At 72.6% G+C, this 57,439-nt stretch carries 43 protein-coding genes, 1 tRNA gene and 6 pseudogenes (1 of these 50 only partly in view); 22 read left to right on the top strand and 28 right to left on the bottom strand.

Going from position 1 to position 57,439, the window contains the following annotated elements:
• Positions 1-752 carry the 3' portion of a sensor histidine kinase gene (locus ACIA6T_RS10405; protein WP_399446140.1) on the top strand. The gene continues 544 nt to the left of window position 1, outside the view, so only the last 752 of its 1,296 coding nucleotides appear in the window; its start codon lies off the left edge, out of view; its stop codon occupies positions 750-752.
• The gene (locus ACIA6T_RS10400; protein WP_399446139.1) at positions 749-1,429 is read left to right on the top strand and encodes a response regulator; all 681 of its coding nucleotides are present in this window, start codon (positions 749-751) and stop codon (positions 1,427-1,429) included. Before ACIA6T_RS10405 ends, ACIA6T_RS10400 begins: the two co-directional genes overlap by 4 nt.
• Here ACIA6T_RS10400 and ACIA6T_RS10395 read toward each other — a convergent pair.
• On the bottom strand, positions 1,384-2,607 hold the full coding sequence (locus ACIA6T_RS10395; protein ID WP_399446138.1) for an FAD-dependent monooxygenase: 1,224 nt from the start codon (positions 2,605-2,607) through the stop codon (positions 1,384-1,386). The genes ACIA6T_RS10400 and ACIA6T_RS10395 overlap by 46 nt on opposite strands.
• Positions 2,604-3,998 carry an MFS transporter gene (locus ACIA6T_RS10390; protein WP_399446137.1) on the bottom strand — a complete coding sequence of 465 codons (1,395 nt, stop codon included), beginning with the start codon at positions 3,996-3,998 and terminating at the stop codon, positions 2,604-2,606. Before ACIA6T_RS10390 ends, ACIA6T_RS10395 begins: the two co-directional genes overlap by 4 nt.
• A gap of 278 nt (positions 3,999-4,276) precedes the next feature.
• Between ACIA6T_RS10390 and ACIA6T_RS10385 the strand changes: the two genes are divergently transcribed.
• From ACIA6T_RS10385 to ACIA6T_RS10375, 3 genes are all read left to right on the top strand, one after another.
• Complete coding sequence (locus ACIA6T_RS10385; protein ID WP_399446136.1) at positions 4,277-6,295, top strand: hypothetical protein; 2,019 nt, start codon at positions 4,277-4,279, stop codon at positions 6,293-6,295.
• Positions 6,296-6,610: 315 nt separating this feature from the next.
• Entirely contained in the window at positions 6,611-7,048 is a 438-nt protein-coding gene (locus ACIA6T_RS10380) for an NfeD family protein (RefSeq protein ID WP_399446135.1), read from the top strand.
• A gap of 29 nt (positions 7,049-7,077) precedes the next feature.
• Entirely contained in the window at positions 7,078-8,160 is a 1,083-nt protein-coding gene (locus ACIA6T_RS10375; RefSeq protein ID WP_399446134.1) for an SPFH domain-containing protein, read from the top strand.
• 388 nt (positions 8,161-8,548) lie between these two features.
• On the opposite strand, the gene ACIA6T_RS10370 is transcribed toward ACIA6T_RS10375, so the two are convergent.
• Positions 8,549-9,448 carry a DUF3152 domain-containing protein gene (locus ACIA6T_RS10370; RefSeq protein ID WP_399446133.1) on the bottom strand — a complete coding sequence of 300 codons (900 nt, stop codon included), beginning with the start codon at positions 9,446-9,448 and terminating at the stop codon, positions 8,549-8,551.
• A gap of 163 nt (positions 9,449-9,611) precedes the next feature.
• On the opposite strand from ACIA6T_RS10370, the gene ACIA6T_RS10365 reads away from it, so the two are divergent.
• The 7 genes from ACIA6T_RS10365 to ACIA6T_RS10335 all read left to right on the top strand — a co-directional run bounded on the left by ACIA6T_RS10365 (position 9,612) and on the right by ACIA6T_RS10335 (position 21,388).
• Complete coding sequence (locus tag ACIA6T_RS10365) at positions 9,612-10,298, top strand: response regulator (protein WP_399446132.1); 687 nt, start codon at positions 9,612-9,614, stop codon at positions 10,296-10,298.
• On the top strand, positions 10,295-11,935 hold the full coding sequence (locus ACIA6T_RS10360; RefSeq protein WP_399446131.1) for a sensor histidine kinase: 1,641 nt from the start codon (positions 10,295-10,297) through the stop codon (positions 11,933-11,935). Before ACIA6T_RS10365 ends, ACIA6T_RS10360 begins: the two co-directional genes overlap by 4 nt.
• Positions 11,932-12,555, top strand: a complete 624-nt coding sequence (locus tag ACIA6T_RS10355; RefSeq protein WP_399446130.1) for a hypothetical protein — start codon at positions 11,932-11,934, stop codon at positions 12,553-12,555. The genes ACIA6T_RS10360 and ACIA6T_RS10355 overlap by 4 nt, the downstream gene beginning before the upstream one ends.
• A 265-nt stretch (positions 12,556-12,820) precedes the next feature.
• The gene (locus ACIA6T_RS10350; protein WP_399446129.1) at positions 12,821-14,470 is read left to right on the top strand and encodes a PucR family transcriptional regulator; all 1,650 of its coding nucleotides are present in this window, start codon (positions 12,821-12,823) and stop codon (positions 14,468-14,470) included.
• Positions 14,471-14,683: 213 nt separating this feature from the next.
• Positions 14,684-15,985, top strand: coding sequence for a diaminopimelate decarboxylase (locus ACIA6T_RS10345; RefSeq protein WP_399446128.1), 1,302 nt, complete (start codon positions 14,684-14,686; stop codon positions 15,983-15,985).
• 956 nt (positions 15,986-16,941) lie between these two features.
• A complete protein-coding gene (locus ACIA6T_RS10340) occupies positions 16,942-18,912 on the top strand; it encodes a YncE family protein (protein ID WP_399446127.1) in 1,971 nt (656 codons plus the stop codon).
• Positions 18,913-19,003: 91 nt separating this feature from the next.
• On the top strand, positions 19,004-21,388 hold the full coding sequence (locus ACIA6T_RS10335; RefSeq protein WP_399446126.1) for an SCO7613 C-terminal domain-containing membrane protein: 2,385 nt from the start codon (positions 19,004-19,006) through the stop codon (positions 21,386-21,388).
• Positions 21,389-21,707: 319 nt separating this feature from the next.
• Here ACIA6T_RS10335 and ACIA6T_RS10330 read toward each other — a convergent pair whose 3' ends face one another.
• Complete coding sequence (locus ACIA6T_RS10330) at positions 21,708-22,541, bottom strand: PIG-L family deacetylase (protein WP_399446125.1); 834 nt, start codon at positions 22,539-22,541, stop codon at positions 21,708-21,710.
• Between the two features lie 337 nt (positions 22,542-22,878).
• On the opposite strand from ACIA6T_RS10330, the pseudogene ACIA6T_RS10325 reads away from it, so the two are divergent.
• A pseudogene (locus ACIA6T_RS10325) lies at positions 22,879-23,262 on the top strand (PIN domain-containing protein); the annotation flags it as partial.
• Between the two features lie 683 nt (positions 23,263-23,945).
• Here ACIA6T_RS10325 and ACIA6T_RS10320 read toward each other — a convergent pair.
• Positions 23,946-25,466 (bottom strand): hypothetical protein, encoded by a 1,521-nt coding sequence (locus tag ACIA6T_RS10320; RefSeq protein ID WP_399446427.1) that lies wholly within the window; start codon positions 25,464-25,466, stop codon positions 23,946-23,948.
• A 16-nt stretch (positions 25,467-25,482) separates the two neighbouring features.
• Between ACIA6T_RS10320 and ACIA6T_RS10315 the strand changes: the two are divergent.
• Both ACIA6T_RS10315 and ACIA6T_RS10310 read left to right on the top strand, forming a co-directional pair.
• Positions 25,483-25,684, top strand: a pseudogene (locus tag ACIA6T_RS10315) (heavy metal transporter CzcB); the annotation flags it as partial.
• Positions 25,681-26,192 (top strand): annotated as a pseudogene (locus ACIA6T_RS10310) (flavoprotein); the annotation flags it as partial. The pseudogenes ACIA6T_RS10315 and ACIA6T_RS10310, both read left to right, overlap by 4 nt.
• 65 nt (positions 26,193-26,257) lie before the next feature.
• On the opposite strand, the pseudogene ACIA6T_RS10305 reads toward ACIA6T_RS10310, so the two are convergent.
• Positions 26,258-26,422: pseudogene (locus ACIA6T_RS10305) on the bottom strand (VapC toxin family PIN domain ribonuclease); the annotation flags it as partial.
• A 305-nt stretch (positions 26,423-26,727) separates the two neighbouring features.
• Positions 26,728-27,873, bottom strand: a complete 1,146-nt coding sequence (locus tag ACIA6T_RS10300; protein ID WP_399446124.1) for an FHA domain-containing protein — start codon at positions 27,871-27,873, stop codon at positions 26,728-26,730.
• 190 nt (positions 27,874-28,063) lie between these two features.
• Here ACIA6T_RS10300 and ACIA6T_RS10295 point away from each other — a divergent pair, with 190 nt between their 5' ends.
• Positions 28,064-29,923 (top strand): serine/threonine protein kinase, encoded by a 1,860-nt coding sequence (locus ACIA6T_RS10295; RefSeq protein WP_399446123.1) that lies wholly within the window; start codon positions 28,064-28,066, stop codon positions 29,921-29,923.
• 166 nt (positions 29,924-30,089) lie between these two features.
• Here the strand turns inward: ACIA6T_RS10295 and ACIA6T_RS10290 are convergent, their stop codons facing one another.
• The gene (locus ACIA6T_RS10290) at positions 30,090-31,247 is read right to left on the bottom strand and encodes a Na+/H+ antiporter NhaA (RefSeq protein WP_399446122.1); all 1,158 of its coding nucleotides are present in this window, start codon (positions 31,245-31,247) and stop codon (positions 30,090-30,092) included.
• On the opposite strand from ACIA6T_RS10290, the gene ACIA6T_RS10285 reads away from it, so the two are divergent.
• Positions 31,181-31,675 carry a DUF5994 family protein gene (locus tag ACIA6T_RS10285; protein WP_399446121.1) on the top strand — a complete coding sequence of 165 codons (495 nt, stop codon included), beginning with the start codon at positions 31,181-31,183 and terminating at the stop codon, positions 31,673-31,675. The two genes, ACIA6T_RS10290 and ACIA6T_RS10285, sit on opposite strands and share 67 nt — an antisense overlap.
• Positions 31,676-31,736: 61 nt before the next feature.
• Here the strand turns inward: ACIA6T_RS10285 and ACIA6T_RS10280 are convergent, their stop codons facing one another.
• From ACIA6T_RS10280 to ACIA6T_RS10260, 5 genes and pseudogenes are all read right to left on the bottom strand, one after another.
• Positions 31,737-32,138, bottom strand: a complete 402-nt coding sequence (locus ACIA6T_RS10280; RefSeq protein WP_399446120.1) for a DUF5994 family protein — start codon at positions 32,136-32,138, stop codon at positions 31,737-31,739.
• A 499-nt stretch (positions 32,139-32,637) separates the two neighbouring features.
• A complete protein-coding gene (locus ACIA6T_RS10275) occupies positions 32,638-33,165 on the bottom strand; it encodes a DUF5994 family protein (protein WP_399446119.1) in 528 nt (175 codons plus the stop codon).
• 454 nt (positions 33,166-33,619) lie between these two features.
• Positions 33,620-35,323 carry a SpoIIE family protein phosphatase gene (locus ACIA6T_RS10270; RefSeq protein WP_399446118.1) on the bottom strand — a complete coding sequence of 568 codons (1,704 nt, stop codon included), beginning with the start codon at positions 35,321-35,323 and terminating at the stop codon, positions 33,620-33,622.
• A 156-nt stretch (positions 35,324-35,479) separates the two neighbouring features.
• The gene (locus ACIA6T_RS10265; protein ID WP_399446117.1) at positions 35,480-36,526 is read right to left on the bottom strand and encodes a TerC family protein; all 1,047 of its coding nucleotides are present in this window, start codon (positions 36,524-36,526) and stop codon (positions 35,480-35,482) included.
• A gap of 516 nt (positions 36,527-37,042) precedes the next feature.
• Positions 37,043-37,222, bottom strand: a pseudogene (locus ACIA6T_RS10260) (hypothetical protein); the annotation flags it as partial.
• A gap of 123 nt (positions 37,223-37,345) precedes the next feature.
• On the opposite strand from ACIA6T_RS10260, the gene ACIA6T_RS10255 reads away from it, so the two are divergent.
• Together ACIA6T_RS10255 and ACIA6T_RS10250 are read left to right on the top strand one after the other, a co-directional pair.
• Positions 37,346-37,630 carry a DUF433 domain-containing protein gene (locus ACIA6T_RS10255; RefSeq protein WP_399446411.1) on the top strand — a complete coding sequence of 95 codons (285 nt, stop codon included), beginning with the start codon at positions 37,346-37,348 and terminating at the stop codon, positions 37,628-37,630.
• A 5-nt stretch (positions 37,631-37,635) separates the two neighbouring features.
• The gene (locus ACIA6T_RS10250) at positions 37,636-38,070 is read left to right on the top strand and encodes a hypothetical protein (RefSeq protein WP_399446410.1); all 435 of its coding nucleotides are present in this window, start codon (positions 37,636-37,638) and stop codon (positions 38,068-38,070) included.
• 369 nt (positions 38,071-38,439) lie between these two features.
• Here ACIA6T_RS10250 and ACIA6T_RS10245 read toward each other — a convergent pair.
• Positions 38,440-38,513, bottom strand: a tRNA-Gly gene (locus tag ACIA6T_RS10245).
• A 500-nt stretch (positions 38,514-39,013) separates the two neighbouring features.
• Here ACIA6T_RS10245 and dcd point away from each other — a divergent pair.
• Both dcd and ACIA6T_RS10235 read left to right on the top strand, forming a co-directional pair.
• Positions 39,014-39,589 (top strand): dCTP deaminase, encoded by a 576-nt coding sequence (dcd, locus tag ACIA6T_RS10240; protein ID WP_030827650.1) that lies wholly within the window; start codon positions 39,014-39,016, stop codon positions 39,587-39,589.
• On the top strand, positions 39,586-40,083 hold the full coding sequence (locus ACIA6T_RS10235; protein WP_399446116.1) for a phosphoribosyltransferase: 498 nt from the start codon (positions 39,586-39,588) through the stop codon (positions 40,081-40,083). The genes dcd and ACIA6T_RS10235 overlap by 4 nt, the downstream gene beginning before the upstream one ends.
• A 62-nt stretch (positions 40,084-40,145) precedes the next feature.
• On the opposite strand, the gene ACIA6T_RS10230 is transcribed toward ACIA6T_RS10235, so the two are convergent.
• The 14 genes from ACIA6T_RS10230 to ACIA6T_RS10165 form a co-directional block, all read right to left on the bottom strand.
• Positions 40,146-41,165 carry a Yip1 family protein gene (locus ACIA6T_RS10230; protein WP_399446115.1) on the bottom strand — a complete coding sequence of 340 codons (1,020 nt, stop codon included), beginning with the start codon at positions 41,163-41,165 and terminating at the stop codon, positions 40,146-40,148.
• A 92-nt stretch (positions 41,166-41,257) separates the two neighbouring features.
• On the bottom strand, positions 41,258-42,715 hold the full coding sequence (locus ACIA6T_RS10225) for an FG-GAP-like repeat-containing protein (protein WP_399446114.1): 1,458 nt from the start codon (positions 42,713-42,715) through the stop codon (positions 41,258-41,260).
• A 220-nt stretch (positions 42,716-42,935) separates the two neighbouring features.
• Positions 42,936-44,585, bottom strand: a complete 1,650-nt coding sequence (locus ACIA6T_RS10220) for an NADase-type glycan-binding domain-containing protein (protein WP_399446113.1) — start codon at positions 44,583-44,585, stop codon at positions 42,936-42,938.
• On the bottom strand, positions 44,582-45,178 hold the full coding sequence (locus ACIA6T_RS10215) for a phage tail protein (protein ID WP_399446112.1): 597 nt from the start codon (positions 45,176-45,178) through the stop codon (positions 44,582-44,584). Before ACIA6T_RS10215 ends, ACIA6T_RS10220 begins: the two co-directional genes overlap by 4 nt.
• The gene (locus tag ACIA6T_RS10210; protein WP_399446111.1) at positions 45,175-47,133 is read right to left on the bottom strand and encodes a putative baseplate assembly protein; all 1,959 of its coding nucleotides are present in this window, start codon (positions 47,131-47,133) and stop codon (positions 45,175-45,177) included. The genes ACIA6T_RS10215 and ACIA6T_RS10210 overlap by 4 nt, the downstream gene beginning before the upstream one ends.
• On the bottom strand, positions 47,133-47,591 hold the full coding sequence (locus tag ACIA6T_RS10205) for a GPW/gp25 family protein (protein WP_073933165.1): 459 nt from the start codon (positions 47,589-47,591) through the stop codon (positions 47,133-47,135). The genes ACIA6T_RS10210 and ACIA6T_RS10205 overlap by 1 nt, the downstream gene beginning before the upstream one ends.
• Positions 47,591-49,501 (bottom strand): VgrG-related protein, encoded by a 1,911-nt coding sequence (locus ACIA6T_RS10200; RefSeq protein ID WP_399446110.1) that lies wholly within the window; start codon positions 49,499-49,501, stop codon positions 47,591-47,593. Before ACIA6T_RS10200 ends, ACIA6T_RS10205 begins: the two co-directional genes overlap by 1 nt.
• Entirely contained in the window at positions 49,501-50,238 is a 738-nt protein-coding gene (locus ACIA6T_RS10195) for a LysM peptidoglycan-binding domain-containing protein (protein ID WP_399446109.1), read from the bottom strand. The genes ACIA6T_RS10200 and ACIA6T_RS10195 overlap by 1 nt, the downstream gene beginning before the upstream one ends.
• Positions 50,239-50,312: 74 nt before the next feature.
• Positions 50,313-50,738 carry a phage tail protein gene (locus ACIA6T_RS10190; protein ID WP_399446108.1) on the bottom strand — a complete coding sequence of 142 codons (426 nt, stop codon included), beginning with the start codon at positions 50,736-50,738 and terminating at the stop codon, positions 50,313-50,315.
• Positions 50,739-50,782: 44 nt separating this feature from the next.
• Positions 50,783-54,115 carry a hypothetical protein gene (locus ACIA6T_RS10185; RefSeq protein WP_399446107.1) on the bottom strand — a complete coding sequence of 1,111 codons (3,333 nt, stop codon included), beginning with the start codon at positions 54,113-54,115 and terminating at the stop codon, positions 50,783-50,785.
• Positions 54,116-54,121: 6 nt separating this feature from the next.
• Positions 54,122-54,280, bottom strand: a complete 159-nt coding sequence (locus ACIA6T_RS10180; protein ID WP_095534630.1) for a DUF6760 family protein — start codon at positions 54,278-54,280, stop codon at positions 54,122-54,124.
• Entirely contained in the window at positions 54,277-54,798 is a 522-nt protein-coding gene (locus ACIA6T_RS10175; RefSeq protein ID WP_399446106.1) for a hypothetical protein, read from the bottom strand. The genes ACIA6T_RS10180 and ACIA6T_RS10175 overlap by 4 nt, the downstream gene beginning before the upstream one ends.
• Positions 54,798-55,241 carry a phage tail protein gene (locus ACIA6T_RS10170; protein ID WP_093764440.1) on the bottom strand — a complete coding sequence of 148 codons (444 nt, stop codon included), beginning with the start codon at positions 55,239-55,241 and terminating at the stop codon, positions 54,798-54,800. Before ACIA6T_RS10170 ends, ACIA6T_RS10175 begins: the two co-directional genes overlap by 1 nt.
• A gap of 68 nt (positions 55,242-55,309) precedes the next feature.
• Positions 55,310-56,902, bottom strand: coding sequence for a phage tail sheath family protein (locus ACIA6T_RS10165; protein WP_399446105.1), 1,593 nt, complete (start codon positions 56,900-56,902; stop codon positions 55,310-55,312).
• A gap of 221 nt (positions 56,903-57,123) precedes the next feature.
• On the opposite strand from ACIA6T_RS10165, the pseudogene ACIA6T_RS10160 reads away from it, so the two are divergent.
• Positions 57,124-57,439 (top strand): annotated as a pseudogene (locus ACIA6T_RS10160) (hypothetical protein); the annotation flags it as partial.

Here is a 57,439-nt window from a genome sequence, read left to right as displayed (position 1 = left end):
AGGCGCGCAGGCGGGTGGCCGAGGAACGGGTGCGCATCGCACGGGAGTTGCACGATCTGGTGGCCCATCAGATCACCCTGGCCAACGCGCAGGCCACGGTCGCCGCCCACCTCTTCGACACCCGCCCGGAGCAGACCCGCAAGAGCCTGGGGGAGCTCGTCGAGACCACCGGTCACGCGCTCGACGAGCTGCGGGCCACGGTCGGTCTGCTGCGTCAGTCGGGGGACGCGGCCGAGCCCGCCGAACCGGCGCCCGGACTGGCCCGCCTCCCCGCGCTCCTGGAGTCCTTCCGCCGCGCGGGCCTGGAGGTGTCGGTGCGGCAGGAGGGCACGGCCAGGCCGCTGCCGCCGGGAGTGGACCTCACCGCCTACCGCATCGTCCAGGAGGCCCTGACCAACGTGACCAAGCACGCCGGTACCGGCAGCGCCCGGGTGCGCCTCGCCTGGCACCGCGACCGCGTGACCGTCACCGTCGCCGACGACGGCGGGGACGCCCGTACGGGACCGGGTGCGGCCACGACGGCCGACCGTCCGCCCGGGTACGGTCTGATCGGGATGCGTGAACGTGCCACCGCGGTCGGGGGACGGCTCTCCGCGGGCAGGCGCCCGGAGGGCGGCTTCCTCGTCTCCGCCCGACTGCCCCTCCCGCCCGTCAGGGACACGGCGCGGGGGACCGACGGAGCGACGACCACCGAGGAGGACCCGATGGCCGACGGACGGACGGGCGACGGAGCGGCCGGGGACGCGCCATGACGCTCCGGGTGCTGCTCGCCGACGACCAGGCCCTGCTGCGCGGGGCCTTCCGGATGCTGCTCGACAGCGCCGACGACATCACCGTGGTCGGCGAGGCCGGTGACGGCAGGGAGGCGGTGCGGCTCACCCGGCAGCTGCGCCCGGACGTGGTGGTCATGGACATCCGGATGCCCGGGGTGGACGGTCTCACCGCCACGGCGGAGATCTGCGCGGACCCGGAACTGCGTGCCAGCCGCGTCCTGATCCTCACCACGTACGAGACCGACGAGTACGTCGCCCAGGCGCTGCGCGCGGGGGCCGGCGGTTTCATCGGCAAGGGCATCGGGGCCGAGGACCTGGCGGACGCCGTACGGACGATCGCCGACGGCGACACCCTGCTGTCCCCCGCCGCGACCCGCTCCCTGGTCGCCCGTTTCCTGGCCACACCGGACGACGTCCCGGCGCACCGCGCCGAACGGCTCGCCGTGCTCACCCCGCGCGAACGCGAGATGGTGGCCCTGGTCGCGACCGGCCTGTCCAACCAGGAGATCGCCGAGCGGATGCACCTCAGCCCCTTCACCGTCCGCGCCCACGTGCAGCGCGCCATGACGAAGCTGGAGGCCCGCGACCGGGCCCAGCTCGTCGTCATCGCCTACCGGACGGGCCTGGCCCACGCCGGCCCCGACCGGTCGCCGTAGTCCTCCGGCAGGGTGAGGGCCGAGTGGGCGGGCCGCACCGGCGCGGAGGGCATGGTGACGAGGCCGCGCAGCATGGCGTTGCGCCGCTCCAGGGACCCCGCCGTGGTGGGGAAGAGCGTGGCCGCGCCGTTGTCGACCAGGGCCTGGTTCAGGTCCACGAATCCGCGGAGGCCGCGTTCGTGGGCGGCGAAGGCCGCGGTGTGGTCCCGGTGCGCGGCCAGGGCGTGGGCGAGCATGTAGGCGCCGGCCAGCGCGAGGCTCGTCCCCTGTCCGGTGAGGAACGAGGGCGCGTACGCGGCGTCGCCGACGAGTGCGACACGGCCGTGGGACCAGTGGGGCATACGGATCTGACCGGCCGTGTCGAAGAACGGGTCGTCCGCGTCGCGCAGGGCGGCGACCACGCCGGGTACCTCCCACCCCGCGTCCGCGAAGGTCTCGGCGACCAGCTCCCGCTGGGCGTCGGGGTCCCGGAGGACGTCCGACGGCGGCTGCGGCCGGTGGAAGTTCAGGAAGGCGTGCAGCTCGTCGCCGCCGCCCCCGACGGCGTAGAGGGCCGCGGCCTTCCCCGGGGTGTTCCACATCACGATCTCGCGGGAGAGCCCGAGGGTGTTCGGCATGGTGAAGAGGGCGAAGCAGTAGCCGAGGTAGCGGTGGAACCGCTCCTCGGGGCCGAACAGGAGCCCCCGGGTGTGCGAGTGCGTGCCGTCGGCGCCGACCACCAGGTCGAACGTACGCCGCCGCCCACCGCGGAACGTGACGTCGACCCCTCCCGCGGACTGGTCGAGGGTGTCGACGGAGTCGTCGAAGAGGAACTCCACGTCGTCGCGGACCAGCGCGTGGAGGCTCGCGGTCAGCTCCCCGCGGCGCACCTCCAGGTCCTGCCCCTCGACGCTGCCGGCGACGGCGTGCGCCTTGACCGAGGCCACCTCACCGCCGTCGGCGTCCAGGAACGTGGCGCGACGCGAGTCGATGTGCGCGTCCCGCAGCCGCGGCAGTATCCCCATCCGCCGGACCACCTCGACCGCGGTCCCGCGGACGTCGATCGGGTAACCGCCGTCGCGCGGTGCGCCCGCCTTCTCCACCACGGTGACCGCGAACCCGTACCGGTGCAGCCAGTACGCCAGGGCGGTCCCGGAGACACCGGCCCCGGAGATCAGAACCGTGCGCTTCGCGGTCATGCCTGGACCTCTTTCTTCGTGATGCGGACGACGAGCAGGGACAGTGCGGCGACGAGGCCGGCGACGGCGAAACCCGTGGCGAAGGCCGATTCGGCCGCCAGGCCCGTCACCGGGTCGGTCCCGGCGTCGAGGATCGCGGCGCCGGCCTGGGCGCCGAGGGCGACGCCGATCACGCGGGTCACCACGAGCAGGCTGGTGGCGATGCCGGTGTCCTCGGCCTCGACGGCGGTGGCGGTGCCGGCGAGCAACGCCGTGGTGCCGACGCCCGCGGCGAACGCGGTCAGCACCTTCGCGAGGACGAGCTGCCACGCGGCGGTGTGCACCGACGCCAGAGTGATCAACGTGGCCGCCGTGACGACGGTGCCCACGACGACCACGGCACGCGGACCGAAACGCCGCGCCGCGAGACCGCCGACCGAGTCGCTCACCGCCCCCGCGACGGCGCCGGGCAGCAGGAACAGTCCGATGTCGGTGGTGCCGGCCCCGAAGCCGTACCCGTCGGCCGGGACCGCGAACAGCTGCGGGAGCAGGAAGACCACCATCCCGAAGCTGGCGGTGATGACGAAGGTGAGCACGAACGCGTCCCGCATCGCGGGCTTCGCCAGCATGCGCAGGTCGACCATCGGCGCGGCCGACCGGCGCTCCACGACGACCCACCCGGTCGCGAGGGCGGCCACGGCCACCACGAGGGCACCGACCGCGAGGGGCGGCAGACCGGAGCCCGTCACCGTCACGAGCCCGACCATGAACGCGAGCAGCGTGCCGCTCAGCAGAACCACGCCGGGCCAGTCGATCCTGTCGTCCGGCCGGATCGGCGGATCGTGAGGCATCAGCCGGATCACGGCCAGCGTCGCCGCGCCGACCGCGATCGTCGGCAGCGCGAACATCCAGTGCCAGGACAGCCCTTCCGCGATCGGCCCGGCGACCGCCGTCCCCACCATGCCGCCGCCCGTGAACAGCGCGACGACCACCCCGATCGCCACCTGCGACTCCCCTGCCGGGAGGTGTTTGCGCACCAGGATGAAGGAGAGGGGCAGCGCACCCACCATGACGCCCTGCAACACCTGACCGAGCAGCAGCACCGGCAGGTTCGGCGCCAGTCCGGCCAGCAGACCACCGGCCGAGACCAGGGCCGCCAGACAGACCAGCACCCGCTTCCCGCCGTGACGGTCACCGAGTTTGCCCGCGACGGGCGCGGTGACCGCGCCGGTGACGAGTAACGCGTTGGCGACCAGGGCCCCTTCGCCGGGACTGATCCCCAACTCGCTCTGCAGCAGCGGGAGCGCGGGCTCCACCACCGACTGCAGGGTGCCGAGGGCGAGCGCCAGGACGCCGAGGGCACCGATCGACAGCCTCCGGACACGGACCGGGGAAACCACAGTTTGGGACATGGACGTCCTTCATGTCGTCGGACGAGGGTGAACGCGCGGGATGCGCGCGCCTCCCACACTCCCCTCCGGCGCCCCGCCGGGCATCGTTCCCCGACGCCGTCTCTCCCTGGTGCACCCGGACCAGCCACCCACGTGCCCTGGTGCCCGCGCACCACGGGAGTCGTCTTGTCGGACCGGGAGGTGACCGACCGTCAGAGTCCGTGCTCCGTTGTCGGACCCGTACGTCATGATCTCTTCGTGGGGTGTTCGAGCGCGGTACGGGGACACGGGGAGACGGGATGACGGCGAGCGAGCCGCTGACGGCGCGGGCCGGGACGGCGGCCCTTGACGACCACGGCGTGGCGGCCGCGCTGGGCGGTCTCGTGGACGGCTCGGGGTACTGGAGCGGCAAGGGGGCGCTGGCCGGTATCGAGCGGACGGGGCGCTACCTGGCCGGGAGGGGGGAACAGGGGGAGGGGCCGGGCAGGGCGGGGGAGGGATCCTGGTCGCGGTTCATCGGGCGGATCGGTGCCGTGGCGCTGCGCGCCGCCGTGGAGCCCACCCGCGACGAGCGGCGCCGGCGCCTGCTCGCGCTGCTGGAGATCTGGGCGGACAGCCCCTTCGCCGATTCCCGCGCCCGGATGCGCACGGGGCTCGTGCGGGTGGCCGAGGGCGGCCCCGAGGCCGTCCGGGACGAGCGGGGGGCGGCTGTCGCGGTCGGCTGGTCCGCCGGAGGGCTGCGGAAGTTCGTCGACCTGCGGGCGGGGGAGGCGGATCCGCCGGGCCTGGGGACGATCGAGGAGGTGACCGACGTCCCGCGCGGGGGATGGGGCGGTGCGGGGCAGGTGCGCCGGCTGGTGGACCTCGTCCGGGAGCGCGGGCCGGTGCCGTGGGACCTCGACGCGGTGGCCGTGCTGCGGGACGCTACGGGGATGGGCCGGGCGGCGGCGTCCTTCGCCCTGGCGGGGATGCTCGCCGGGGGATACCTGCCGCACCTCGACGACCGGGAGCGGGGGATCCACCGGCTCAAGGTGGCCGAGGTCGAGGACGGCGTCCGCGAGCCCGGCCGGACGAGCCCGCTCGACCGCCTCGAACTGCTGGCGGACGTACTGCCCGAGGACCCCGCCGGGCTGTGGGAGCCGCAGGGCATGCGCGCGGTGGCGGAACGGATCGCGCACGCCTGGCGGGAGCGGTACGGCAGGCGGACCGTGGTCCCGGAACGCACCTTCGACAGGTTCATCGAGGTGGATCGGGCCCGGCTGTCGGCGGGCCGCTTCTGCGCGGTGTTCACCGACCACGCCTCGATACGCGGTCTCGGCTCGAACCTCGACACCTGGATCCGGAACAGCGACTTCCGCCCCTTTCCGACCGCCGCCGAGGACTGGGACCTCATCGACTTCGAGGACACGCTGCACGTCGTCGTGCCGAACCTCTTCCGGGTCTACGCGGAGCTTCCCGCCGGTGACCCGGTCCGCGCCGGGGCACCCGGCCTCGTACGGGCGCTGCGGGAGCGGCTGAACCACCCGGGCCTGCTGCTGGACGCCGGGAACCTCAGCCACGTGGTGGGAGACGGGGTCGCCGATGTGCGCGACAGGTTCGGCTCGCGTCCCTACGCGGGCCCGGAGCCACTGGACGTCGCGAGCGCCGACGACGGACTGACCGTGGTCGTGGACGGCGTCGTCGACCGCAGAGGCGTGCGGTCCCGGCCCAAGCTGTACTTCCGCCCGGCGTTCTACGGCGACGACGAGCGCTCCCGGACGCTGCGGGAGGCATGGTCGGACTCCCCCTACGACCTCGACCTCGGGCTGGTCGAGTGGCTGCGCGGACCGGTCTGCGCGCGTATCGTCGAGCGGCTCGGGGACTCCTCGCTGCCCCCGGGGACGTACGAGACGAACCCGGCGCTCTCCGCGCCCGACGTACTGGGCCGGGTCGCCGGCGGACTCGGCATCGACGAGGACGCGGCGGCGCTCTACCTGCAACTGCTGACCCTGTACGCGCCGGGCGACCGCGACATCCGTACGTGGAACGGCTGGAAGCCCGCCCGGCACCAGAAGGCCGCCGCCGTGCTGGCCGAGCACGGCCTGGCCGTCGAGGACAGACGCGCGCGTGCGGGCCGCGGGCTCTTCCTGCCGGGCGAGTGGATCCACGCCAGGAAGCCCTACCAGCCCATGGAGGCGTGGAAGGCGGAACTGCTCGGCGTGAAACGCTCCTACAACGGCCGGCTGGAGAACCCGCTCCCCCTCCCCACTCGTACCCTGCCGGAGTTGTTCGCCCGGGCGTGGGAACTGGTCGAGGAGGGACGGGGGCCTTCGGCGTAAGGCGTCGCGCCCCGGCCCTCGCGCCCCGGCCCTCGCGCCCCGGCCCTCGCGGCCCGGCCCTCGCGGCCCGGCGATCTCGACCCCCGGCCGGGGACCCGGGCGACGAGGAGACCGTACGGATCGCCCGCCGGCCGGGGTCCGCCAGGTCCCGCCGCGTACGGATGTGATCGTGCACGGGCCCTGCCCGGCCCCCGGCCCCCTCACCGGGGGCCGGGCGGGCGCCCGACGGCCGGGAACCACGGGTGCCGTGTCTGTTCCGTCCGGCGGTCCGGGCGGTAGCTTGGTGGACAGGGCCCCTGAAGGAGGGCGGACGCGATGCCGTGGTTCGTATGGCTGCTCGCCGCCGCGGCACTGGGTGTCGCCGAGTTCTTCACCCTGACACTCGTCCTCGGGCTGCTGGCGGGCGCCGCGTTGGTCGCCGCCGTGGTCGCCGGTGCGGGAATCGGCCTTCTCGGCCAGCTCCTGGCCCTGGTGGCGGCAGCGGCGGCGGGCCTCCTCCTCGTCCGCCCCGTCGCGCTGCGCCACATGGCACAGCAACCCCTCATGCACGAGGGCAGTGACGCGCTGATCGGCAAGCGGGCCGAGGTCGTGCAGGAGGTCACCGCGACCCGCGGCCTGGTCAAACTGTCCGGCGAGGAGTGGTCCGCCCGCGCCTACGACGAAAGCCTCGTGATCCCGGTGGGCGCGCTGGTGGACGTCATGGAGATCGAAGGCGCCACGGCCCTCGTCTACCCCCGCGAACTCCTTCCGTGAACGGCTGAACACACAGCAACGGAGGCACTGTGGATCCAGTTGTCGTCCTCACCCTCGTGGCGGTCGTCGTCGTCGTCTTCCTCATGGCCTCCGCCGTGCGGATCGTCCCGCAGGCGCGCCGCTACAACATCGAGCGGTTCGGCCGGTACCGCCGGACGCTGCAGCCCGGCCTGAACCTGGTCCTGCCGGTGGCGGACCGCGTCAACACCAGACTCGACGTGCGCGAGCAGGTCTACTCGTCCGACCCAAGGCCGGTGATCACCGAGGACAACCTCGTGGTGAACATCGACACCGTGCTGTACTACCAGATCACCGACCCGCGGTCGGCGGCCTACGAGGTCGCCGACTACCTGCAGGCGATCGACCAGCTCACCGTGACCACGCTGCGGAACGTCATCGGCAGCATGGACCTGGAGGAGACCCTCACCTCGCGTGAGGAGATCAACTCCCGGCTCCGCGCCGTCCTCGACGACGCCACCGGCAAGTGGGGCATCCGGGTCAACCGCGTCGAGATCAAGGCCATCGACCCACCGGCCACCATCAAGGAGGCGATGGAGAAGCAGATGCGGGCCGAGCGTGACAAGCGCGCGGCCATCCTGCACGCCGAAGGGGAGCGGCAGGCCAAGATCCTCACCGCGGAGGGCACGAAGCAGAAGGACATCCTGGAGGCGCAGGGCACGCAACAAGCCATGATCCTGCGGGCGGACGGCGAGGCGAAGGCGGTGGAGCTCGTCTTCCAGGCCGTCCATCGCAACAACGCCGATCCGAAGGTCCTGGCCTACAAGTACCTCGAGACGCTCCCGCACCTGGCGAGCAGCGACAACAACACGTTCTGGGTGATCCCGGGGGAGCTGACCGAGGCGGTCCGGACCGTCACCCGGGCGTTCGGTGACCAGCCGGCGGAGGGTCCTCCCCGAACCGCGCGACCGGAGGAGGCAGCCACCGCCGACGCCACCCCGGCCGAAGGCCGGCCTCCGGAGCTCGACGCCGCCGCGGCCGCCCACGAGGCCGAGAGGCAGGCCGCCGCCGCGGTGAGCGACGCCAAGGCGGAGGCCGTCGAGGCCGCGAAGTCACCCCGGACGCCGCACCGGGGGCAGACGCCCGGCGGCTGAACCCACCGGACCCGCCGTGCGGCGTCCGGGGCCCACGGCCGGACCGCGCACGTCGCTCACGGCGCCGCTCGCCGCCGCTGCCCGGCGGGGAACCCGGGGGGCGCCACGCGGCTGCGGTGACGTCACGCGGATCACAAGGGCTCCCGCAACATCGCCCATCGGGCCGATGCCGCGTGGCAGCGGGGCGCGGTCAATCGCCCCGGAACGGCCTGGCCGGTCCGGACGCGGGGGACCACAGCGGGACTTCATGTCCCACTCTGCCCGCAAGCCTGCCCCTTCAGGGCCAGGCAGTTGACAGTGGTGCCGGCAGTTCATGGCCCCGGGTTCGGTACATGACCGAGCTGTGACGGCCGTCCGCCGTGACGGCCGGCCTCGGGACCGGCGCCGGTCATACGGGCGGCCCGGTGACGAAGTCACCGTTCTCGTCGTAGGGCCAGGCGTTGGCGACGCAGCCGTGCAGGCCCTTGATCTGCTGCATCATCACGGGGGCCAGTCGCCCGGCGCCCCCGCAGGTCACGTGCCCGTGACCGAGGAAGTGCCCCATCTCGTGGTTGATGATCAGCGCCCGGTAGTCGTGGATCGGCCCGTCGAAGGTGGGCGAGCCCTTGACCCAGCGCTTGAGGTTCACCACCACCCCTCCGGGGACCTCGCAGTTGTACTCGCCTCCGGTGTCCTGCTGGATGCCCGCCCAGCACAGGGCGTCCGCCGTCGCCGGTGTCGCGATCCTTATCGTGATGTCGTGCGGCGATCCCGCGCCCACCAGCTGGAACGCGTTGTCCGGGTCGTGGGTCCAGCCCCGCGGGGCGGCGAGTATGTCGGCGATCTCGTTCGCCGCCTGGGACGGCGAGATGTCGAGGCCGGTCTCGACCTCCACGACGTAGCGCACCGGGCGGGAACCGCTGCCCACCGTCTCCCCACCGGCCTGCGCGGTGACGAACGTCCCGCTGCCCGTCGGAGGGACGTCGATCTCGGTCCGGCTCGCGGAGGGAGAGGGAGAGGGAGAGGGGGAGGAGGAAGGGGAGGCGGAGGGGGACGGCGTGGGAGTGGGGGTGACGTGCGTGCTCCGCGGGTGCGGCGCACCGCTCGACGCGTCGCTCCGCCCGCTTCCCAGGAGGTACGCCGCCGAACCCAGCAGGCCGGCGGCCACCAGCAGGCCGATCAGCAGGCTCCGGCCCCGGCGGCGCGGCCGTCCCCGGCGACGGGAGGACCGGCGCCGGCGACCGGCGCGGTGACCGGCCGCGGTGCTGCCGGTGGGGGGTGCGGACTGCCGCTGTCGTGCCGAATGCATGACAGATCAATCTGGTGATCCCAGATGATCGCGATGAGCCGGCACTGTCACGGAAGGATAACGACGCCCGCGTTCCCCGGCCCGTGTGATCGTTGTGTAACGGCGGTCGGAGAGGGGCCTTCCTCGGGACGGTCATCCCGTCCGGTCTGCCTACACTGCCGCAATGCCACGGGTCCTGATCGTCGAAGACGACCTAGATGTCCGCAGGGCCGTCCAACTGGGTCTGCGGCATCAGGGGCATGAGGTCCTCGCCGTGGAAACGGGGGAGGAAGGGCTGGAACAGCTCCTCCCCTTCCGGCCGGACGTCGTCGTGCTCGATCTCATGCTGCCCGGCATGTCCGGCCTGGATGTGTGCCGCCGGATCAGGGACCGCGACCAGGTGCCGATCATCATGGTGACGGCCCGGGGAGACGACGTCGACGTGGTCGTGGGACTGGAGACCGGTGCGGACGACTACGTGGTGAAGCCCGTGCAGGCCAGGGTGCTCGACGCGCGGATACGGGCCGTACTGCGCAGACAGGACGCGTCGCTGCCGGACGGTACCCGTCCCCGGGCGGAGACGCACGGCGAGCTGGTCGTCGACCGTGCCGGGCTCGTGGTGACGCACCGCGGCGAACCCGTCACCCTCGCCCCCTCCGAACTGCGGCTGCTGCTGACCCTGTCGGCCTCGCCCGGCCAGGTGTTCAGCCGTCAGCAGCTGCTGGAAGCGGTCTGGGAACACAGCTACCACGGCGACATACGGCTCGTGGACGCCTGTGTGAAGCGACTGCGCAACAAGCTCGGAGAGGGCAGGAATCCCCGTTACGTGCAGACCGTACGCGGATTCGGCTACCGCTTCGGCACCTCATGAGCGACCGGACGTCCGCGCGGACGCGGAGGACCGTACGGACACGGAGGACCGCCGGGGAGCGGAGAACCGCACCCGAGGTCCCCACGGCTGAAGAGCCCCCCGCGGCCGTACCGGGTGCCGGTCCCCGGCGGTTCCTCCGGGCGGCCCTGGCGCGCGTCCCGCTCCCCCTTCGTGGCCTGCGCCCCCGCCTGCTGACGTCCTTCGTCCTGGTGGCCGTGGCCAGCTCCCTGGGCACCGGGGCCCTCGCCTTCCGCGAGGCGCGCACGGGGGTGCTCCAGCAGAGCCAGGACTCCGTCATCAACCGGTTCCGTACGAGCGTCGACGCCGTCGCGCCCTCCATCCCCTTCGCCCCGAACCCGGCGGACCTCCAGTCCGCGGTGGACCAGGTGCTGTACGCGAACCGTTCGTCGGGCTGGAAGGTCATGGCCACGTACGACGGCCACCGCGCCTACGCGCCGAGCGCCGGTTTCACCGAGCCGAGCCCCGAAATGCTCCGGTCCGTCCGGGACCGACGTGTCGCGGTGTTCCAGCGGATGAACGTCGACGGGCGTCCTCGTCTCGTCGTCGGCATGCCCGTCACGTACACCTCGGGCGAGGGCGGCGAGGCCACGGAGCCCAGGCTCTCCGGGCTCGTGATGTACCTGGAGGTCCCGCAGACCACCGAGGAGGGGTACGTCGAGGCCATGGTCAGCGGCATCGAGCGGGCCACCCTGGTGGCCCTGTGCCTCGCCGTCGTCCTGGCGCTGCTCGCCGCGAGCGGCGTACTGCGACCCGTACGGGCGCTGCGCCGGGCGACGCGCCGGATGGCCGCGGGGCACCTCGACGTACGGCTGGACGTCACCGGTTCCGACGAACTGGCCGATCTCTCCCAGTCCTTCAACGAGACGGCGGCCGAACTGGAGCGGACCGTAAGGGAGCTGCGTCGCCTGGAGGCCCGGGGGCGCCGCTTCGTGGCGGACGTCTCCCACGAGCTGCGCACGCCGCTGGCGGCGATGTCGGCGGTCACCGACGTGCTGGACCTGGAGGGGGAAGGGGAGACCGGTGAGGCGCTGCGGCTCATCAGCGAGGGAACGAACCGGCTGAGCGGACTGGTGAACGACCTGATGGAGATCTCCCGTTTCGACGCGGGGGCGGCCGAACTCAACCGGGACGAGATCGACCTGGCCGAGTCCGTACGGCGCACCGTCGCCTCCCGGTGGCGGCAGGAGCAGGTGGAGACCCGGCTGCCCGGACCGGGTGAGCTCCGCGCGCGCGTTGATCCGCGCAGACTCGACGTGGTGACGGCCAATCTGATCGGCAACGCGCTGCGGCACGGAGAGCCGCCCGTGCGGCTGACCATGGGGGTACGGGTGGACGGGGCGGGCATGGCGTGGGCCGTCATCGAGGTGACCGACAACGGACCGGGGATCGCCGAGGAGGCCATGCCGCACATCTTCGAGCGGTTCTACAAGGCGAGCACCTCACGGGCCAGGAGCGAGAGCAGCGGGCTGGGTCTGGCCATCACGGCGGAGAACGTGCGCCTGCACGGGGGGCGCATCCGGGCGGCGAACCTGCCCCGGGGCGGCGCGGTGTTCACGGTCGAACTCCCGCTGCACCGCGACGACACCGGCACCGAGGCCGACGGGGGCACCCGGTGAGGGGCTCACGGACGGCAGCGCTGCTGTCCGGGCTCACGGCCGCGGTCGCGCTCACGGCGTGCGGAGTCCCCCCGTCCGGTGTCATCGAGGCCGGTGCGCCGGCGAGCGGCATGGTCTCCCCCAGTCCGACACCACCCCCGACGCCCGCCACCATCTCCCTCTTCTTCCTGCGCGACGGGGAGTTGATGCCCCGTCCCCACCGGATCGACGACGCCGGGGACCTCGAGGCCGTCGTACGCCTGCTGTTCGAGGCGTCGGCCGCGAACGAGGCCCCGGCGGCCACCACGGAGCTGCCCCGCCTGACGGACGCGCCACGGGTGGCGATCGCCGACGACGGCATCCTCTCCGTCCGGCTCCCCGGTGAGACGGCTCCGCTGAGCCGTCGGGCCATGCTCCAGCTGACGTGCACGGTGAACCACGCGGCTTCGCCGGCCCTCACCGCCGTCCCCCGCGCCGACGCGGAAGCCGACGGCGACACCGCGCGCCGCTCCGCCGCGCCCAGCAGCCTCCGTGTGTCCGGGGACGGATGGGCGATGACGCAGTCGGACCACGCGTGCCCCGCCGTGTCCCCTCCGCAGGAGCAGCCGGAAGCACCGACCCCGTGGGAGCCCTCCGGCTGACCACCGGACGGCCCCCCGCCCAGGACGGCCCCCCGCCCAGGACGGCCCCCCGCCCAGGACGGCCCCCCGCCCAGGACGGCCCCCGCCCAGGACGGCCCCCGCCCAGGACGGCCCCCGCCCAGGACCGGAACCGGCCTTCCGGCCACGGCCCCCCGCCTGACCGCGCGGCGGCAGGCCGGCCGACCGCTTCCGGGCATACGCCTCACCCGTTCCTGTGAGGCCTTCTACACTCACCGTCACGTGACGCACCGAAGTGGGGGGCCGGATGGCGCTGAACGAGACGGCCGGGCAGGGGGACGGCACCGCGGCGGGACCGACGCTGGAGAGCCTGCTGTCGGTCATGGGGGCCGGTGCGCTGGAACCGTACACGGCTCCCCGCGGCCTGGGGGTCGTGGTCGAGGGAGTGACCGTGCTGGACCCGCTGGAGGCGGGGCCGCCCCGGGGGCAGGTGGTGCTGGCCGTGGGCGTCGATCCGCACGCGGCCGCCGCCGTCGACGTCGTGCGCGAGGCCGCCGGATCGGGCGCGGCCGCGGTGGTCTTCGGGCCGGGGAGGTCGGGGCGGCCCCCGGAGGCGCTGCGGGCGGCCGTCGAGGACGCCGGTACGGCGGTGCTCTTCCGGACGGCGTGGTGCGGCTGGACCGAGCTGGTCGGCGCGCTGCGGGCCGGTCTGGTCCTGTCCGGGGTCCCCGCCGACCCGGCGGTGGCGGCCGTGCTGCCGGGCGACCTGAACGGGCTGGCCGACGCGGTGGCGGTCCTGGTGGGCGGCGCGGTGACGATCGAGGACGTGGAGTCCCGGGTCCTGGCGTACTCGTCCACGAAGGAGGACGTGGACGAGTTGCGCCGGCTGACGATCCTCGGCCGCCGGGTGCCGGAGTGGCGCGTGGCCGCCATGCGGGAGGCCGGGTTCTTCCAGGCGTTGTGGGGCTCGGGGGACGTCATCCACCGGCCGGCGCACGGGGAGAATCCCGAACGCCTGGTGGTGGCGGTCCGGGCGGGCGGGGAGATCCTGGGATCGATCTGGGTGGCGGCCGCGGGCGGTGACCTCCCGCCGCACGCCTCCGACACCCTGCGGTCGGCGGCGCGGGCGGCCGCCGCACACCTGCTGCACCACCGGTCGCACCGCACGCACGCCCGGCTGGTCGAGGACACGGCCCGCGCGCTGCTCGACGGACGGGGATCCGCCGAGGTACTGACCGAACGCACCGGGATACCGGCGCACGGGCACTGCGCGGTCCTGGCGGTACGTCCCGGAGCCTCCTGCAAGGGGGAGGAGACCGGAAGGCTGTGCGCCCTGCTGTCCGTGTGCTGCGGCGCGAACGGCCTCACGTCCGTGGTGGTGCCGGTCGACCAGGGGGCCCTGGTCCTGGTGGGCGCGCTGCACCAGGACGTGCGGCGGGCCGTCGAACAGGTCGCACGCCTGGGGAGGTCACTGGCGCGGCAGGTGGCCGACGCGTTCGGGCCGGAGACGAGGGTCGGTCTGGGCACGGTGGCCGACACCCTGGCGGCCCTGCCCGGGTCCCGCCGGTCGGCGGACCTGGCACTGAGGGCCCTGCTCTCGCCGGGAGAGCACCGCACCGTCGCCTCCGCGGACGAGGTGGCCGAGTCGATCGCCCTGAACCAGATGCTGGACACGCTGACGGGACCGGACCCGGCGCCGGAGACACCGGTGGCACGCCTGGTGGCGTTCGACGCCGGGAACGGCGGGGGCACCCTGGTGCGGACCCTGCGGGTGTACCTGGACCACTTCGGCCATGTACCGGACACCGCCCGGGAGCTGGGGGTGCACGCGAACAGCCTGAGGCACCGGATCAGCCGGATCACCGAGGTGTCCGGGCTCGACCTCCGCAGTCCGGACGCCCGGCTCCTCGCCCAGCTGCAGCTGCGCCTCCTCGAACGCGGGGGCCGGGAGGCGTGAGCGCTCGGGCGCCGCCACGAGGAAGGGACGGTTCCTTCGTGCCCGGGCACGAAGGCGGCCGCGCCACGCCCGCGGTTTCGCTCCGCGGTGAGAACCGCGCGGCGGAACACCGGGACTCCCGACGAAGACGCCCGTACCGCCGCGACGGGAGTCTGGTGGTCCGCCCCACGGCGATCGTGGGGCGGTGAGACCCCGGTTCAGGGAGGGTGCACGATGAGTGGTTCCGGCAAGGCCGACCGGCGTGAGCGGATTCTGCGGGCAGCCGTACAGCAGGGACTCCTGGAACCCGAGACGGCCGTACTGGCCGGGTTCGTCGACCTCGACGGCGTCAACGAGACCGTCACGTCCCTGCGGAGCGCGTTCCCCGACTCCCTCCGGGTCCTGCACGCGTTCGCGGCCAAGGCGAACTGCCTGGTTCCCGTACTCGAGGAACTGCGCCTGAGCGGCATGGGCTGCGAGGTCGCCAGCGCGGGCGAACTCGCCCGGGCGCTGGAGGCGGGCTTCGAACCCGCGCACATCGTGTTCGACTCCCCCGCCAAGACGCGGGCCGAACTGGCCCGGGCCCTGAGCCTGGGGGTCGCGGTGAACGCGGACAGCTTCCAGGAACTGGCGCGGCTGGACGAGATCCTGGCGGTCCGCCGTTCCGGCTCGCGGATCGGCGTGCGCGTCAACCCCCAGGTCGGCGCCGGCTCGATCACCGCCATGAGCACCGCCACCGCGACCTCGAAGTTCGGCATTCCCCTGGAGGACGAGGGCAACCGGCGACGACTGCTCCAGGCGTACCGGGACCGCCCCTGGCTCACCCGGGTGCACACGCACGTCGGCTCGCAGGGCTGCCCCCTGGACCTGATCGCCCGGGGCATCGCGAAGGCGGTGGAGTTCGCCGAGGAGATCAACGCCCACCTCGGCCACCGGCAGGTCACCGGCATCGACATCGGGGGCGGACTGCCGGTCAATTTCGCCGACGACGAGACGACGCCCGGCTTCGACACCTACGTGGACCACCTGCGCGCACACGCGCCGGCCCTGTTCTCGGGCGCGTACGAGATCGTCACCGAGTTCGGCCGCTCCGTGCTGGCCAAGAACGGGTTCACCGCCGCGTACGTCGAGTACACCAAGACCGTCGGCGGGCGTCCCATAGCGATCACCCACGCCGGAGCACAGGTCGCCACGCGGACGGTGTTCGCCCCCGACGCGTGGCCCCTGCGGATCGAGGCCCACGACCCCAGCGGCCGGGCCAAGCACGGCCGGCCCGTACGGCAGGACGTCGCGGGCCCGTGCTGCTTCGCCGGCGACCTGCTGGCCCGCGACCGGGCGCTGCCCCTCCTCGACGTCGGCGACCTCGTCGTCGTCCCGGACACCGGCGCCTACTACTTCTCCACGCCCTTCCACTACAACAGCCTGCCCGAACCCGCCGTGCACGGCGCCCGCGTCGACGCCGACGGCCGGGTCACCTTCCGGCTGCTCCGCCCCGCGCAGGCCGCCCACCCGATCCCGGCCCTCGCCGGACGGTGACCCCGGCTCTCCCGCGTACCCCGCCAGAACCCCGACCGCAGCCGCTCGGGCCGGCGCGACCCGAGCGACCGTGCCCGGCTGCCCGGGGAGAACCACCACACCGAGGAAGGCAGGTGCAACCGCCATGAAAGTACGGCGCGCCCGGTCAGGGTGCTCCACGGAGGAAGCGGCACCCCCGGGCCGGCGGGGGGTCACCGGACGACGGCTGTCCGCCGCGGGGGCGCGCTGCGGCCGGGCGACATGTGAGGCCGCGCGGTGGATCTCACGCCGCCGTCGCATCGCGGCCGACCAGTTCCTCCGGGGCGCGTGCTACGGAGCGGGCACGGCCGTGGTGGGTCTGCTGGCGGTGTGGGCACAGACCCGCTGACGGCGAGGAAGCCCCGGACCGACAGTCCGGGGCTTCCGACACCGCCGGCGGGCGACGCGAATCGGACCCGCGCTCCCCGCCGGGGAACCGAGGGCGCCCGTGCCTGCCGTACGGCCCTGACGCGCACCGCGCCTGCCGTACGGCCCTGACGCGCACCGTGCCTGCCGTACGGCCCTGACGCGCACCGGGCCTGCCGTACGGCCCTGACGCGCACCGCGCCTGCCGGGGATGCCGCCGGCCGCACCGCGCCCCCCGGGGGGAGGCGGGACGCCCGGTGCGGCCGGACGGCGGCTGTGTCGTGGGACGCCGGGGCGGTCGGTCACCGGGAGAGGGCGTCCGCCGCGTCGACCTGCCGGCCCGCTGACGTGCCGTGGCACGCCGCACACCGACCGGACGAGTGCGACACCCACGGCGTGCCCGCCGGCCCGTCTCGCCAAGTCGCCTTAATACGTTCCTCAGTTGTCACCCGCATGCCATACGCTGCGTCTCCGGCAGCGTTCGAACACCAGTCTTCGGGTGAGGGGGAACGCGCGGCCGTTCGTTTTCGTCCGGTGCACACCGGGATTCTTCTGTGGGGGTTCACATCACTGTGCGCAGGCGCAGCATCGCGACCGCGACGGCACTCGCGGTCGTCCTCGGTTCCGCGGCCCTGGTAGGGGGCGCGGCGGGTCCGGCATCGGCCGACTCCGCGAAGGCCCTTCCGGTGAAGTCGGTCGGCGACATGGTCGTCGACGGCGTCCACCAGCGGGTCTACGTCTCCGATCCGACCGGCGGCACGATCGTCGTCACCGACTACAGCGGCACCGTGAAGGCGACACTGACCGGCCTTTCCGGCGTGACCGGCCTGGCGCTGTCCGCCGACTCCGGGCAGGTGTACGCGGCCGTGAAGAACGGCAACCGGATCGTCTCGGTGGAGACGAGCACGTACACCCGGACCGCGAGCTACCCGGTGGGCGTGGCTCCCGGCGACCTGGAGGTGGTGGACGGCCGGATCTGGTTCGCCCACGGCACGGACTTCGGCTCGCTGGACATCTCCGGCCCCGAACCCGTCGTCCGCCTCGCCCAGCGGGGCGACGTCGACTTCTACGGTGCCTTCGGGATGTTCCTGGCGTCCGACCCGGCCGTCCCGGGCGTCCTGGTGGCCGGCAACGGCGGTGACCTCGCCGTCTACGACGTCTCGGCCGACGGGGCCGCACTGCGGGTCAAGGGCTCCATGGACACCGCCGTGAAGCAGCTGGACCTGACGCCCGACGGCAAGCGGGTCCTCACCTCGTGGGGCGACCCGGAGTACGGCTACGGCCTCGGCTCCTACTCGACCGCCGACCTCACCGAGGAGTCGGGCTACCCCGTCGACGCCTACCCGAACGCCGTGCGGGTCGCTCCCGACGGCAGCGTCGCGGGCGGCAGCTTCTCCTGGTACGACCCCGACGTCCACATCCACCGGCCCGGTGACCCGGTCCCGGTGCGGGAGTACGACTTCCCCAACACCGGCAACAGCAGCGGCGCCGACACCCTCGTGGACGGAGCGCTCGCCTGGGCGCCGGACTCGAGCCGGGTCTTCGCCGTCTCCGTGAACACCTACGGCACCCGCACCCTGCGTGCCCTGACCGACCCCACCAAGGAACCGCCCGCCCTCAAGGTGTCGGCCCCCGCCAAGTCGGAACGGGCCAGGAAGCTCACCGTCACCGGCAGGCTGACCTCCAGGACGCCCCTCCCCTCCGGCACCGGTCTGAAGGTGACCCGTACGGACGTCGAGTCGCCGAAGGGCAAGGCGCTGGCCGCCGTCAGGACGAAGGCGGACGGCGGCTTCTCCTTCACGGACACACCGCCCGCCGGCGGCAAGGTCACCTACAAGGTCTTCTACGCGGGCGACGCCACGCACGCCCCGGCCTCCGGCTCGGACGCGGTGGACGTCTCCCGCAAGGCGACCGCGCTGAGCCTGAACAACAACGGCAAGCTGTACTCGTACGGCAAGAAGGTCACCTTCACCGCGCACCTCGGCACGACGTACAAGAACCGCACCGTCTCGATCTACGCGGACCCCTTCGGCTCCGACAAGCCGAAGAAGCTGCTGAAGACGGGCAAGGTCAACTCCGAGGGCGACCTGTCGGCGACCGTCACCATGACCCGCGACACCGCCGTCTCCGCGGTCTTCACCGGCGACGCCCGCTACGCCTCGAAGACCGTGAAGTCCACGGGGTACGCCCGGGTGAAGGTCTCCACCGCCGTCTCCAAGCACTACAGGACGGGCAAGATCGGCTCCACGACGTACCACTACTTCCGCAAGAACACCGATCCGGTGTTCACCACCACCATGAACTACCACAAGGGCCGCAAGCAGCGCTTCCAGCTCCAGGTCCACTACCAGGGCAAGTGGTACGACACCACGTCCGAGTACTTCGCCCTCGGCACCAACGGCAAGTCGGCCGTGCGCCTGGAGGCACCGGGCGAGTCCGGCATCCGCGCCCGCATGCGCTCGTCGTACGTCAACGGCTCCTCCGGCGACACCGTCAACTCCACGACGCACGGCGCCTGGAAGTACTTCACCTTCACCAAGTAGTCCGCCCCGGCCCGCGCGTCCAACCCGCGGGCCGGGACCTTCGCCGCGCGGGAGCTGCGGGATCTGAGTACGGACCTGAGTACGCCCACCCATGCTCCGCGGCGTGACGCGCACCACACTCCACGGTATGGCCCACCTACCACCACCGGCCGAGGAGCTGCGGATCCTCGACGCGGAGCTGTGGCGACTCGACGCCCGCCGCGCCCAGTTGCTGGCCCGCCGTGCCCAGCTGATCGGTCTCCTCCAGTCGGCCCTCCCGCCCGCGCCGCCGGCGCCGCGGCGGCCCGAGACCACCGCGCCCCGTGTGCAGAACGTGCTCCTCGTCCTCGGCGGCGTCCTGCTGACCGTCGCCGCGATGGTGTTCACCCTGGTCAGCTGGGGACATCTGGGGATCGCCGGGCGGTCCGTGGTGCTCGCCACGGTGACCGCGGCGGTGCTCGGCGCCCCCGTGCCCCTGCTGAAGCGCGGGCTGCGCTCGACGGCGGAGGCGCTGGCGGGCCTCGGCCTGGCACTGACGGCGCTCGACGCGTACGCGCTGCACGAGGCCGCGCTGACGGCCTTCGACGGCACGGGATACACGGCCGTCGCGGCGGCGGTCCTGGCCGGGGCGTGGTGGGGGTACGGCAGGGGGCTCGGTTCGCTGCGCATCCCCTTCCCCGCCGCACTGGCCGCCGCCCAGTTCCCCCTGCTGCTGTGGGCGGTGGCAGCCGGCGCGGGCCCGTACGCGGTCACGGCCGCACTGTTGCTGACGGCCGCGTTCGACACGGCCGTCGCGCTCCGGACCTCCGCGAGGCCCCCGCGCGTCGCCGCCGCCGTCGGCGCGTACGGGGCGGGCGGCTGGGGCGCGGCGCTGGCCTGCGTGCTCTCCTGGGGGGCCGTCGGCTCGGGCGCCGTAGCCCGTGCGACGGCGCTCCTCGCCCTCGCGGCGGCGATCGCGCTGTACGCCGCATGGCGCGTCCCGCGGCCGGGCCTTGCCACCGGCGCCGCGGTGACCGGCGGGCTGCTCCTGGTCGCGGCGCTCGGCGGAGTCCCGCGCGCGTCGCTGCCCGGGGTGTGGACGGTGCCCGGCTATCTGGTCTGCGGGGTCGGGCTGCTGGCGGCCGTCCGTGATCCGCTCCCCGGACCCGTGCGGCGCGGTGTCGCCCGGGCGTCGGCCGCTGTCCAGACCCTGGCGGTGGCGTGGGCGCTGCCCCTGGTCGTCGTGGCGCTGCTGGGGCCGGTCGGATGGACGGGACGGGTCTGGTCCGGGGCGCCGGCGGACCTGCGGGCCGCGGTGACGGTCCAGGCGCCCTGGCCGGCGGACGCGGCGGTCGCGCCGTTGGTGCTCGCGGTCGCCGCCGCGGTTCTGGCCGGGACGGCCCGCGCCACCACGGCCTGGCGCGCCCCCGCCGCGGCCGGTGCCGTGGCCCTGGTCTGGGCGAGCGCGCTCGTCCTCCCGGCCGCATGGCGACTCCCCTACACGGCAGGGCTGTTCGCGCAGGGGCTGACGGCTGTGGCGGCGCTGGCCGCGGCGGCGTACGCGCGTCGGACGCCGGCGTCCCTCACCGCGGTCGTCCTCTCGCTGCTCACCGCGTCCGGCCTCGCGTTCCTCTCGCTCGCCTCCCGGGGCACGACCCTCGCCGTGCTCGCCGCGCTGACGGCGGTCTTCGCGGTCGCCGCCGCGCACCGGCGTCTGACCGCCGTCTGCGCGAGCGCGTCCCTGGCCGGTGCGGCGGGTCTGGCGTGCGCGGTGGGCGCCGCCGCGGGCCGGCCGCCCGCGCACACGGCGCTGCTGGTCCTGATCGTCCCGGCCGCCGCGGCCCTGCTCGCGCCGCGGATCCCGCGGACCCCGGTCCCGGTCGACGTCACGGGCGCCGTCGTGGGGCTCCTGGCCATCGGGCTGGCCGTCACCGACGCACCCGTGCTGGCCCTCGTCCTGGCCCTGTGCGGGGTGATCGTCGCGGGCACCGCCGTGCGCGCGGACCGCCGGCAGGCCGGGTACGCGGCCGCCGCGCTCTTCGTGTCGGCCACCTGGGTGCGGCTCGGCTCGTGGGACGTGGGCGCCCCGGAGGCGTACACCCTGCCGGTGACCGTCCCGGCGCTGGCCGTGGGCCTCCTCCGGCGCCACCGGGATCCCGAGGCCTCGTCGTGGACGGCATACGGTCCCGGGCTCTCGGTGACGCTCGTGCCGAGCCTGTTCGCGGCGTGGGCCGACGTGGACTGGCCGCGCCCCCTGCTGCTCGGCGCGGCGGCCCTCGTCCTCACCCTGTGGGGCGCCCGCCACCGGCTCCAGGCGCCGCTCGTCCTCGGCGGGAGCGTGCTCGTGCTGGTCGCACTGCACGAACTCGCCCCCTGCCTCGCGCCGTTGGCGGGCGCGCTCCCCCGCTGGCTGCCGCCCGCGCTCGCCGGACTGCTGCTGCTCGTGCTGGGCGCGACGTACGAGCAGCGGCTCCGGGACGCCCGACGACTACGGGAGATGCTGGGGCGTATGTGCTGAAGGCCGGCAACGGCCGGCTGCCGAGGCGCGCGCGGAGGCCCGAGGGGGAGGCCCGAGGGGAGCAGGCCCTGCCCCGGCGTCAGGCCGCCCCGGCCCTGGGAGTCCCGGCCCCGAAAGTCCCGGCCCTGGGAGTCCCGGCCCTGGGAGTCCCGGCCCCGGGAGTCCCGGCCCCGAAAGTCCCGGCTCCTCGCGTCTTTGCGATCGGGCACGGCGAGGGGGACCGGGCCAAGGCGGCCACGCACAGGACCTGTGCGGAAGCGCTCGGAGGCCGACTGCGCCGTGCGATCGATGCGCTTTCCCGGCCGGTCCTACGGGCGGATCAGCGCAGTCCGGCGAAGAGATCGTTCTCGGGCAGGGCCGCGCCGGTGGCGTCCTGGACACGTACGAAGGTCTCCATGCCCATCAACTCGCCGAACCTCTCCTTTCCCATCTTGAGGAAGAAGATGTTCTCGCCCTGACTGGCATGCGCGGCCAACGCGTCGAACTTCTGACCGCTGAACGCGGTGGTGTCCACCCACGTGGTGACCTCATCGTCAGGTAGGCCGATCTCGGCCATCGCGGCGGCCTCGGCAGGGTCCGGCTCCGGCATGTCCGGATGGAACTCGCGCATGATCTCGCCGAACCGTCGCATCCCCGAGCGGGGCATCGTGGTCCAGTACACCTTCGGTGTCAGCGCGGTCGTCTCCAGCGCCGCCATCGTGATGCGGTGGGCTTGGATGTGGTCGGGGTGGCCGTAGAAGCCGTTCTCGTCATAGGTGACGACCACATCAGGTCGGTAGTGCCGCATGAGTTCCGCGAGTCGGGCCGCGCCTTCCTCCACGGGGGTCTGCCAGAAGGATCCGGGGGCGTCGTTGCTCGGCCAGCCCACCATCCCGGAGTCGGCATAGTCCAGCATCTCCAGATCGCTGACCTTCAGGACCTCACAGCTCGCTTCGAGTTCCTGGCGACGCATCGAGGCGACCGCCGCCGGGTCGTGCCCGGGCTCGCCCGGCTTGACACCCCCCGGCCCGTCACCGCAACCGCCGTCGGTACACGTCACGAGAACCGTGCGGATGCCTTCCGCCGCGTACCGCGCGAGGACACCTCCGGTTCCGGTGGCCTCGTCGTCGGGGTGGGCGTGTACTGCCATGAGCGTCAAGGGCCGGTCAGTCATGAAACAGTCCTCCTGCGGATATGAGTCCTGGCCCGAGTACGCGGCGGGCGTGCCGCGATCCTGGAGCCCGGATCCTGGTGGGGCGGACGACCTTGCGGCCTCAGTGCTTCCGCGGTCCGGCGCCGGCCCCTCGGTCGGTGCAACCGCGCCGGACGCACCGGCTGTTCCCGGCGCGGCCACTTGGCCTTCGAGCGTCGGCGTTCAACGCGACCGGGGGACAGGCGCGACCTGCACGTCTCGGCACCACGTCGGATTCGGCTTCCGTCCGACACCAGCCGTGAGATCCCGATCGGTGTGCGGGTCCGGGGAGGCGCAGAGCGGCTGAGCGCGGCAGTCGGAACACCGGGCGGCGAACGAGGCGATCATGGCGGCCGGCCTCCTGGTCATGTCCCCGCTGCTGCTGGCCGAGCTGGATCACGTCGCCACGCGCGAGCTCGGCAGGGAGGCCGCCCTCGGCGCGGTCGACGACCTCCGGCGCTGGATGGGCCGGGGGCGTGTCGTCATGCCGGAGATCACGGAGGACCACCTGGGCGCCGCCCAGTCCGTCCGCCTCCGCTACCGTGCGCTGGACCTCGACCTCGCCGACGCGGTCAACGTGGCGCTCGCCGCCGACTACGACGCGGACGCGATCCTCACCCTCGACCGACGCGACTTCCGGGCCGTACGCCCCTTGGGCCACCACAAGGCGTTCCGGGTACTCCCCGACGATCTCCCGCTCTGACCCAGCATCCTCCGCAGCCAAGCGCCCACTCCCGCAAGGGACATGTGACCTCCCACGACGAGCGCTCGGTGAAAGCGAGGGTCGGTGCCGTGCAGCGGGGTGAGCGGCTTGGCGCCTCAAGGAGCTCGTGTTCTCCGTGCGCCCGATGATCCGGGTGCGGCAGCGCCTGTGAAACGCGGCAACGGCACCCCGACGAGCAAGCCCCGGGCCGATGACCTGGGGCTTGAAGAAGAGCGGGTGACGAGAACCGAACTCGCGCCCTCGGCTTGGGAAGCCTGGGTCTCTTGACGGAGGCTGCTGGGCTGACCTGCGGTGGAACGGTGTTGTAGCCCTGATCGCACCCGTGGTCAGGCCCCGCTGTTCCCCGTGGTCCCCCACACGATCTGGCACGCGAACGGCATGGTCTCTTCGCCTTGGACGTCACGGACTGGGCTGGGACCCGGAGTGTCTGAGCCTCGGCCGACGACAGTCAGCCACGACGGCGGGTGTGCCGATCGACCACGCACGCGTACGCCTTGACGCACTCCCACCGGCCTCAGCCATGCCGCCATGCCGCCGACCAGAGCCGGCCGCGCCGGTGGAAGCATGGCGGGCAGACCTTGTGTGATGACCGCTTCGTCCCGAAGCGACTGCTGCCGAGATGTCGACGCTGGGCAATGTTGACTTCCTTTTCACGGCTTCAATCAGTTCCCGCGTTCCGTCAGAGCCGCAAAAGGTGTCATCGCTTCCGCGTAAAAATTTACGACACCGTATCTGTCCACCTCCAGCCTGCTCTCCTTTTCGTCGATTTGGCTCTTCGGCTGGAAGCGGAATGAGGATATGGAAAAGGAGGCGGCGGAGTCCTCGGGTGTCAGCGACCACCATGCGGTCACGTACCTGGGGCGGCGCGTCACATTGACAATATTGTTATTGTGCTGCACTTTTCCGTGGTAGATAAGACTTTCCTCGCAGTCGCTGGGGGGACAGTAGAATCGACCTTCTTTCTTTTCCCACGAGAAGTGAGGGTATTGGAATTCCCATGTGTCTATCCTGCCTCTGTCCTTCCTCATCAAGGACAGCGAAAAATAAACCTCCAGTGCGTCGTATTCAGCTTCCTTGGGAACCCGAACCAGTTTCTCCGCGGTGTACTCTTCACCGGATTCAAGCGGAAATCCGGGCGACAGGAAGCGCCCTGCGGTTACTGTCTCGGTTCTCGGCCCACTTGCAAACCTTGCCGCGTCCGATTCATCTTCCATCGCCTCCTTTACGTCTTTCAGTCCGTCACTCGCTCTTGAGAGCTTGACTTCATGGCCGTACACCGAATAGTCATCGCTAATGATGTAAGCCGGAACTTTTCCCTTGTTTTGTGCGCGCAGCGTCAGGGGGATCTCTATGAATGAGTTCCGGGAGTCCGTCGCGGGTTCTCCGAATTTTGCTTCCAATTTGACCAGCATTGGACGAGAGGCCGGTTGGTACATACTGGAATACGCTAGGTTGGCGCTGGCCACGATGACCGTGGCAGTGACGCCGGCCGCGAAACTTTTGGGATGCGGAACTCCCGTCCAGGTTTTTTCGCGAACCAGCAGCCATAGGGCTCCCAGTGACCAACACCAAAGAGGGAAATATGCCAGCAGGTAGGGAGTGTACTCCCTTTCCTGTAGCCAGAGGAGCATCAGGAGGCTGCCGGTAGTCAGGGTGATGAGCGCTCCGAGCAGCACTACGGCGCCTGAGAACCTCATGCGTCGCTTTCCCCAGTAATCGAGGACCGCCAACGCGGCCAAACCCTGAATGAGGCCTGCGATTACGAAAAGGTATCCGGTGACCCTGCCTGCGAAGGTCAGCCCTCCCAATGCGTCGGGCATTCCGATGGCCACGAGTAGGGCCATGGATCCTAGGAGCCCCACAATCATGAGTACGATTGTGATGAACCGCTTGACTGAATGGTCGGGCCACGTTCGGCTGTCTCCCCCGCGCCAACGTATGAATGTCCCGTCCTCTACATCCATCTCCTTCGGATAACCCTGACGCCGGAGAATTCTTCGCAGATCCTTCTGCGACCAGGCGCTCCCGATTATCTCTTCGCCGGCTCTTACTCGGCGTAACCCGCGGTCGTCCGGTGGCTCTACGGTCACGTTGGAAAAGTTTTCCACGAGACCAGGCTTGACGCGGAACTCGACGGGTGCAATCAGGACTACTCCGTACGATGCGGAAACAACCTGCGGCATCGGGCGGCTCATCACCGCGCTGCGGCTGGAGGTGGCCCGGGCGTACAGCCTGCTGGGACGCCTGGCCGACGGCTACCGGGCTCTACGGATCGCAGAGGCGTGCGCCGCGCAGGACGTGCGTCGTCCGGGATCCGGTCGCGGGCATGGTGGCTCGCGACCGGCGCCGTACCCTGCCCGGACTGCACCGGTTCAGTCGCCGACTGGGAGTACCTGCGTGACCGATCCGACAGCCGTGGACAAGAAGCCCTTTCCGTACGTCGTCGTCTGTGCGTGCGGCGTCGCCGCGGATGTCGGCGGGATGACCACCGCTGCGCAGCAGCGGGGCTGGGACGTCGGGGTCGTCGCCACCCCACAGGGTTTGAGTCTCCTCGACGCCGGGGCCGTCCGGGAGCAGACCGGCTACCCGATCCGCTCCGCCTGGCGCACGCCCGCTGCCGCCCGCCGACGCCATCGCCCCGCAGCCTTCAACACGGTCAACAAGGGGGCCACCGGCATCTCCGACACCCTTGCTCCGGGCATTCTCTGCGAGGCCTACGGCCTGGGGTGCCCGTCGCCGTGCTGCCCTGTCCGAACGTCGCCCAGGCGGCCCACCCCGCCTGTGCGCGGAGTCTGCGGGTGCTGTGTGGGATGAACGTCGTGATCGGCACCTACGAGCCCCACAGGCCGGAGGCCGGCGGGGGAGCGAACCGCTTCCGGTGGGAAGAGGCCCTGGACCTGTTGGGGCCCCGGTGTGAACGGCTACTGCGGGAGCGGTTCCGGCGTCCCTTTGTAACAGCGTTCAACCCAGCTCGCTTACCGGCTTCGGGGCCGTACCACCGGAGTGCCCGTCCGGTGACGGCGGCGATGCGATTGAAGTCCCGGTCACAGCGCAGGAGGGGCGGCCCTTGCAACTCGGCCGTAGCGGCCACCACGAGGTCGACAGCTCAGGCGCTACGGTGCTGTCCGCGATGAGGCAGTTCGTGCCATCGACCGCACGGCCGCACCGGATCGTGTCGGACGGCGGGGCAGGCGTCCGACGGAGTACCCGCGCCGGGCCACGGTCGGTCCGTGCCTACGGACCGTACGGCCGAGGAGCCGGTGGAGCGGGTGGAGCGGGTGGAGCGGGTGGAGCGGGTGCGGGCCGCGGCACGCGGGGCGGCGTGAACACGCCGGTCTCCGCCGCCCTGGGACGGTGGGTGCGATCGCGGCCCTTCTCGCGCGCGCCCTCCGAACGGCGGAGTACGCGCCGGACGGGTTCGGCGTCGGGCCGATGCCCCGGCGGTCAGGCCCGGCGGGTGGGCGCCGCGGCACTGGGCGGCACGGGGACCCTGGCGGCTTCCGCCCGCCAGGCGTCGGCGAGTTCCGCGGGAAAGCGTCGGCCACTGCGGGTGAGGACGACGCCGGGCGCGAGCTCGACCTCGTCGCCGGGGCGGAAGGGGCGGTCGGTCCGCGGGGGAAGCTTTTCCCAGGGGCCGAACGCGCCGCGCCGGCCGGCCCGGCGCATTCGGGTGCCGTAGGTGCTGATGTCACGGATCAGGACGGTGCCGCTCCGGGCGGAGACGGCCACATGCATGCGGCTGACCTGCCGGGCGATCTGCGGGGACAGCAGGCTGTGCAGGGCGATGCCCACCTGCTCCGGCAGCCGGCCGACGTGCGCTTCGGAGCCCTCGTCGAGGGTGTACCGGGCCACGCAGGTGCCGTCGATGACAGCCTTGAGCTGGGTGGTGCCCAGGCGCGGACCCTCGTCCTCCAGAGGTGTGCCGTGCAGCTCGCAGGTGGGAACACCGCGCCGCATACGGGGCAGCAGGATCCGGTCGCCCTTGCGGATGTCGTAGAGGGTGCAGCGGGGCTCCGGGCAGCGCCAGGTCCGCATGATCACCTCGGCCAGCGGCGTCCGCGAGGGACCGAGGAGGCCCTGTTTCTTCAGTGCGGACAGTTCCATCCTGCGGGAGATCTCCGCCGCCGAGCGCACACCCATGTCCATCGCCACGAGGGCGACGGACCCGTCGGGGCGGGCTGTCGGTTTGAGGAACTGCCAGGTGTTGCCCTGGATCCACGGGTGCTCGACGCGGTGGTCGACGTACTGGTCGCCGGTGACGACCGGGGACGCGGTCATACGGGCCAGGTCGAGAACGCGCTCATCGGCGTCGTCGACCTCCTCGACCAGCCCGTCGGCCACCCAGCGGCGCAGTCGCCGCACCTCGGCCTGATCGCCGAACTCGCGGTGCCCGCCCAGCAGGCTGGTGTCGGCGACCAGGTAGACGGAGACGTCGGGATCCCCGGTGAGCTCCATCAGGCCCCGCAGGACCAGCCCGAGGCGGCGCAGGGACCGCGGGCCGTGTCGGCCGAGGGAGGTGTCGCGTACGACGTTGGAGAGCTCCACGAGGTAGTCGGCTCGCTCCGCCGACGTGGCCAGATGATGTTCCACGGACGCCTCGCTGTCCGACGGCAGGGGGTGTCACTCTAAGGCCGCCCGCCGGCATCCGCCATCAGGACGCGTCCTCTCGACTCCCCGGAATCTCCGCGAACTCCACTGTTCTTCCTTGATCTCCTCGGATGTCTACCCCCGGCGCGGGCACGTCGGTACGATCACGTCGGTGACGGGAGGGTCAAGAACCTTGAACAGCACTGGAAACAACGACCAGTTGAGCCCGCTGGATCCCGAGGACCCGCGAGAGTTGGCCGGTTACCGCCTGCTCGCCAGGATCGGCGAGGGCGGCATGGGATGCGTCTACCTCTCCCGTACGCGCGGCAACCAGCCGGTCGCCCTGAAGGTGATCCGTCGCGAGTACGCCCAGGACGAGGAGTTCCGCCGCCGCTTCGAACAGGAGGCGACCTCCGCCCGCAGGGTGCAGGGCTACCACATCGTCCCCGTCGTCGACCACGACACCACCGGCCCGCAGCCCTGGCTGGCCACCGCCTACGTCCCCGGCCTCGCCCTGGACCAGCTTCTCGCCAGGCACGGGACGCTCCCGCTGACCACGGTGCTGCAGCTGACCGGTTGCGCGGCGGAGGCGCTGCACGCCGTGCACAAGGCCGACGTGATCCACCGCGACATGAAGCCGAGCAACGTCCTCATCGGCTCCGAAGGCCCCTGGATCATCGACTTCGGCATCGCCCGGGCCGCCGACTCCACCCAGCTCACCCGTAGCGGCGGGTTCATCGGCACCCCTCAGTTCATGTCGCCGGAACACGCCAACGGCCAGGACCTCACACCGGCGACCGACGTCTTCTCGCTCGGCTTGATCGCCGCCGTCGCCGCGACCGGCCGCCACCCCTACGGTGACGCCGGATCCCTCACTCTGGCCACCAAGATCGCCAACAGCGAGTTCCGCCCGCCGGACCTGACGGCGTATCCCGAACCGCTGCGTGCCGTCCTGGAACGCACGCTGGCCGCCGACGCGGCCGCCCGCCCCACGCCCTCGGAACTGGCGGAACTGTGTCATGAGCTGAGCGGGCGACCGTTGCGTGACTTCACCGGCTGGCTGCCCGCACCCGTCGCGGCGGACATCGCCCGCCGGGAGCGACTCGCCCGGCAACAGGCCGAGACCGAGCCCGGAGCGGCTTCCGGGGCCGTGGCGGGTGCCGCGACCGTGCCCCCACCCTCCGTGGCGGGTGCCGCGACCGTGCCCCCACCCTCCGTGGCGGGTGCGGACACCGCACCGTCGGTTGCCGGGGCGTCCGGCGGATACACACCCACCCATGTTTCCCGGCCCGGTGAGCAGCCGCACCACGGCCGGGCACAGCCGGCGCCGCCGACCGGATCCCCTGCCCCGTTCCCGCAGGGAGCACCGCACCCCCTCGGCCCGTCGGCAGCGCCGCCGGCGGCCCGCAGCCGCACCCCGCTGACGGTCGGCGCGGCCGTGCTGGCCCTGGCGGTGGTCGCGACGGCCGCCTGGGTCTTCACTCACGACGGCGACACGGACGACACCCAGGGCAGCGGCGGACAACCGACCTCGCCACCGGCCGCCGCATCCCGGACTCCCGCCGGTACCGAGCCGGACACCGGCGGCGCGTCGGCCGACACGAACGCGACGCCGAACAACTACACGGAGATCTTCAAGGACAAGCCGCTCACCCTGCGCGCCCAGTTCACCTCCAACCGCATCTCCTACACCAACGTCGACCTGGACGCACCGAAGATCGACGCGAAAGCCCTCAGCGAGGGGAAGGGAAACGAACTGCAGTACGAGGAGTTCGGCGGCACCTACACCCTGCGCTTCCTGACAACCATGGGAAAGAGCGCGGGCACCACCCCCGAGGAGTGTGCCGAGGGCGCGGCGGCCGATGTGTTGCCCGCCGAGCTCGGCGACGACGCACAGGGCGAGCAGCTGACCCCGGGCACCATGCTGTGCACCGTCACCGACGAGGACAACCTCGCGATGCTCACCATCAAGGACGTCGTCGTCCAGAAGGACGCCGACGGCTTCAAGGCGCGCGACTACGCCGCCGAACTGACCCTCTGGAAGGCGCCCTGACCCGTCCGCCGCGGAAGGGATCCGTGGACGCGTCACATGCCGGAAAACGTGGGAGAGACCCGGTTACGCAAAAACCCAGGCCGCTGCCCCGGGGTTTCACCGTGGAGCGGGTGACGAGAACCGAACTCGCGCTCTCAGCTTGGGAAGCGACGGCGCCCGGGGCGTCCTACCGCTGCTGACCTGCGCAGGCTTGTGGCGCGGCGATGGGCGTGAGCGCTCGGTGGTACCTCTGTTGACCGTGTTCGTCCGTGCTGAAGGGCACGGTACGGGCACGACGTCGTGAGGCGGATGGGTGCCGTGTCCGCACCCTGTCATCGTGCTCGGAACTCGGTGCAGTGCGGATGCGCCGACAGAGGGCTTCACGATCGGACATTGGTGATGGTCCCGGCTCAGCCCTCGATGTCCCTGGTGTCGGGGCGAGGCCGTGGGCAGTCGTGCCCGGTCGCAGCACCCGGTGAGTGAGCGGCGGAGCTGTCGGTGATCGGTGCTCACCGGGGGCGCCGGGCGCGGGCCTGTCCGTGTGTTGTCGGCAGATGTCGGGGATGCCGTCGGTGTCCTCGTCGCGGTTCTCCGTCTCCCACGGCCCGCGGTAGATGCGGTCACGGCGTTCGACCAGCAGCGAGGCCATGCCCGCGGCGAGCACCGAGCCCAGCGGCACCGCGGCCTTGACCTGCCCGGCGGCTGCCGGGTCGGGGAAGGACACCTCGGTGACCAGGAGGGCGACCGTGAAGCCGATGCCGGACGGCACCGCGAAGGCGAAGACGTCGGCCCAGGTCAGGCCGGGGTTGAGCCGGACGCGGGTGAACCGGGCGGCGGGATGGGTTTCGGTGGAGATTCCTACCGTCTTGCCGACGACCAGTCCCAGCAGCACGCCCGGGGGCTCCGGGCGGGTGAACGCCTCACCCGGCACGAGGGGCGAGATGCTCACTCCGGCGGCGAACAGAGCGGACAGCGGCACGGCGAAGCCGGCGGACACCGGTCGCGGACGGTACTCGGCATGTTCCCCGGGCGCATTCTGACGCGGTTCCCCCTCGGAACCCCTCGGCGGCTTCCGGCATTGCCCGGCCGCCGTCCGACGGCACAGTCGTCCCGCGTCTCCCCGGAGGGAGCACCCGTCGACCCACGTGGCGGCCGCGGGCGAGGCGGTGACTGCCAGTACTTCGGCGACCGGTGGGGCCCCGGCCGTCGTCGGCCGAGGAGTACCGTGAAGCGAGGAGATTTTCCGGTTTTGCCGTCCCCGGTAGGCAGGCGAGTGCGATGTCCGACCCCGATTTTCCGAGGGTGACCAGGATCCTGCCCGACGCCGTCCACCAGGCCGTTCCACGACCGGGAACCGCCGTGGTGCGGCTCGAGACGACCCATGACCGACAGGGCGCGCTCGACGGGGCGTGGTGGCCCCGGTCCCGCGACCTCGCCGGTGAGCTCCCCGGCCTCGTCTCCGCGCTGTCCGAGTACCTCGGGCCCATCACCCGCGTCGGCCTGGACAGCGACGCCTGGGACGAACTGCCGACGCGGATGACGATCGACGACCGTGTCGTCCACATCGACTCCTTCCCGGTCGGCGACGACACCGTCCTCATCACCCGGGGCGGCAAGGACCTCTTCTCTCTCCTCGTGGTTCCGCCGCACGCCATGCCCGACGCGGCGCGCGCCGCCATGGCCGCGGCCGTTCGTGCCGGCAGTCAGACGAGAGCGGAACAGATCCTCATCGACACCGGCACGGAACGTGCGAACCTGGGGCACCCGGCCTGATCACCGCCTCCGCCGCCGGACGGAGCCGGCTGAGCGGGGACACGCGCTTCTCGGCGCTGCTCTACGCCGCCGCGGCCATGAGTCGGGCAGCTGACGACGCGTTGGTCAGGGGCGGCACCACGAGGAGATCCCAACGGCCCGCGGTGTAGGACTGCAGCAGGATCCTGTGCGGGTTGAGGGCCCCGGCGAAACGGTCGACCGTCACCTCGTGATCATTGACGACGACCACGCCGTGCGGGACGAGCCGCCAGTGGCGGGGATTGACGGCGACGTGGGTCAGCCGACCCCACAGGGGATCGATCACGTCGGCCAGTTCGCCGAGTTCGCGCGCCAGGTCGCGGCTTCGTGGCCACCAGGCACCGTCCGGCCGGCCGAAACGGCTGGCGGGTCCGAGGACGAGGCGCGCGGCACGTGGCCGGAACGGTGTCGCGTGCGAGCGGAGCCGGGTGGTGTTCAAGGTCATGATGACAAACCTGACTGCGGGCCTCCGTCGATCGACAGACGGAGCGCCCGGTGGTGTTTCACCGAGGACGGGACCGGCGGCGGCGCCGGCCCGCGAAAGCCCTCGATACCCCCAGGCTACTCCTCGATGCTCCCTGGCAAGGGGCACTGGTCTCATCGGCTGGACTCCAGCCACGACCGGGCTGGTCCCTCCACACGAGTCGTGTCCGCCGTGAGTTCGAGACGGGTGCCGCCTTCGCCGCCCGCGGGGAAGCCGCGCTGCTCGCTGATGGCCGCCGCGAGCGACCCGTGCCGGACAGCGACCGGGAGCGGCCTGCCGGCGGATGCCGCGCATCTGACGGCGACCGCCGGGCGAAGTCGCTGCCGGGGGTGTCGGAACGCGGGGCGGGGGTGGTGGCCATGGTCGTGAGGGCGAAGCTCTCTGAGGAGCGGGCGGATGACCCGGAGTGCGAGACGGGCGCAGGGACCGGGCGCGTACACGGACGTGCCTGCGGCGGCGCCTACCACCGAGGGGCACGGTCTCCCCGCCCGGCGGACCCCACACGGCCGCGCGGTCCCGTTGCCGCCGCCGGGAACGGAGTTCGGACTTCTCCGTCGGGGTCGGGCCCGCGGTCGTCCAGCGCGGTGGCCATCAGGAGGGCGGCGGTTTCCTCCGTCGCGTCCGGCGGGATCACCAGCAGGTCCCAACGGCCGAGCCCGGCGGAGAGCAGGACGACCCGGTCCGGGGCGTGCGGTGAGGCGGGGGCCTTGTGCAGGCGTACGACCTGGTTGGCGACGAACATGCGCCCCGGTGCCGCCGACCAGGCCGCGGCGTCCACGGTGACGCCGGTGATGTCGCCCCACGCGCTCGGCAGTGCGGCGAGCATCTGCGGGAGCTGCGTCAGAAGGTCGCGGGAGTGCGGCCACCACACTCCGTCGATCCGGCGCGGCAGCACGCCGCGGGGCGCGAGACGCAGGCGGACGAGGGGGAGGGGGAGGGGGAGGGGGAGGGGCAGGGTGGACGGTGCGGGTGGAACTGTGGTGATCATGTGAGTTCTCTCTGGCGAGGTGGGTTGCCAGGCGGTTCGGCAGGGCGAGCAGGGCCGCCCGGTGAGGGTGGTGATCGGTCGGGTACGGCGATCGGTGAGGCGGTCCACTTGCCCTGCCCGGGCCGACGTCGGGCGCGGGCCGGTGGGGGTCGGGGCACTGAAGGTCGTGCCTGCCGCTCTTCCGGAGGACGGCGCCGACGACCACCGCGAGTTCGGGGGAAGGGAGTCGGCGGGCGTATGCGGGGTGAAGGGGGGAGCCCGTCCCGCGTGATGAACGCCGGTGGGTACCGGGGGGTGGAGCCGGTCCGTCACCGGCGTGCCTGATGCCCTCGGTCTTCCCAGCCTACTCCTCAGTGCGTAAAGGCGGCGTGACGATCGGTCAGGGGTGCCGTAGGAGCGGCGGGCGGCCCCTGCCGCGGGGTCGCGGCAGCGGTGGGGGCCCGCCACCGCCGTCTCATGGAGGTGGCACGCGCAGGGCGAGCAGGGCCACGTCGTCGGTGCTGCCGGGCGGCACGTGGGCGAGTACGTCTCCGCACAGCGTGTCCAGCGGTTCGTGGGCGAGTGCGAGGGCGTGACGGCGCAACCGGTCCAGGCCCGTGTCGAGGTCGCTGCCCGGGGTCTCGACCAGCCCGTCGGTGTACAGCAGCAGGGTGGAGCCGGACTCCAGGGGGTGTGTGGCGTCCGGCCGGCCCGTGCCGGTGACCGGACCGGTGCCGAGGAGCAGCCCTTGGCCGGCTTCCAGGTAGCACGCGGTGCCGTCCGGGGAGAGGAGCAGCGGAGGCGGGTGCCCCGCACTGGCCCAGCGGAGCGTCCACGGTCCCGTGTCCGGGTCACCCTCGACGCGGGCGAGGATCAGGGTGGCCAGCGGGACGGTGGTGATGACCGGCATGGCGGCGTCGAGGCGGTCGACGACGGCGCCGGGCGGTCCCGTGTGGTCCCAGGCCAGTGAACGCAGGATGCCGTGCAGTTGCGCCATGCCGGCCGCCGCGGTCAGGTCGTGGCCCACGACGTCACCGATGACCAGGGCGAGCGCGCCGTCCTTCAGCGTGAAGGCGTCGTACCAGTCCCCGCCGACCTGCGAGCCTGCCGGTGCGGGCTGGTAGCGGGCGGCCAGCCGGAGGCGGCCGGGCCGGGGCAGCGGAGCGAGCAGGTTGCGCTGCATGGCCTCGGCGACGGCACGCTGACGGCCGTAGCGGCGGGTGTTGTCGACGACCACGCCGACCCGGCGGCCGACGTCGCCCACCGCCTCCAGGTCGCCCTCGTCGAAGGGATGTGCCGGGTCGGTGCGCACCACCGTCAGCGCCCCGGTGATCCGCTCCTCGGCGCCGAGCGGCACCGTGACGGCGGAGCTTGCGCTCACGGCACCCAGGAAGCCGCTGTGGAGGGCGGCCAGAGGGGAATGTCCGGCGGCCGGAGCGACGGCTGCCACCCGCTCCTGGAGTACGGATTCACCACCGGTCAGCGCCCGGCCCAGGGGCGAGTCCTCCACCTCACCGGCGTCCTCCGGGACGGCTGCGCGCCGGCCCTCGAATCCGGCGTCCCGTCCCTCCGGACCGGTCACCGCCACACGGTGGATCTCCCCGGAGCCGGTCCGGAGATCCACCGCCGCCCAGTCGGCGAGGCGGGGCACCAGCAGGCGCACCAGGCGGGCCAGTGCCTCGTCGGTTTCCAGGGTCTGCCCGAGGACGTCCGTGATCTCGGCGACCAGGGACAGCCGCTCGTTGAGGTCCTCCAGGGCGCGCGTGCGTGCCGTTCGCTCCCGGTGCACGTGGCGGTCCCCGGTGGCATCCGTGAACAGCAGCGCCATACCCCTGACGGAGCCGTCCTCCGTCAGGGGAGACGCGGACCAGGAGACCGCCAGCAGGCGACCGTCGCCCCGCAGATATGTGCCACCCTCCCCGCGCGTCGCCTTCCCCTCGGCCAGCGCGTGGAGCAGTGGGCACCGGTCCCGGGGCACCTTGTTGCCGTCCGCGTCCCGGTGCAGCAGGTCGTGCGCGTCAGCGCCCCGTATCGCCGGGGTGGTGCGGCCCAGCAGCCGCTCGGCCGCCGGGTTCGCGGCGACCGCCCGTCCGGCTGGGTCCAGCACCAGCAGCGCCGTGTCCAGCCGCTCGACGACCTGCCGCCAGAACCCCGGCTCGTCCGCCGGCCACCGCCCCATGTCATCACCCACCGCATCACGCACGCACGGACCCTCCGGAGACCGGCTTCCCGTCGATGGTCCTCCGATGCGGGCCTGCTCGCAGGGCGACGGGGCACCTGGCGCACACCGCGTCGGCACGGCCCACCGGCCGGCAAGGAGTGCTCGGACCAGGGGTCAGTCGTCCTTCCGCCGTCTGTCCGGACTCCGCGTCTCCCGGACGGGCGGCTCTCCGGCGGAGCCGTGCGCGGAGCTGTCCTCGTCCCGGTCCGCGGGGGCGGCTGCCCCGGCCGGGCCGGGGCGTCGGATGCTCAGTACGACGGACGCGGCCAGGACCGTGACGATGACGGCGAGGCTGATGGGCGACGGGATTTCCGGGATGCTGCTGCTGAAGAGTTCGTGGGACGCCTGGAGGATCAGTTTCACGCCGATGAAGGCAAGGATCAGCGCGAGGCCCTTGCTGAGGTAGTGGAACCGGTCCAGCAGTCCGGCGAGCAGGAAGTACAGGGCCCGCAGGCCGAGGATGGCGAACGCGTTGCTGGTGTAGACGATGAAGGCGTCGTCGCTGACCGCCAGGACGGCGGGCACGCTGTCCACGGCGAAGACCAGGTCGGCTGCCTCGATCGCCGCGACGACGGCGAGCAGGGGGGTGGCGACCCGCTTGCCGGCTTCCCTCACGAAGAACTTCATCCCGGCGTACTCGTCCTGGACGGGTACCACCTTGCGCAGCAGCCGCACCGCGATGCTCCTGCCCGGGTCGAAGCTCTCTTCCTCCCCCTTGAGGATCTTGTAGGTGCTGTAGAAGAGGATGGCCGCGAAGACGAAGAGCACAGCGGTGAACCGGCTGACCACGGCCACCCCGGCGGCCAGGAAGAGGCCCCGGAACACCAGAGCGCCCATGACGCCGAAGAACAGCACACGGTGCTGGTAGGCGCGCGGCACCTCGAAGTAGGCGAAGATCAGCGCGAAGACGAACAGGTTGTCGACCGACAGGCTCTTCTCCAGGAGCCACGCGGTGGTGTACTCCACCCCCGGCGCCGTGCCCAGGACCAGGAAGACGACCGCGCCGAAGACCAGGGCGAGACCGATCCATACCGCGCTCCAGGCGGCGGCCTCCTTGAACCGGATGACATGCGCCTCCCGGTGCGCCAGCAGGTCCACGGCCAGCGACACGACCACGGTGACGGCGAACACCGACCACAGCCAGAACGGCACGTCGAGCACGGGAGACCCCTCACGAGGGCTGGTGCGGAAGCCTGCTCCTGTAAGAATTCTGGCTCAGGTGCCCAGGCTTGTCGTCCGCACCCGCGTAATGGCCGGCCGGACCGCCGATGGCGGCCGTGAACCCTGTGCCGCGACGCAGTCGGAGGCGGAGTCCTCGGAGACCAGCGGAATGCCGGAGGTGCCGTAGCTGTGGGCGATTCTCTCCTGTGAGGCATCGACAGGCGGACAGGCCGGTGTGCGGGCTTCTGGGTCGAACCGCCTGAGGGTGAGCAATGTCGGGGCGGCGGCGACGAGGGGTGACGTGGTGGTGCCGGCCGCGCCGCGTGCGGTTTTTGAAGTGATCCAGTCCGGGGTCATGCCTGAGCTCGCGGTAATCGTGCTCGATCCGCCGGCGCGTCGGGCCGGCGGCCGATGCGATGGCCCGACGCGGTGGCGGCTGACGCGGCGAGCAGCTGCGGTAGCTCTGTCAGGAGGTCGTGGGAGCGCGGTCGTGGGAGCGCGGTCGTCAGAGGAGCCCTCGACGGCCTCGAGGATGTCGGCGTCGGTCTCCTTCTGCCAGTCGGGCAGGTCGGGCCGGTCGGCGACGTATCCGGGCTTCGGGTTCTCGAAGTGCTTGTACATCTGCGCGGTCCAGCAGGTGGCGACGGAGCGGCTCTTCTGCTCGCGGGTGAGGCGGGAGGCGTGGCGATCGCCGAGGTCGAGCACCTGTCCAGCTACTCCCTGGTCGCCGAGGACGACTCCATCGTCCTTGTGGGCGACAACAATGACGATCACGCGACTGACCTCGTCAAGCATCCCGGGCAGCGGGTCGTCGCGACCATGGACGACATCCTCCGGGAGTTCGCGCCCCGCGCCGGCGTCGTGGTCCCACACCTTCTGCGGCCCAAGCAATACGTCAGTGTGGACCCGGAGACGCAAGGGGGGCAGCCGGTCATCACCGGCACTCGCGTTCCGTTCGACGCCGTCGCGGAGCTGGTGGAGGACGGCGTCCCTCCTGAGGACATCGCCGACCACTATCCCGGCGTGACAGCGGAGGCCGCCCGCGATGCGGTGTCCTTCGCGCTGTATGCGGACGGCTACAGCCCGGGACCGCGCGCTGCCTGAGGTGAATCGTCATCGACGAGAACGTCCCGGTACAGATGCTGGAGATGCTCAGGCGACTGCTGCCCGGGCACGACGTGCGCCACGTCAGCGAGATCAAGTGGACGGGGAAAAAGGATCTGGCCCTCCTCCCTGACGCCGCGAGGAGAGGCTTCGAAGCCTTCCTCACCGAGGACGGGCGTCAGCTGGAGGACCCGTCGGAGACGACCGCCGTCAAGAAGTCCGGCAGGCACCACATCCGGTTCAGCCACGGTCACAAGGGCATGGCCGGCCTGGGTCTGGCCATGGGCGCTGTGACCGCCGCCATGCCTTTGCTCGTCCGTGGACTCGATACGGCGGAAGGCCGGCAGCTCGTCCACGTCGAAGGACTGAACCCGGGCAGTGAGCAGCGGTTCGATCTGGTCGACCCTGCCAAGGAACCGCCTCGCTACTGGCCGCGATAATCCCGTCCGCCGCCCCTGTCCGAACGCTCTTGGCCGCTTAGCGCAGCCCCGGGGAGACCGGCTACGTCGAGGAAGACAACCATTTCGGGTAACGAAGCTGAACGAGTCCCGCTCGCCGCCCATTGGGCATGGCTCTGCGAACTCTCCTCCTGCTGGAGCAACTTCACCCATACCGCATCGTCAGGTGGCGCAGGTCATATCAACAGTTTCTCGCCATTCGAGACGTTTCGACGTTGCTGTCGATGGGGCGGCGCTTCAGGGCTCCTGGATGGTCCTTGAAAGGGGATTTAGGGCACGTGGAGGGCACGCGACCACCGCATTGGTCTAGGCAACAAGCAAGGCCCAGGTCGATGACCTGGGCCTTCTTCATGGAGCGGGTGACGAGAATCGAACTCGCGCTCTCAGCTTGGGAAGCTGATGTTCTACCATTAAACTACACCCGCGTAAGATCCAGACCCCGTCGAATTGATGATGTCCGGACGCTCGCTCACTGTACCCCATGTCAGGCCCCCGGTGTTCAGAACCCGGGGGCCTGACTGTGTTTCAGGGTGTGGATGCGGCTGCGGGGGGCACGTGTTGGGGCGTACCGTGAAGCCGTGGTGCGAGTGCGGGGTGCCGCCTGGAGGGTCGTTCCTTTGATCCCGTAATGTGGCTTTTGGCGTCAGGGCAGTTGGCCGGACGCGGCCTCTTGGGGAAGGGACTCTTGGACTTGATGGAGCGCACCGTCGTCCGCTGTGCCGATGGGCACGTGTTCACCGCCGCCTCGTTTCCGATGCAGCAGGCCGAGCGACTCGGCCCCGGCCGGCTTCTGCGGTGCCCGCGCTGTGCGCGGCTTCGCAGCGTCGTGCCGGTGAGTCTTCAGAAGCAGTAGCAGCGGTAACAGCGAGGGCGCGCGGGGCGGCCGATTGTGGCCGGTCCGCGCGCCTTGCGTATCCTCGGGCCCGTGCTTCTCTCAGACAAGGACATCCGGGCCGAGATCGACGCCGGACGGGTGCGTATCGATCCCTACGACGACGCCATGGTGCAGCCGTCCAGCATCGACGTACGCCTCGACCGCTACTTCCGGGTGTTCGAGAACCACCGGTACCCCCACATCGACCCCTCCGTCGAGCAGGCGGACCTGACCCGGCTCGTGGAGCCGGAGGGGGACGAACCGTTCATCCTGCACCCCGGTGAGTTCGTGCTGGCCAGCACGTACGAGGTCATCACGCTCCCTGACGACCTCGCCTCGCGGCTGGAGGGGAAGAGCTCGCTCGGGCGGCTCGGGCTGGTCACGCACTCCACCGCCGGGTTCATCGACCCCGGGTTCTCCGGGCACGTGACCCTCGAACTCAGCAACCTCGCGACGCTCCCGATCAAGCTGTGGCCCGGGATGAAGATCGGGCAGCTGTGCATGTTCCGGCTCAGCTCGCCGGCCGAGCACCCGTACGGCAGCGAGCGGTACGGGTCGCGGTACCAGGGGCAGCGGGGGCCGACGGCCTCGCGGTCCTACCTCAACTTCCACCGGACGCAGGTGTGAGCGGCATGCGCGAGAACCTCAGTTACGAGCAGTTCGGCGTCGCCGTCCGTGAGCTCGCCCAGACGATCGCCGACGACGGGTACGAGCCCGACGTGGTGCTGAGCATCGCGCGCGGCGGTGTCTTCGTCGCCGGCGGGCTCGCCTACGCGCTCGACTGCAAGAACATCCACCTGGTGAACGTCGAGTTCTACACAGGGGTGGGGACGACTCTCGAGATGCCCGTCATGCTCGCGCCCGTGCCCAACGCCATCGACTTCACCGACAAGAAGGTGCTGATCGCGGACGACGTCGCCGACACCGGCAAGACGCTCAAGCTCGTACGCGACTTCTGCCTCGACGCCGTCGCCGAGGTGCGCAGCGCCGTGGTCTACGAGAAGACGCAGTCGCTGGTGAAGTGCGAGTACGTGTGGAAGCGCACCGACGAGTGGATCAACTTCCCGTGGTCGGTCCAGGAACCCGTGGTCAAGCGGGTCGGTCAGGTGCTCGACGCCTGAGAGCGGCATGAGGAAGGGGGCTCCCGGCACCGGGAGCCCCCTTCCTCATGCGTGGGCCGGGGTCAGAACGTGCCCAGCTTCACGATCGACAGCAGGGCGATCAGCTGGATCGCCGAGGCGCCCAGGGCCTTCGGCCAGGGGAGGTCGTGGGAGCGGGACACCATGACCGTGAGCAGGGCGCCGGCCGCCACCCAGGTGGCCCAGCCGAGGATCTGGACGAAGGAGGCGTCGCCGCCGGCGAACATGGCGAAGACCAGGCGGGGCGCGTCCGTGAGGGACATGATCAGCATGGAGAGGCCGACCGTGGGCTGCCAGGCGCCGTTGCCGCCGAGCTGGCGGGCCAGGGTGTGGGTGACCACGCCGAGGATGAAGGCGCTGAGCACCATCGCGACGGACGTCGTCAGGACGATCGGGATCGCGTTCGACAGCGTGGCGTTGATCGCGTCCTCGCGCGCGGTGTCGAAGCCGAAGACGGCGAGCAGGCCGTAGAGGAAGGAGACGACGAGGGCGGGGCCCCACACCGAGTAGTCGCGCATCTGGTGGAACGTCTGGGCGGGGGACAGGACGATGCCCTTGAGCAGGTCCTTCCAGCGCAGGCGGGGGCCGGCCGGGCCGGGGGGCGGGGCCGCGCCGGCCTGGTAGGTGTCGCCCTGGTTGTAGGGGTCCTCGTTGATCGAGAAGGCCTGGGTGTGCCCCGGGTTGTTGGCCGCGTACGGGTCGTGCGGGGCACCCTGGGCACCGTGCGGGTACGCGCCGTCGCCGAAGTACTCCGGCTCGCCGTGGCCGCCGTGGCCGCCGTGGCCGCCCGGGCCGCCGTTCGCCTGCGGCCAGCCGCCGCCACCGCCACCGCCGTACGACGGCTGCTGCGGGTACGGCTGCGGCGCCTGCGGGTAGCCGTACGACGGCCCCTGCGGCGTCTGCTGCCCGTGCGGGGGGTGTTGCGGTCGCGCGTGAGGAGCGCCGTTGTTGTCACGGCCGCGTCCGATCCTGAATCCAGCCACGTCATCGAACGTACCCGGTCCCGGGCGTTCACGTGCCGGACCCCGGCATTCGGGCCCGGCTTTGCTGCCGAGCTGTGACATCCCCTAAGGGAACGTCAGCCGGGTTGTCCGTCCTCCGTAGGGGCCCGTGGGGGCCCGGTCCTACGGAGGACGGAGACCACGTCGGCGGAGGGTCAGCCGTTGACGTGGAAGCCGAGCATCGGGTAGCCCGCCGACGACAGGCCGGTGGCGACGAGGCCGATGCCGCGTCCGGCGGGGTCGATCTTCAGGCCGTCGGAGTTGAAGACGACGGCCTGGCCGTTGGAGTCGTTCTCCCACGGCATGCCGACGGTCAGGTCGGCCTTGCCGTCGCCGGTGACGTCGGAGAGGAGGACCTCGCCGCCGAAGCCGTCGCCCTCCTCGTTGCCGCCGGGGACGCCCGGGACGTCCTGGTGCAGGGACTGGGAGCCGGTCTCCTGGAGGCCGTCGGCGCCGCCGTGGACCACGGAGACCATGCCGGTGTCCTTGTCGTCGCCCAGGTCCTCGCCCGGCGCGCCGATGACGAGGTCGTCGTGGCCGTCGCCGTCGATGTCGCCGAGGGAGACCTCGTAGCCGAAGTTGTCGCCGGTCTCGTTGCCGCCGGGGACGCCCGGGGTGTCCTGGTTGACGCGCTCGACGCCGCCCTCGGGGCCGTACGACGTGCCGTAGACGACGTCCACCGACCCGCCCTTGGCGGTGCCCGGGGTGTCCGTGGCGGGGTCCCACGAGTTGCCGATGACGATGTCGCCGTAGCCGTCGCCGTTCACGTCGCCGATGTCGGAGATGACGCCGGCGGGGAGCTTCCGGGCTCCCGAGGCGGTGGCGCCGGAGGAGGAGCCGGGCAGCCAGTAGTTGGCGTTGTACGAGTAGTCGCTGTCGCTGTCGCCCTCGTAGCCGTCGACGACCAGGTCGGTGCGGCCGTCGGCGTCGGTGTCGCCGGGGGTGAGGTTGAAGATGTCGAGGCCCTGCACCTTCAGGACGGGCGTCGTGACGGTGTAGCGGCCGCCGGTGGAGCCGGACTTGGAGAATCCGCCGCGGTAGATGTCGACCGTGTTCATGTCCGAGGAGATCGCGAGGTCGGCCTTGCCGTCGCCGTTGTAGTCGCCGGCGGCGACCACCTGGCCGAACCAGTCGTGGGCGGAGGGGGTGGGGTCGTGCACGGTGGTGCCGCCGGACAGGCCCCCGGAGCCGCCCCACAGGATGACGACGGTGCCGCCGTCGGCGTCCGATCCCCCGTCCTCGCCGGGGGCGCCCACGGCCAGGTCGGCGTAGCCGTCGCCGTTGAAGTCGCCGGGCGCGGTGTGGGCGCCGAACTGGTCGTCCTTCTCGGCGGCGCCCGGGACGCCCGCGCTGTTCTGGGTGAGGGTCTGGATCTTGCTCGCGCCGGCGCCCTGGGGGGAGCCGTAGAGGATCGACACGGCGCCGGCGCCGCCCTGGCCGCTCACGGAGGCGAGGGGGGCGGTGACCGCGACGTCCCCGTAGCCGTCACCGTTGAAGTCGCTGTCGACGCCCGAGGGGGCGGCGGACGCGGGACCGGCCATGGCGACCAGCAGGCCGCCGGTGAGCGCGGCCGCGGTGGCGGTCGCGAGAGCGGTGCGGAGGTTCTTGTGCAAGGAGGTCTCCTGCGGTGTGCGGGACGGCCGCCGGGAACGGTCGTCCACGGGTCGGGGGCGCCGTGTTGCCCGTGTTTCGCCCTGAGTCGTCCTGCGGTTCACGGGTGATCGCCGATCAGGAGACCCCCGGGCGGGCCCGGGGGTTGTACGTGAACATGGCGAAACAGGGAAATGGCGGGACGGTGGAACCGGGGCGGGCGCGGAGCGGCCCCGGCGGCCGTCAGGTGTTGTTGCTCGAAGGGCCGAAGAACTCGATCTCGGCGATCGCCACCTGCTTCTTCGGGGCGGCGCCGTAGGCCGAGCGCAGGACGAAGCGCACGGCGGTCACCTCACCGACCCGGAACTTGCGGCGCTGACCGCCCGCGGCCTGGTCCAGGGTGATGGTGCGGGTGATCTTCTTGCCGTCGGCGAGGGTGATCCGGGCGTCGAGCTGACGCGGGAGCGCCGACTTCGAGAGCTGGTCCGGCTTGGTCGAGGTGCCGGGGGTGATCACGAGGTCCAGCAGGCGGGTCGGCCGGTCGAAGGTGGCCTCCAGCCATTCGCCCTCGGCGGCCTGCGCGATGCCGGGGCCCCACCAGGTGTTGTTGAGCTTGTCGAAGGCGAGGGGCGCGCCGTGCTCGGAGAAGGAGCGGGACGCCTTGACGCTGGACGGGCCGATCGGGGCCCGCTTGGCGAAGTGGTCGCGGGTGGCCTGGATCATCGCGCCCAGGTTCACGATCAGGGCGACGGCCAGTCCGATGACGACGGCGGCGACGACCCAGTTCCAGATGTGGCCGAAGCCCCGGCGCAGCCGCGGGCGCTCGCCCGCCCAGGCCGACTCGGCGTCCCGGGCGCCGAACATCCGGCGCCACCAGGGCAGCCGTTCCGGGGTGTCCTCGCCGCGGGTCATCGACATGGCGCAGCGGGAGCAGTAGTGCCGTTCGGGGCGGTTGAGGGTGGAGCACCAGGGGCAGGGGATGCCGCCCTCCGCGTCGGACTGCGGGCCCACGGCGCGGACCTGGGGGCGGTGGGCGACGGGACGTCCGGGCAGGACCGGTGCGACGGCGGGCTCGTCCGGGGCGCGGGGCTCCGGGTCGGCGACGGGGACGAGGAGGGACCTGGCCCGCTCGGCGGCGTCGTCGTGGTGGGGGTGGGGGTGCTGCGGCCGTGGCGGCTCGGGGGAGTCCGTCACGGACGGCAGGGGTTCGGTGTCGTCGTCGGGGGCCGTGGTGTACGGGGCGGCAGGGGTGACGGGGGGCCGGTCGTCGGCCCGGTGGGCGTGGGGTCCGTCGGGTGCGGTGGGAGCGGTTCCGGTGGCGTGGTCCTGCCTGTCGTCGTGTCCGTCGCCGGGTCCGTCGCCGGGTCCGTACGGGGCGGGGGGCGGGGGCGTTCCCGGTGCGGTGGCCCGGTGGTCACGGGGGCTGTCCGGGGCGGTTCCGGTGGGGTGGTCCTGCCTGTCGTCCGGCCCGTCGTCGTGTCCGTCGCCGGGTCCGTACGGGGTGGGGGACGGGGGCGTTCCCGGTACGGCGGCCCGGTCGTTGGCGTGTGACGTCACCGTCGGTGCCGGTGTCTCCGCCGGTGCGGCCGCCGGCGCGGTGCGGGGGGCGCCGGAGTCCGCCGGTGCCGTCCGGGGACGCGGTATCGCGGCGCGGCCCCGGTCGCCGGAGCCGTCCCCGTGGCCGGCGTCGGTCCCGGCGGGCCCGGTACCGGCGCCGTTACCGGGGGCCGTCGTGGTCCGTGCCGTGGGCTGGGTGCGTCCCGGCCGGCCGTCGTCGGCCCAGCCGAGGACCGCTCCGCAGGAGTCGCAGAAGGACTGGCCGGGCTCCGCCGGGGTGCCGCACTCGGCGCAGCTGGGGGCGGCCCGGCCGGGTCCGGAGGACTGGCTGGTCATCTGTCGGTGGTCCTTTCGGCGGCGGTCGCGGCGGTGACCTCGACCGTGTAGGGCATGTGGGCGGGGCGGGCGGCCGCGACCAGGGTGTCCAGCCGGTGGGTGTCGGCGGAGGTCGGGTCGGGCAGCGCCAGCGAGACGTGCAGGTGCGGGCGGCGGTCGCCGGGCACCGGGCCGAGCGGGCGGGCGTGCCATTCGGCGGCGCCGCTCTCGGTGATCCGCGGCGTCACGCCGAAGACCAGGCGCACCGCTTCGGACAGGCCGCGCCGGGTGCCCCGCACCCGGTGCAGGTAGGTGGCGGCGGCGACGGCGGCCCGTAGCCGCCGCTCCCCCTCGGAACCGCCCGCGGGGGCGCCGTCGGTCTCGATGCCGTCGGTCTCGGCGCCGACCCAGTCGGCCAGCCAGCGGGTGAAGTCGAGCGGGGCGAGCGCGGGGTCGAAGTAGGAGTCCAGGTTGTCGAGGACGACCAGGAAGGGCGCGAGGACCTCGTCGAGCCCGGCGACGAAGCGCTGCGCCAGGTCGTCGTCGGCGAAGATCGCGGGCAGCGTCGCGCCGATCGGCGCCGAGGAGCCCAGCCCGTCGACGGAGCCCCTCACGCGCCGTCCCCGATCACGCGGACCCGGTGGTCGAAGGAGAACACCAGGGACGGGGCGGACAGGTCGATCCGGTCGGTGGCCTCGCCGCGCTTGCCGGTGATCGGGTCGGCGGGGTGGAGGAGGACCTGGTCGACGAGTTCGACGCCGGGCACCCGCTGGAGCACGGCGAAGATCTCGCCGGCCTGGACGGGCCGGCCGAAGGGCCAGCCGGTGCCGTCGGCGCCTCCGGTGAGCGGGTCGAGGTGGCGGTAGAGGGCGTCGTGGGCCTGGCGGCGCACCCGGTCGGTGTCGGTGCCGCGGAAGGCGTGCACGGTGGCGACGACGGTGACGCCCTGGTAGAACGGCGGGCCGACGGCGAGGCGGGTGCCGATCAGCCGGCGTTCGTCGAGGTAGCGGGTGATGCGGGAGAGCAGCGCGTCGCCGGGGACGAGCTGTTCGAAGCGCAGCCGGCCGCCGGGGTCCGGCACGGCCTGGGGGACGACCAGGACCCGTACCGCGTAGGCGCCGTGCTCGCTCTCCTCCCCCTCCAGGCAGGTGATGCGGGCGGTGTCGGGGGCGGCGCGGCGGGCGAGTTCCTCGTAGTCGCGCAGGGTGACCGCGCGTTCCTGGGCGCGCAGGGTGATGGGCGCCCTGGTCTTCGCCTCCTCGACGGTCTCGCCGTCGACACCGCCGCGCGCGGCCTCCCGGTTGACGACCTCGGAGACGTACGGCACGGAGCGGCGCAGGACGCGGACGGCGCCGCGGGCGACGTTGCCGGACCTGCCCCCGCCGGTGCGGTAGCGGCGGGCGCGGATGACGGCGCCCTTCGGGGGGACGGCGCCGTACTGGCGCAGGGTGCCGTCGGGTTCGCGTACCGCGGGGCCGAAGGCGATCTCGCCGGTGGTGGCGTCCAGGGTGATGTGCCGGTCGTACGGGCGGGAGGCGGCGAAGTGGGGGACGACGTCCCAGTCGGTCCAGCCGTCGTGCTCGGCGGTCTGCAGCAGGACGGGCGGGGTGTCGCCCACGACGGGCGCGTGGGCCAGGCGCAGCCGCTGGCCGGGCAGGCCGGTGGACTCGCCGAGCGGTTCGTCGCGCACGGTCTCGGCGTGCACGGCGCCGGTGGTGCCGCCGAGGGTGTACGCCTCTGCGGCCCGTACGGACGGGGAGGTGGTGTAGAAGGGCTGGCCGGTGAGGGGTTCGGTGACCCGGCAGCGCAGCCAGCCGCCCTCGTGGCCGCCGTTGCGGGAGAGCACGTGGCCGCCGGGGACGTGCAGGACGACCTCGCCGGGCCGGTTGAGGCCACCGGTGGCGTCGCGGTCGACCTCGCACTCCGTCCAGCCGTCCTCGGTCCACGCCTCCCACACCAGCGGGGGCTGGCGCGGGTCGACGCCGACGCCGTCGACGCGGCTGTCGAGTTCCAGGGCGACGGCGCAGTGCGGGACGGCGGCGCTCAGGCCGAACAGCATGCAGTCGCCGGGGCGGGGGGCCTCGGTGAAGCAGAGCACGTCCTTGCCCCCGGCGAGGTCGTCGGTGCGGTCGGCGACCGGCTCGCCCCGGTTCTGCACGGCCAGCCGGCCGAGCGAGCTGGGGACGACGGTGAGTTCGCGCTCGGTGGCGAAGACCACGGCCTCGTCGCGTTCGGTGCGGGTGGTGGCCACCTCGGTGCCCTCGGGCAGCACCACCGGCTCGTCCTGCGGCGCGGACAGCCAGAACGTGACGTCGGTACGGGCGGCGGTGGGCGGGAACAGGGTGATGCCGACGAGGTCGAGGAAGGCCAGGTGGTTCTTCTCGGGCACCCGGTTGAGGCGGTACACGATCTGGTCCGCCATGTGCGCGACCGCCTCGACCAGGGTGACCCCGGGGTCGGAGACGTTGTGGTCGGTCCACTCCGGGGCGCGCTGCTGGATGTAGCGCTTGGCGTCGTCGACGAACTGCTGGAAGCGGCGGTCGTCGAGGTGGGGAGAGGGCAGGGCCATCAGCGGTCGCTTTCGGGGAGGGGGCCCGACTCGCCCGTACCGGCCGTGCCGCTCGTGCCGGGCTCGTCGTGGGAGGGGATGACGTAGAAGGGGAAGACGAGGCTGCGCGGGTTGTTGGTCCCGCGGACGGAGTAGCGGACGTCGATGTGCAGGACGCCCTCGCCGGGGCCGGCGGTGACCTCCACCTCCTCGACCTCGATGCGCGGTTCCCAGCGGTCGAGGCTGGCGTACACCTCGTGCTGGATGCGGCCGGCGGTGGCCTCGTTGACGGGGGCGAAGACCAGGTCGTGGATGGCGCAGCCGAACTCCGGGCGCATCGGCCGCTCGCCGGGCGCGGTGGCCAGGACCAGCCGGATGGCCTCCTCGATCTCCTTCTCGCCGCTGACCAGGGCGATGCCCCCGGTGGGTCCGATGCGCAGGGGGAACGCCCAGCCGGATCCGACGAACTGCTCGGCCATCAGATCACCGGCTTTCCGTTGGCGGTGAGCAGACCCATGATCGGGACGGTGGCGGCCCGGATGCCCACGGCGGCCGCCGCGTTGATCTGCACGCTCCCCATCGCGGAGAGGGTGGCCAGACCCATGGCCTTCAGGGAGAGGGCGCCCTTGGCGTCGACGCTGACGGCGCCGACGGCCGAGCTGAGGCTGACCGCGCCGCGGCCCTGCAGGGTGAGCGGGCCGCCGCTCTTGATGGTCACGGACCGTCTGCCGTTGAGGGTCAGGTCGGTGCCCGCCTCGACGGAGACCGAGCGGCTTCCCTTGATGACGACGGTGCCCTTGCTGTCGACGGTGATCTCCGTCTTCGTACGGTCCAGGTTGATGATCAGCTTGTCGTCGCCGGAGGCGACGCGGACGCCCTGCTTGCGGGCGCCGGTGGTCTGGCTGAGCAGGTCGACGCGGTTGGCGTCGCGGTCGGACAGGGTGTGCCGGATCGCCCGCCGCTTCACGCCGTCGTGCAGCGGCACGTCCCGGACGGGGGACGGCTTGTCCACGCCGTTGTAGAGCCCGCCGACGACGAACGGGTGGTCGAGGGCGCCCCGGTCGAACGCCACCAGCACCTCGTCGCCCACGTCGAGCGGGAAGATGCCGCCGCCGCGCTTGCCGCCGAGCTGCACGGTACGGGTCCAGTCGGAGACGTACGTGTCGTCCAGCCACGGGAACCGCAGCTTGACCCTGCCCTGCTTGAGCGGGTCCTGTACGTCGGTGACCAGGGCGTTGGCGACACTGGGCAGACGGGGTGCGGCCGCCGCCGCCCCGGTGCCCCCGCCGCCGGAGGTGAGCCCGAACAGGGAGCGCCACTGGCGGCCGCTGACGGTGATCCAGGTCTCGTAGTGCTTGCCGTCGCCGAACACGTGCCGGGCGGACGTCACCGTGTACTTGCCCTCGAAGGGGGCGCCGACGTCGGTGAGGGTGACGGGGACGCCGGGGCGCAGCTTGGGGTTGCCGCGCACGACGACCTCCAGCTCGGCGAAGGACGAGGTCACGTCGTCGGCGAGGGAGTCCGCGGCGAACTTCACCTCGTTCTGCCGGTCGTAGGGCTTCTCCGTCTCCACGAGGGTGACGATCCCGAACGCCGAGGCGGCCTTCTGCGGGGTGGTGCCGATGGAGATGCCGGGGTTGGCGGTGGTGGGCGCGGTCGCGGTCAGTTCCTTCTTCGCGACGACGTCCCAGCCGCGCGCCTCGACCCGCCCGTACTGGTCGGCGGAGGTCACCGCGGCCCGGCAGCGCAGCACGTCGGTGCCGGCCTGGAGGACGAACGGGCTCTTCTCGCCGGGCGTGCTGGTGGGGGGCGCGCCGGAGGCCGGGTCGGGGCTGACGAACCGGAACTTCCCCTTGGCGTCGAGGGACATCACCATGTCGTTCTCGTCGGCGAGCCGGGACAGGAAGTCCCAGTCGGTGACGTTGGCCTGGCTGATGAACTCGTAGACCGTCCTGGTCGACTGCACCTTGCCGACGGCGACGCCGTCCTGGCCGGCCAGGGTGCGGGCGATGTCCGACGCCGTCTGGTTGCGGTAGGCGGCGACCCGGCGGCGGCGCATCATGCGGTGGCCGCGGTCGTAGCCGCGGATCACGGTGAAGGTGCCGGTGCCGTCGTAGTCGGTCTCCATGCCGGTGACCTCGCCGGTCAGCAGCGGGTCGCCGGCGCCCTTGCCGTGGGCGACGGGCGAGATCACCACCTCGGTGCCGAACTTGATGCCCAGTTTGCCGAGCACCAGCCCGTGCGCGTCCCGGAACGTCACCCGGAAGGCGCCGGGCACTCCGGCGCCCAGGTCGACCCAGCCGCCCACCAGCAGCGGGGCGAAGTAGGGCGGTACGGGCTTGCCGTCGAACGTGACGTCGACGATGTTGGAGAAGGAGGGCTTGACCATCAGAACGCGACCTCCCCGGCCGCCGGAAGGATCAGTTCGGTGCCGTTGGGCAGCCGGGACGGGTCGTCGATGTCGTTGGCCTCGGCGATCGAGCGCCAGGCCGTGGCGTCCCCGTACTCCCGCCAGGCCAGCGACTGCAGGGTGTCGCCCGCCACGACCCGGTGCACGCGCCGCGCGGTGAGCGCGCCCGAGGTCGGGTTCTGGCCCTTGGTCTGACTGGGGATCTCGTTCAGCTCCACCTGGCAGGCCGCCCTGATCGGTACGCCCGTGGTGCCGAACAGCGTGTAGTTCGCGCCCACGCTGCCGATGTACGCGGTGAACCGCGCCGTGGAGAACGACCCCCATTCGAACACCACCCACGGGGTGGACGGCTGGTCCGCCGCGATGCTCTTGGCGGTCACCTCGCAGCAGGAGAACAGCGCCTCGACCTTCTTCAGCACGCTGCTGTCACCGGGGTCGCCGGAGGAGTCGAGGAAGATCTCCATCGACAGGCTCCGGCCCTCGGCCCCCATGAACTCCGGCAGCGGGCCGTCGCGCAGGGCGGCGGACGGTGTGCTCTTCCACTGGGCGCGGCGGGTGAGGGTGAGCTGCGCCGGGTTGAAGTCGAAGTCGAAGGTCTTGATCAGACCGCCCGGTGTGGTGCTGTCGCCGATGGGGGGCTCGTGGATGGCCAGCGTGGCCCGCACCAGGCTCTTGCCCGCTCCGCCCTTGGAGCCCCTGCCTCCCTTGGCTGCCATGGTCCTTCGTCTCCGTCCTCGGTGCTGGTGTGTCGGTGCTCGGTACTCGGTGCGGGGCGTGGTCCCGGTCGCGCTCAGTCCGTGAACCCGTGGTGCGCGATCTCCAGGACCTCCGTGGCCACACTCGGGTTCGCGGGGTCCAGGGAGGGGCCCTGCCAGCTCACCGGCAGTACGTCGATCAGCCCCCAGCGCGCCACCTCGGAGCCGTCCGCGCGCAGCGCCGAGATCTGGGCGGTGGGGCGGGTGACGCCGGTCGTCACGGAGGAGATCCAGGCGGCGACCTTCGAGGTCTCCGGGGTCAGCGGACGGGTCAGCCGGATGGTGGAGAAGGTGACCCGGGTCGGCAAATGCCACACGAACCCGTTGTTGCCGCCCTCCCGGTACTGCTCGACCTCCACCGTCGACGCCAGACCCTCACACCCGTTGAACGCGCCGAGGCTCTGCCCGTCGATGGTGAGGGTGAAGAAGATGGTGGATCCCGGATCGAGATCGCTGGACATCGGAGGGCCTTTCGGAGGCGGGCGGAACGGCGGGCGGGTACGGGTCAGGTGCGGGGGTCGCGGAGTCTGCCGATGCGTTCCCGGTCCATCCGCAGCTCGGTACGGAGGAGACGGGTGAGCGGGCCGAGCAGACGGTGGGTCAGCTCGTCGAGCTGCCCGTCGGTCAGGGCACGCGGATCGAAGGACTGCCCGGCGTGCGGGCCGCTCCCGCCGGGGTGCGGGTCGTGGGGGCTGTACGGCGGGGGCGGCCCGGGGTCGTACGGCGGAGGGGTGCCGGGGTCGTACGGCGGAGGGGTGCCGGGGTCGTACGGCGGGGGCGGCTCGGGGGTGTGCGCGGGCGGTGGCCCGGGGGTGTGCGACGGGGCCGGGCCGACGGCCTTCTTCCAGAGCGACTTCAGCGCGTTGGGCACGGCGGCACGCTGGACGGGGACCGGCAGCGCGGGGAGCGCGGGGAGCGCCGGGGCGGTGGGGGCGTGCAGTCGGGTCGCGGAGGGGACGGCCGTCGGGGCCGGGCCCGCCGTGGCCGCCCGCTGTACGGGGGAAACGGTGGATGCCGGAAGGGCCGGGGCCGGGGCGCGGAGCGGGACCGGACCGGGGGAGACGGGCGCCTTGGGCCCGGCGACCGGGGGCGCGGGCACGGAGCCCTGCGCGGCGGTGCGCTGGACGGGGGCGGCGCCCTGCGCACCGGGCGGCACGGACTGCCCCGGGGCGGGTGCGGGCAGCGGCGATACGGGCTTGGCGAGGGGCACGGACACGGGCGTGCCCGGAGAGACCCCGGGGGCGGAACCCGGTGCGGGCGTGGGCGTGGTGCGGCGTTGCAGGGGAGCGCCGAGGCCGGGCCGTACGGCGGCGGGGTCCTCGGCCCGCGGGCCGGGGAGCGCGGGGCCGTGCTGTGCGGGCGCGGAGGCGGCCGGCCGGGCGGGTACCGGCGGGTCGGGCAGGGCGAGGCGCTGTACGGGCGTGCCCGTCCCGGCGCGGGGGCCCGGCCCGGGCGCGGACGCCGTGTTCCCGCTGTCGCCGACCGGATCGGCGGAACCGGAGCGCTGGACCACGGGCGCGGCGGGCGCGGACGGAACCGGGGGCTTGGGTCGTCCCGCCGCGAGCCGCTGGATGGGAGGCCCGACGGGAGCGGCGGCGGAGGCAGGGACGACGGGCGCCGGCACGGAGGCGGTGCCGCCCGACGCCGGTACGGGGACGGAGGTGGAGCCGAGCGGCGGCAGCACGGCACGGCCTCCCGCACCCTTCGCCGGTTCCGCAGGGTGCGTACGGCGCTGGACGGTGGGGGAGCTGGCTCCGGGTGCCGTTGTCCCGGGTGTGGTGGGGAGTGTGGGTGAGGGGGCTTGGCCCGTTGCTCCGGGGTGCGTACGGCGCTGGACGGCGGGGGAGTCGGCTCCGGGTGCCGTCGTCCCGAGTGGCGAGGGGCCGGCCGGGGTGCCGGGTGTGTCGCCGAGGGCGACGACGGGGGGCGCGGGGAACGCGGGCGAGGGGGCTTGGCCCGCTGCTGCGTGGCTCGTCCGGCGTTGGACGGTGGGGGAGTTGGCTCCGGGTGTCGTCGTTCCGGGTGTGGTGGGTGGCGCGGACGATGGGACTCGGTCCGCTGCTGCGTGGCTCGTCCGGTGCTGGACGGCGGGGGTGTCGCCGAAAGAGGGAACGGGGGCGGCCGGGATCGCGGTCCCGGAGTCCGCTCGGCGCCGCACGGCGGGAGCGGCGGCTCCGGGAGTGGTCGCGCCGGGCGACGGAGCCGTGGCCGGGACACCGGCCCGCTGGACGGAGGCCGTTCCGGTCGCGGGAACGGCGGCGGGCCGACGGGTGCCGGACGCGGAGGGACCGGGCGAGGACGTGGTCCCGGAGGACACGGGAACGTCCGCGCTCCGGGGCGCCGGTGACGACGGGACCCGCCGGAGCGGTGCCACGGGTGCCGTGGAGCCGGGCCGGGCGAGGCGCTGCACGGCGGTCACGGGAACGGCGGTCGGCGCGGACGCGGGTGAGCCGCCCCGGGCACTCCCGGGAGAGCCGGCCGGCGCGCGCTGCACGGTCGGTGCTTCGGCCGACGCCACCGGCGCCACCGGCGTCCCGGAAGGAGCCGACCCGGCAGGAGCCGCCGTGCCGGTGCCACCGTCCGCGGGCGCGGCGGCGGGAAGTCCGGCACCTTCGGGTGCTGGGCCGCCCGACGGTCCGGAGGCCTCGGGCTGCCGCGTACCCGGAGCACCGCCGCCGGACCGGGCCGCCCGCCGCTGCACGGCGGGCGCGGTCTGCCGCAGGGGTACGGCCGCGGGTGCGGGGCGGAACTTCGGCGCCATGGGCGACAGCGCGGACGGCACGGCGGGAGCCAGCGCGCGGGCCGGCGCCAGGGACCGCACCGGAGGAGCAGGGGAGGGGGACGCCGGTGCCGGTGCCTGTTCCCCCGCCGCTTCCCCGGTGTCCTCACGCGGTACGGACGCCGGCCGCGCGGACGTGACGGCCCGCTGGACCACGGGATCCTGCCCGCCGGGACGGCCGGTCTCCTCGACGCCGCGGGGAACCTCCGCCTCGGCCCGTACACCGGAACGCGTACCCGGGCCCGGGCCGGGCCGCACGGCCGCCGGGGTGTCCGTACCCGGAGAGCCGGGGGAGGCCGCGGGCTTCGTGAGCGGGGCGGACCCCGGGGGCGGGGCCGTCACGGGCGCGCCGAGCAACGGCCGGCGAAGCGTGCCGGAGGGTGCGCTGCCCCCGGTGGCCGGGGTGGCCGGGGTGGCGGCCGGGCGCGTACCGGAGCCGCGCCTGCCCTGGCCCGCGGCGACCGGCAGGGCGCGCCGTTGGACGGGCGCCGCCGGGGCCGCCGTCCGGGTCAGGGCCGCGGGCCGGGGGGCCGGGGCGGGAACCGGGGTGACCGACGGGCCCGAGGGGCGGCCGACGGCGAAGGGCGCTGCCGCGCGCTGCACCGGCGGCGGCGCCGTGCCGTCGCCCGGCTGACCGGTACCGGACTCGCCGGGAGCGGCGACGGGCAGGGAGAGCGCGGGGAGTCCGAGTCCCGGCGAGGGCCGCGCCGAGGCGGTGAGGACACCCTGGACCAGTCCGCCGGGCGCGCCGTCGAGCACGGCGTGGGAGAGCGTGCCCGTGAAGGCCGGGTTCTGCCAGGTACTCAGCCTGCCGCCGAATCCGGAGTCGGCGACGGGCCACGACGGCCGGGCGGTGGCCCGCTGGATCGGCGGCAGCCCGGGCCAGGCGGCGGTACGCGCCACGGCCGCGGACGCACCGCCACCGTCGTCGCCGCCACCGGCGTCGGCCGATCCCGTGGATCCGGTGGACGCGGAGGACGTCTCCGGGGACGGGGCGGGCGTGCCGGCCCCGTCCCGCCTCCCCGGCGCGTTCCTCCGCAGCCGGTCGAGGAATCCCATGCCGCGTCAGCCCTCCGCCGTGGCGCGGGTGACGAGCGAGGTGATCTGCTCCGTGTACCGGCGGCGGTCGCCGTGTTCGAGGTCCAGGATGTCCTCCAGGCTCCAGTGGAAGTGGTAGGCGATGTACGCGATCTCCTCGTGCAGCCGGTCGGTCGCGTACGTCACGATTCCCCCAGGCGGCTCCCGCCGAGTTCGACCTCGAACGGCTGCTCGCAGTGGGGGCAGGTCACGCCGGCCCGGGTGTGGCCCTCGGCGTTGACCTGCCGGTAGAAGTCCTGGAGGAACGCCAGGTCGGAGGCGAACATGTTCTCCACCACCCCGTCGTGCACCAGCGGAAGCGTGCCCAGCCTGGTGATCACCCGGCCGAGCAGGACCACCGACAGGTACGCGGGGTTCTCCTGCACCCGGATGTCGCGCAGCGGGATCAGCTCGTCCCGGGCGGTCGCGAGCCGCATCACACCGTGCCGGTGCACGGTCCCGGAGTCGTCGACGTACCCGCGCGGCAGCTCGAACGGGAACTCGGTGCGCAGCGCCCGGCCCGCGGGGGCCGGCCCGACGGGGTCGGGCACGGCCTGCTCCGGCTGCGCCGGGCTCTCCGCGAACGGCCCCTCGACGGCCCCGTCGACGGAGGCGGGGACGGCGCCGGCCGGGAGGGATCCCGGCCGGGCGGTGGTGCGGCGCATTACTCGATGACCAGTTCTTCGAACGTGATGGTCACGGTCTCGGTCAGCGCGGAGGCCTCACCGGCCTTCACCGTGCTGGTGTCGATCTTGCTGCACCAGGCGTTGCGCATGTTGTACCGCTTGACCGGATTGTTCTGGTAGTCCATCACCATGATGGTGGCGTTCTTGCGGGCCGTGGCCATCGCGCCGTTGACCGACTCGTTGATCCACTGGTTGAACGCGGCGGACTGGGTCATGCCGCGGACGACCGTGCAGGTGCCGGCCTTCTTCACACCCGGCATCTTCTTGGTGACGGGCTTGCCCTGGGCCGAGACCTGCTGGTACTCGATGACGTCCTGCTCGATGCTGAGGCCGCTGACCTCGGCGAGGTACTCGACCATCACACCGTCGATCTGGAGGCCGAAATTGTGTGACGTGAGGGCGTCACCCGGCTGCAGACTCATTTACCTGTCTTTCTTTCCTTCGGAGGAGGGGGAGCGGAGACCGCGGGGGACGGGGAGGAGGACCTCCCCTACTCCTCCAGCTCCCCGCTGCCGCTGGAGAACTGGGCCAGCCGGAAGATCACGAACTCGGCCGGCTTGACCGGCGCGATGCCGATCTCGCAGATGACCCGGCCGAGGTCGACGGACTCCGGCGGGTTGGTCTCCTCGTCGCACTTGACGTAGTACGCCTCCTCCGGCCGGGCGCCGAAGAGGGCGCCCGAGCGCCACTCGTTGACGAGGAAGGCGGAGACGTTGCGCCGGATCCTGGCCCACAACTGGTGGTCGTTGGGCTCGAACACCACCCACTGGGTGCCGATCAGGATCGACTCCTCCAGGTAGTTGAAGTACCGGCGGACGTTCAGGTAGCGCCAGGCCGGGTCCGAGGAGAGGGTGCGGGCGCCCCAGACGCGGATGCCGCGGCCGGGGAAGGCGCGGATGCAGTTGACGCCGACCGGGTTGAGCAGGTCCTGCTCGCCGCGGGTGATCTGGAGCTCCAGGTCGACGGCGCCGCGCACCACCTCGTTGGCGGGCGCCTTGTGCACGCCGCGCTCGAAGTCGTTGCGGGCCCAGATGCCGGCGATGTGACCGCTCGGCGGAACGGTCCGGCTCTGGCCGCTCGCCGGGTCGAAGACCTTGATCCACGGGTAGTAGAGCGCGGCGTACTTGGAGTCGTAGCCGGCGGTCTCCTGGCGCCACACGCGGATGTCACGGGCGTTCAGACCGGGCGGCGGGTCGATGACGGCGACCCGGTCGCCCATCAGCTCGCAGTGCGCGATCAGACCGAGCTGGACGGCCTTGACGGCCTCCAGGTCGATGGCGCCGCGCTGGTAGGCGGCCATCAGGTCGGGGACGGCGACCATGGAGATCTCGTCCACGGCCTCCAGGCCGCCGAAGCCGGTGCGGTCCGCCGAGTCCCCGAGGTACTGGGCCGGGCCGGGGTGGCTCTCGGCACCGGCGCCGGCGGCCGGGGCGGAGGGGGCGGCGGGAGCGGCGGCCGGGGCGACGAGGGCCACGGTCTGGTTCTCCGGACGCGCGAGCTGCGCGGCGGGCGCCGCCTCCTGCACGGTGATGAGCTTGGAGCGCTCCTTCACCTGCGTGACGACGTAGTTGCGGCTGCTCTTCTTGGCGCTCACGTCGAAGTTCTCGACGGGCCGGTCGCCGTCCTTGACGACGAGCCTGAACCGCTCGGCGGGGCCCTCGCCCTCGGGGTCGGAGACCTCGACACTGAGCGGGCCGGACCCGGCGGCCACGGCGGTCACGGTGAACGTGCCGAGCTGCTGGGGCGTCCCGGCGGGCAGCGCGGCCGCTCCGGTGACCTGGGCGGGGGCGCCGGCCGTCTCGCCCGCGGCACCGCCCGGGGCGCCGCCGACACGGACCACGTAGGCCGCGCTGCCGCCGTTGTTGAAGAAGCCGTAGACGGAGTGCGCCAGGTAGTACCCGTCGGTGAAGGCACCGAAGGCGGCGACGAACTGGGTCCAGTTGGTCACCAGGGTCGGCTCGTTCAACGGGCCGGACGGTGCGAGCCCGACGAAGGCCGCCACCGACGTCCCCACTCCCTCGATGGGGCGCGAGCCGCTGGCCACCTCCTCGACGTAGACGCCCGGCGACAGGTAGGACGGCATGCTCTGCTCTCCTCGGGGTACGAGTCAGGTCTGTACTCACCCTCGCGCGCGCGGCGCGCCGCGCGGAACGTCTGCGAGTGCCGTGTCCGGGGCACCGCTGTTGCCCGGAAGGGCAAGGCGCGCCGTACCTGCCCCCAAGGCTGCCCCGAAGGTCATTCCCCGCCTCCGGAGGTCCTGGCAGCCCGGCCGGTGACGTGTATCCCCCGCCGAGGGGAGTGCCCGTGCGCGGGCAGGACAAGCAGAGCAACGAACAGACCCCGGGGGCCCCGTCACCGAAGCCCCGCAGGAGCGGCGGACACGCCGCCGGAGGCCCCTCGGCCGGGCTGCTCGCCCTGCAGCGGGCGGCGGGGAACGCGGTGGTGTCCCGGGCGGTGGCCGAGGAGCGTCACCGGCACGACGCGAGCTGCGGTCACCTGCCCGCCGGGACGGATTCCCCCTCGGTGCAGCGGGCGGCGGGGAACGCGGTGGTGTCCCGGGCGGTGGCCGAGGAGCGTCACCGGCACGACGCGAGCTGCGGTCACCTGCCCGCCGGGACGG

Source organism: Streptomyces sp. NPDC051740 (genome assembly GCF_044453165.1).
GTDB classification, from domain to species: Bacteria; Actinomycetota; Actinomycetes; order Streptomycetales; family Streptomycetaceae; genus Streptomyces; species Streptomyces atrovirens.
This window is presented reverse-complemented; position numbering and strand designations above follow the sequence as displayed.

What these genes read in the sequence shown, in the direction of transcription:
- ACIA6T_RS10400 (WP_399446139.1), top strand. Translation starts at nt 749, where the DNA reads ATGACGCTCCGGGTGCTGCTCGCCGACGACCAGGCCCTGCTGCGCGGG.
- ACIA6T_RS10395 (WP_399446138.1), bottom strand. Translation starts at nt 2,607, where the DNA reads ATGACCGCGAAGCGCACGGTTCTGATCTCCGGGGCCGGTGTCTCCGGG.
- ACIA6T_RS10390 (WP_399446137.1), bottom strand. Translation starts at nt 3,998, where the DNA reads ATGTCCCAAACTGTGGTTTCCCCGGTCCGTGTCCGGAGGCTGTCGATC.
- ACIA6T_RS10385 (WP_399446136.1), top strand. Translation starts at nt 4,277, where the DNA reads ATGACGGCGAGCGAGCCGCTGACGGCGCGGGCCGGGACGGCGGCCCTT.
- ACIA6T_RS10380 (WP_399446135.1), top strand. Translation starts at nt 6,611, where the DNA reads ATGCCGTGGTTCGTATGGCTGCTCGCCGCCGCGGCACTGGGTGTCGCC.
- ACIA6T_RS10370 (WP_399446133.1), bottom strand. Translation starts at nt 9,448, where the DNA reads ATGCATTCGGCACGACAGCGGCAGTCCGCACCCCCCACCGGCAGCACC.
- ACIA6T_RS10365 (WP_399446132.1), top strand. Translation starts at nt 9,612, where the DNA reads ATGCCACGGGTCCTGATCGTCGAAGACGACCTAGATGTCCGCAGGGCC.
- ACIA6T_RS10360 (WP_399446131.1), top strand. Translation starts at nt 10,295, where the DNA reads ATGAGCGACCGGACGTCCGCGCGGACGCGGAGGACCGTACGGACACGG.
- ACIA6T_RS10350 (WP_399446129.1), top strand. Translation starts at nt 12,821, where the DNA reads ATGGCGCTGAACGAGACGGCCGGGCAGGGGGACGGCACCGCGGCGGGA.
- ACIA6T_RS10345 (WP_399446128.1), top strand. Translation starts at nt 14,684, where the DNA reads ATGAGTGGTTCCGGCAAGGCCGACCGGCGTGAGCGGATTCTGCGGGCA.
- ACIA6T_RS10335 (WP_399446126.1), top strand. Translation starts at nt 19,004, where the DNA reads ATGCTCCGCGGCGTGACGCGCACCACACTCCACGGTATGGCCCACCTA.
- ACIA6T_RS10330 (WP_399446125.1), bottom strand. Translation starts at nt 22,541, where the DNA reads ATGACTGACCGGCCCTTGACGCTCATGGCAGTACACGCCCACCCCGAC.
- ACIA6T_RS10320 (WP_399446427.1), bottom strand. Translation starts at nt 25,466, where the DNA reads ATGCCGCAGGTTGTTTCCGCATCGTACGGAGTAGTCCTGATTGCACCC.
- ACIA6T_RS10285 (WP_399446121.1), top strand. Translation starts at nt 31,181, where the DNA reads ATGTCCGACCCCGATTTTCCGAGGGTGACCAGGATCCTGCCCGACGCC.
- ACIA6T_RS10280 (WP_399446120.1), bottom strand. Translation starts at nt 32,138, where the DNA reads ATGACCTTGAACACCACCCGGCTCCGCTCGCACGCGACACCGTTCCGG.
- ACIA6T_RS10275 (WP_399446119.1), bottom strand. Translation starts at nt 33,165, where the DNA reads ATGATCACCACAGTTCCACCCGCACCGTCCACCCTGCCCCTCCCCCTC.
- ACIA6T_RS10270 (WP_399446118.1), bottom strand. Translation starts at nt 35,323, where the DNA reads ATGGGGCGGTGGCCGGCGGACGAGCCGGGGTTCTGGCGGCAGGTCGTC.
- ACIA6T_RS10255 (WP_399446411.1), top strand. Translation starts at nt 37,346, where the DNA reads ATGGACGACATCCTCCGGGAGTTCGCGCCCCGCGCCGGCGTCGTGGTC.
- ACIA6T_RS10230 (WP_399446115.1), bottom strand. Translation starts at nt 41,165, where the DNA reads ATGTCACAGCTCGGCAGCAAAGCCGGGCCCGAATGCCGGGGTCCGGCA.
- ACIA6T_RS10220 (WP_399446113.1), bottom strand. Translation starts at nt 44,585, where the DNA reads ATGACCAGCCAGTCCTCCGGACCCGGCCGGGCCGCCCCCAGCTGCGCC.
- ACIA6T_RS10210 (WP_399446111.1), bottom strand. Translation starts at nt 47,133, where the DNA reads ATGGCCCTGCCCTCTCCCCACCTCGACGACCGCCGCTTCCAGCAGTTC.
- ACIA6T_RS10205 (WP_073933165.1), bottom strand. Translation starts at nt 47,591, where the DNA reads ATGGCCGAGCAGTTCGTCGGATCCGGCTGGGCGTTCCCCCTGCGCATC.
- ACIA6T_RS10200 (WP_399446110.1), bottom strand. Translation starts at nt 49,501, where the DNA reads ATGGTCAAGCCCTCCTTCTCCAACATCGTCGACGTCACGTTCGACGGC.
- ACIA6T_RS10195 (WP_399446109.1), bottom strand. Translation starts at nt 50,238, where the DNA reads ATGGCAGCCAAGGGAGGCAGGGGCTCCAAGGGCGGAGCGGGCAAGAGC.
- ACIA6T_RS10190 (WP_399446108.1), bottom strand. Translation starts at nt 50,738, where the DNA reads ATGTCCAGCGATCTCGATCCGGGATCCACCATCTTCTTCACCCTCACC.
- ACIA6T_RS10185 (WP_399446107.1), bottom strand. Translation starts at nt 54,115, where the DNA reads ATGGGATTCCTCGACCGGCTGCGGAGGAACGCGCCGGGGAGGCGGGAC.
- ACIA6T_RS10175 (WP_399446106.1), bottom strand. Translation starts at nt 54,798, where the DNA reads ATGCGCCGCACCACCGCCCGGCCGGGATCCCTCCCGGCCGGCGCCGTC.
- ACIA6T_RS10170 (WP_093764440.1), bottom strand. Translation starts at nt 55,241, where the DNA reads ATGAGTCTGCAGCCGGGTGACGCCCTCACGTCACACAATTTCGGCCTC.
- ACIA6T_RS10165 (WP_399446105.1), bottom strand. Translation starts at nt 56,902, where the DNA reads ATGCCGTCCTACCTGTCGCCGGGCGTCTACGTCGAGGAGGTGGCCAGC.